Source organism: Microvirga arsenatis (assembly GCF_009910705.1).
GTDB lineage: Bacteria > Pseudomonadota > Alphaproteobacteria > Rhizobiales > Beijerinckiaceae > Microvirga > Microvirga arsenatis.
On the sequence record NZ_JAAAXJ010000012.1, the window covers coordinates 1 to 56,848 of the forward strand.

Sequence of the window (56,848 nt, forward strand, 5' to 3'; positions counted from 1 at the left end):
AATTGCCGATGACGGGAGAGCCCGACAGGATGACCACCGAGGCGCCCGGCAGCTGCTCGACGATGGCATTCGCGATCGCCCGCGACCGGCGCAGGTGCCCAAGCCCAAACGTGTCGTGGCTGTAGATGAGAACCCTTGCGCCGCGAGCGGGCGCCGACAGGGGCAAACCCCTGTCGATCCTCGGGTTCTTGATCGCGTTTGCCATGCAGGCATCCTTGATGGGAGGTATCGAGTTGGCCGGCGTATCGAAAGTTGACGTTAGGACAGCTATCTCTACCCTTGCAATAGGCCCCCTCGTCAAACTATGGCGATGCTCCAGATCGTGAAGAGGGTATCCAGGGGAAATGAGGGCGGCGGCGCTGCGCTGATGGAAAAGAGCCTCTTCCGCTATATCTGGACACATTCCAGGCGCGACCAGCTCATCGTCTGCGCCGTCGTGCTGGCGTCCCTGCCGTTCTACTTCATGTCCCTCGATCTGCCTCGCCAGATCGTGAACCAGGCCATTCAGGGCGAGGCCTTCCGTGACGGCAATGCGACGGCGCCCTTCCTGCACCTCAAGTTCGACTGGCCCGCCTGGCTCGGCAGCGGCACCGTCGAGATCTTCGAGGGCTTCGAGGTCGGCCGCGTCGGCCTGCTCATGGGCCTGTCGTTCCTCTTTCTGTTCTTCGTCGTCGTCAACGGCGCCTTCAAGTACTGGATCAACGTGGCCAAGGGGGTGCTGGGCGAGCGGATGCTGCGGCGCATGCGCTTCGACCTCTTCTCCATGGTGCTGCGCTTCACGCCGGAAGCATTACGCAGCGTGAAGTCGTCGGAAACCGCGACGATCATCAAGGACGAGGTCGAGCCCATCGGCGGCTTCATCGGGGATGCGTTCATCACGCCCGTCTTCCTCGGCCTGCAGGCCACCACGGCGCTCGTCTTCATCATGGTGCAGAACGTATGGCTGGGCCTGATCGCGCTGGCCGTGATCGCGGTGCAGTTCACGATCATTCCCCGCCTGCGGCGCGAGCTGCTGCGTCTCGGCAAGCAGCGCCAGCTCGCCTCGCGCCAGCTCGCCGGGCGCATCGCCGAGGTGCTCGACGGAATCGAGGTCGTCCACGTCCACAATGCCTACGATTGGGAGCGGGCCGAGATCGGCCATCGGCTCTTCAACCTCTTCACCATCCGGCTGAAGATCTACAACCGAAAATTCTTCGTCAAATCCCTCAACAACTTCCTCGCCCAGCTCACGCCGTTCTTCTTCTACGCCATCGGCGGCTACTTCGCCCTGCGCGGCACCCTCGACATCGGCCAGCTCGTGGCGGTGATCGCGGCCTATCGCGAGCTGCCGCCGCCGCTGAAGGAGCTGATCGACTGGGACCAGCAGCGCCTCGACGTGCAGGTGAAGTACGATCAGGTGACCCAGCATTTCGCCGAGGAGCGGCTCGCGCCCCTGCTCGATGCGCGCCAGGAGGCGGAGGATGTGCCGCTCGTCGGGCCGATGGTGGGCGAGGACATCCGCGTGGCGGGCCCGCACGGGGACATGATCATCGAGGGAGGGGCCTTCGCCATCGATCTGCCCGCAAAGGTCGCGCTGATCTCCAACGGCGGGGCAGCGGCCACCACGATGGCGCGGATCATCGCCCGCAGGAGCACCGAGTTCCACGGTCAGATCCGCATCGGCGACCGCGATCTCCTGCAGATCCCCGCATCCGTGGCGGGGCGGCGCATCGCCTATGCCGGCGTCGACCCGATCCTCTTCCCGGGCAGCATTCGCGACAACCTGGTCTACGGCCTCCGCGCCAAGCCCCTCCGCAGGGCCGCGGAGGACAGGCGGGAGATGGACCGCCGGATCGCGGAGGCCATCAGGACCGGGAATCCGCTCGAGCACATCTCCGACCAGTGGGTGGATTACGAGCGGATCGGTGCCCGGGACGAGAACGATCTCGACCGCATCCTGATCGACCTCCTGGACCGCGTCGGCATGGGGGACACGATCTACCTCTTCGGCCTCGGGGGACGGATCGATCCCGAGCGGGACCGGGATCTGGCCGAGCGCGTGGTGGAGGCGAGGCGGCGTCTGAGGGAAACCTTCCAGACGAACGGCATGGCCGATCTCGTGGAGCCCTTCGATCCCACCCGCTACAACAGCCAGGCCACCATTGCGGAGAACCTCCTGTTCGGGGTGGCGGTCTCCGACGAGTTCCGGGGCCGCAACCTTGCCGAGAACGCCCAGTTCCGCAGCGCCACCGACCGCTCCGGCCTGACCGACGACCTCGTGCAGATGGGGCTGGAGATCGCGCAGACCATGACCGAGATCTTCGAAGGGCTGCCGCCGGGGCATTCCCTGTTCGAGCAGTTCTCCTTCATCGGCGCCGAGGAGCTGACGGAATTCGAGGCCATCCTGCGCCGGCACGCCCGGGGCGAGGGGCGCCTGACCCAGGAGGACCGCACGCGCCTTCTGGCCCTGCCGCTCGCCTATATCGAGACCCGGCACCGCCTGGGGCTCCTCGACCGGCGTCTGATGAGCCGGGTCGTCGAAGCGCGGGGGCTGGTCCGCGAGGTTCTGGAGAATTCGGGCGACGGGGTCGAGTTCTACGATCCGGACAGGGTCTGCGCGGCAGCACCGCTGCGGGACAACCTGCTCTTCGGCCGCATCAGCCATCAGGTCGCCAATGCCCGGGTGCGGGTCGCGGAAGCCGTTGCCGCCATCGTCCGGGAGCTCGACCTCCTGACGGACGTGGAGCGCATCGGCCTCGACCACCAGGTCGGTACGGCCGGCCGGCTCCTGTCGCCCCAGGAGAGAGCGAGCGTCAACCTCGTGCGCTGTCTGGTGAAGCGGCCGGACATCATGGTCATCGACGGGGCACTCGCCCCCTTCGACGAGGCACAGGCGCAGCAGCTCATGGAGGTGCTGATCGGGTTGCTCGACCGGCAAAGCTTGTTCATGGTTCTGCCGAATGATCGACAGGCCGGTGCCTTCGATGCTCAGATGCGTTTCCGTGACGGACAGATCATCATCAACGAAACAGCGCAACGGACCCCGAGGTCTCGCCAGGTCGAGCCGGGCGGCGCCCAGACAACAGCAGGAGAGGTGGCATGACCCTTGAGACGGAGGTTCAGTCCTTGCGGCAGGTCCCCATGTTCCGGGACGTGGATCCCGCCCGCCTGAAGCTCCTCGCCTTCACGAGCGAGCGGGTCCAGTTCGCCGGCGGGCAGCGTTTCTTCTCGCAGGGCGACCCCTCGGATGCGGCCTATGTGATCCTCGAAGGGCGGGCGAGCGTCCTCCTCCACACGCCCGGCGGCGACATCCAGGTAGCGGAACTGGGGAGCAATGCCCTCGTCGGGGAGATGGGCATCCTCTCGGACACGCCACGCTCGGCCACCATCATGGCCGCCGAGCCCACCACGGCGCTGCGAATCGACAAGCGCGTCTTCCTGGAGCTCCTGGCCCAGTTTCCCCAGATGTCCCTGGCCATCATGCGCGAGCTGGCGAAGCGCCTCGAGCGCACCAATGCCCAGCTCGTCGCCCAATCCTCGTCCTGACCTGCCGGGGAGGTTCGGCCGTTTTTCCAAGGAAAATTTCCGGACACGGTTAACGAAACCGTAATTTTACGGTCAAGCTGACCCATTCTCGTCACATCTACCCGTCAACCCTTGTCCCAGAACAACACAAGGGAAGAGGCCAGGCTGCCCGGCCGGGCCTCGCGGGATCAGTGATGATGAGTAACGCGAGAACGCTGCTATGCGCAGTTCCGCAGCCTGTTGCGGACGGGCGCAAGACCGGAAACCGCCGCCGCTCACTCCGCCTCGCCCTGGCCGCAGGCCTTGTCATCGGCCTCCAGGGCCTTACCGCCGGACCGGCGGCCGTCGCCACCCTCCCGAGCGCCCTGCTGGCGAAACCGTCCGCCCTCGCGGCAGCACAGCCGGCGATCACCGGCTCGGTGGCGACCGCCTCGGCCGAGTTCACGCCGAAGCTTGCGAAGGACCCGGGGCTGTTCAAGGCCATTCTCGACGGCGCCTTCTCCATCGTGAAGCCCCGCGCCACGAAGCCCGCGCCGCAGACGAGCCCGGACGAGGTGGCGGGCGATCCTGACGAGCTGATTCCCTTCAACGGCCGCACCGTGCCGCGCTGGCTCGTCCACTCCATCCTCAAGGCCGCCCATGCGACGGGTGTCGACCCGGTCTACATGATGACCCTGGCGGACGTGGAATCGAGCCTCTCGCCCGAGGCCAAGGCGCCGACCTCCTCGGCCCAGGGCCTGTTCCAGTTCATCGACCGGACGTGGCTCGAGGTGGTGCAGCTCCATGCGGCCGATTACGGCTTCACCGCCGCCGCAGAGGCGATCCGGACCGTCGACGGCGATCCCGTGGTGAGCGACAAGGATCGGGCCTGGATCATGAACCTGCGCACCGATCCCTACTTCTCGGCGCTCATGGCGGGCGAGCTGATCAAGGACGTGGAGCGCGCCCTGCAGGCTCAGGGCGAGCGGGAGCTGGCCGAGGCCGAGCTCTACCTCGCCCATTTCCTCGGCGCTTCCGCCGCGGTGCGCTTCCTCGAGGTCCTGGACCAGGACCCGAACATGAAGGCGTCCAAGCTCTTCCCCAAGGCGGCCCGGGCCAATGCCGGGCTGTTCATGGAGGGCAAGGGCCGCAAGCGCCGCCCCGTGACGGTCGCCGAGCTCTACAACAAGATCGATTCCAAGATCGTGCGCCGCCTCGACCGCTACGAGGGGATCGGCCCCTACCTCGCCGAGGTCACCCGCCGGACCGAGCGGACGGCGCAGGCCACCCCGCTCGTGCAGTAGGCGGCGAGCCCTGCCGGGACGGGGCTGCCGCTGCTCTCACTCGAAGACAAAGCACCGGACCCAAAAGTGCGAATCCACTTTTGGGTCCGGTGCTTTAGAACGCCTTGAAGGTGATGATCGTGTGGGTGTCGGCGATTTCGGGGATGCTCTGCACGTTCTCGGCGATGAAATGGCCGATATCCACGCCGTCATCCACGTGGAACTTGGCGAGAATGTCGTAATTGCCCGCCGTCGAGTAGATCTCGGACGCGATCTCCCGGTCCGCGAGAGCGTTCGCTACGGCGTAGGTCTTGCCGAGCTTGCACTTGATCTCCACGAAGAAGGTCTGCATGGGGCGCTCCCGGTCAGCTCTGAAGGTCGGTGGACTCTGTCATGGCACCGGGGAGACCGGCGCGCAAGCGGTCTGCCTCCCGGCTCTCAGCCGCGTCCCACGCTCGTATAGGTGAAGCCGTGGCGGCGCATCTCGTCGGGGCGGTAGACGTTGCGCAGGTCCACCACCACCGGGGCGGCCAGCGCCGCCTTGAGCCGGCGAAGGTCGAGCGCCCGGAACATGTCCCATTCGGTGACCAGCACCAGCGCATCGGCGTCCCGGGCGCAGTCATAGGCGTCCCGGGCATAGTCCACGTCGGCGAGCACCGCGCGGGCCGCCTCCATGCCCTCCGGGTCGTAGGCCTTCACCCGCGCGCCCGCATCCTGCAGCGCGGTGATGATGTCGATGGAGGGCGCATCGCGCATGTCGTCGGTGTTGGGCTTGAAGGTCAGCCCGAGCACCGCCACCGTCTTGCCCCGCACCGAGCCGCCGCAGGCCGCGATCACCTTGCGCCCCATGGCGCGCTTGCGCTGGCTGTTGACCGCCGCCACCGTCTCCACGATCCGGACCGGCGCCTCGTAGTCCTGCGCCGTCTTGATCAGCGCCAGCGTGTCCTTGGGAAAGCACGAGCCGCCATAGCCGGGGCCCGCATGCAGGAACTTGGAGCCGATGCGGTTGTCGAGCCCGATGCCGCGGGCCACGTCCTGCACGTTGGCGCCCACCTGCTCGCACAGGTCCGCGATCTCGTTGATGAAGGTGATCTTGGTGGCCAGGAACGCGTTGGCGGCGTACTTGGTCAGCTCCGCCGTGCGCCGCGACATGGCCAGCACCGGCGACTGGTTGAGGTAGAGCGGGCGGTAGATCTCGGTCATCACCTCCCGGGCGCGCTCGTCCTCGGTGCCGATCACGATGCGGTCGGGGCGCTTGAAGTCGGCAATGGCCGCGCCCTCGCGCAGGAACTCGGGGTTGGAGACCACGGCGAAGTCGGCGTCGGGGCGCGCCTCGCGGATGATGCGCTCCACCTCGTCGCCGGTGCCCACCGGCACGGTGGACTTGGTCACCACCACCGTATAGCCGTCGATCGCCGCGGCGATGTCCCGGGCGGCCTGGTAGACGTAAGAGAGGTCGGCATGGCCGTCGCCGCGCCGCGAGGGGGTGCCCACCGCGATGAACACGGCGCCCGCGCCCCTGACGGCGGCGGGCAGCTCGGTGGTGAAGGTGAGCCGGCCCTCGCGCACGTTCTTGGCCACGAGTTCGGAGAGCCCCGGCTCGAAGATCGGGATCTCGCCCCGGTTCAGCGCCTCGATCTTGGCCGGGTCCTTGTCGACGCAGCACACCTCGTGCCCGAAATCCGCAAAGCACGCCCCGGACACAAGCCCGACATAACCCGCCCCGATCATCGATACGCGCATCAGGCACTCCCCATATCACGCCGAGCCTGGGTTTAGGGTGTCGGAGGCCCTGCTGCAACCCGCCGCGTCCGCTTAATTGGGCGGCGTTTTTCTGGGTTTTGCAACAATGCCCCCTTTGACATCTGCGGTGAGTGCCGCCACAACACCGCCGCTTTTCGAATGGGGCATTGATGAACAATCCTATTCTTGTCGAGATTACCCGCGGAAATTTGGTCGAGTCGCGTCATCGCGGAAGCGTCTCGGTGGTGGATGCCGAAGGGGCCACGGTCCTGTCCATCGGCGACGTGGAGCGGCGCGTTTTCCCCCGCTCCGCCGTGAAGGCGCTCCAGGCCATGCCCCTGGTGGAGAGCGGGATTGCCGACAAGTACGGCCTGACGGATGAGGAGATCGCGCTCGCCTGCGCCTCCCATTCGGGGGAACCGGAGCATGTGGCTGCAGCAGGGTCCATGCTCGCCAAGGCGGGGCAGGATGCCGGCTGCCTGGAATGCGGCGTGCACTGGCCGATGGGCGAGGCGGCGAACCGCGCTCTCGCAGCCTCGGGCGGGAGCCCGAGCGCCCTCCACAACAACTGCTCGGGCAAGCATGCGGGCTTCGTCTGCCTGGCCTGCGGGCAGGGGAACGACCCCAAGGGCTACGTCCTGGCGGACCATCCGGTCCAGCGGATCGTGCGCGACACCCTGGAGGAGATCACCGGCGCCTGCCACACCCACGAGAAAAGCGGCATCGACGGCTGCTCGATCCCCACCTACGCGGTGAAGCTCCCGTCGCTCGCCTTCGGCTTTGCCCGCTTCGGCACGGGCATCGGCCTGCCGGGCGACGGCAGGGCGGCCGCCGCCCGGATCCGCAAGGCGGTGGCGCGCCACCCCTTCATGGTCGCTGGCACGGGCCGCTTCGACACGAAGCTGATGGAGCTCCTGGGCGAGCGCGCCTTCGTGAAGGTGGGCGCGGAGGGCGTCTACTGCGCCTCGTTCCCGGAACTCGGCTACGGCATCGCGCTGAAGGTGGATGACGGCAATGCCCGGGCCGCCGAGGCGATGATGGCGGGGCTCGTCCTGCGCTTCCTGCCCCTGAGCGACAACGAGCGCGCGGCCGTCGAGGCGCTGGCCCAGCCGGTGCTCAGGAACTGGAACGGGATCGAGGTGGGGCAGATCCGCCCCACCGCGGAGATTGCGGGCGCGGCCTGACCGCCCCGCCCGTCGCTCTAGATCCCCAGGAGCCTGACGATCTCGCTCGCCGCGGCATCGGGCGAGAGGGTGCCCTCGGCGATGGCGCGCTCGACCTCCGGCACGCGCCGGCGCAGGGCCGGGTCGTGGGCGAGGCGTTCGTACAGGCGCTCGTGGACGAGGGCCCACATCCACTTCGTGTCCTGCGCGCGGCGCTTGGCGGCAAGCTCCCCGGTCGCCTCCAGGCGCCTGCGATGGTCCAGGACCTTGGCCCAGAGTTCGTCGAGCCCCTGGCCCGTCAGCCCGGAGATCGTCAGCACGGGCGGGGTCCAGGCGGGGGAGGCGGGGGCCAGGATGTGGAGGGCCGCCTTGTACTCGGCGGCCGCCGCCTTGGCCTTGGCGCCCGCGTCGTCCGCCTTGTTGACCGCGATCAGGTCGGCAAGCTCCAGGATGCCCTTCTTGATCCCCTGCAACTCGTCGCCGGCACCCGGCAGCATGAGCACGAGGAAGAAGTCGGTGAGGTCCGCCACCGCCGTCTCCGACTGGCCGACGCCCACCGTCTCCACCAGGATCACGTCGAACCCGGCCGCCTCGCAGAGCAGCATGGTCTCCCGGGTCTTGGCCGCGACGCCGCCGAGGGTTCCGGAGGAGGGAGAGGGGCGGATGAAGGCGTTGGGATCGGCGGCCAGCCGCGCCATGCGCGTCTTGTCGCCCAGGATCGCACCGCCGGTGCGCGTCGAGGAGGGGTCGACCGCCAGCACGGCCACCTTGTGCCCCTTCTCGGTGAGCATGGAGCCGAGCGTGTCGATGGTGGTGGACTTGCCCACCCCCGGCACGCCGGTGATGCCGATGCGCACCGCGTGGCCCGAGCGCGGCATCAGCGCCTGAAGCAGGCCACGGGCCGCCTCGCGGTGATCCGGCCTGCGCGATTCCATCAGCGTGATGGCGCGCGCCAGCGCCGCGCGGTCGCCGCTGGCGACCATCTCCGCCGTCACTGCCGTCTTCTGTGAGCCCCCGGTCATAGGGGAGCTTTAGCGCATCTAGACTGCGCTTTCACCACGTGATCGGATCCATGCCGATTCGTCCCCAGGCAGGAATCTTGAGGGCGGGCCGGCGCAGGTCGAGGCCGGCGACGAGCCCCATGAAGTCGACCTCGAGTCCCTCGACCCAGCCGAGCGCGAGGCCCGCATAGCCGCCGAGCGAGATCTGGATCCCGGTGCGGCTCGGGGTGAGGCTCACGATGTCGCGCCAGGGCTGCCAGTCCTTGCCCAGCGCCGTGGGCGGCAACGGGGCGGCGAGCTCAGGGACGGAGCGCATCACATGGGCCACGAAGGTGTTGGAGTTCGGCCCGGGCCAGGCATTGTAGGCGCCGAAAGTCTGGTAGGGGTAGCTCGCCACCGCCTGGCGCACCTGCGGGATCAGCCTCTCGGCCTCGGCGCCCTCGATCACCACCACCGGATGAGGCGCATTGCCGAACCAGCGCCCGTCCGGCACCCAGCCGTTGGTGCGTACGGGGCTGCCCCAGCCGACCTTGTCGTAGCGGGTGTATTGGCGGGCGCCGGCCTCCTTCACCACCACCCAGGTATGGTGGGCGAAGATGCCGCGCCAGCGCCCGACCCGGGCCGCATAGACCGCCACGATGGCCTGGGGCGCCTCCGCGGCGGCGGGCAGCAGCTTCGCGCTCGACCAGTCGGCGGCGCGCCAGCTCGGCGCGACATCGTCGCGCAGGGCCCACCAGAGCGCATGGGTGGCGAGGGGAAGAAGAAAAAGCCCTACGACGACGAGCAGGATACGGGAGAACAGAAGGAGCATGGCGGGAAGGTACGTTTGGCCCTGCCAGGCATCAAGGCGGCGGATCCGCGCCGCCGTTCACCATTGCTTTACCGTATTCGCGCGCCGGATGGGCCTGTTGCCGAGCCCTGCCTTGCGCCTGCCACGATCAGGGACAAAACAGCAGGGTTTCCTCGTCTCCTCCTGAAACCTGGCCTCATGCACCCCACCCTGTCCCGCCTTGCCCTCGTCGGCCTCGCAAGCCTCGCCCTCTCCGGTTGCCTGGGGGAGGATACGGCGCTGCTCAATGCATCCGAGCCCCGGGCCGGTCTCGAGCGCGACCCGAAGCTGCTGGTCGCCACGACGCGCCTGCCGGCGGGCGATCCGCCGGCGAAGCCCTGGTTCAGCAGCGAGCGCTCGCCCGACCTGGTGTTCGCGGAGGCCCGCCTGACCCCGCCCTCCACCTCCATGCTCGGGCGCGTCACGGGGAGCGGCTGGAGCATCGCCAAGGTGGAGAACCTGAACCGCAGCAACGCCGCGCAGTCCTTCGCCCAGGCCGTCTTCGGGCGCGACCTGCTGCTCTATATCCACGGCTACCGCGAGAGCTTCGAGACGGCGGCCACCTCGACCATCGACCTGTCGCAGGGCATCGGGTTCCCCGGCGTGACGGGCCTGTTCACCTGGCCCTCCGCCGCCTCCACCTTCAGCTACGTGGCCGACCGCGAGAGCGCCATGTGGTCCCGCGATGCGCTGGAGGACCTGCTCACCGCCATCGCCAAGACTCCGAGCGGCGGGCGCATCCATATCGTGGCGCACAGCATGGGCACGCTGCTGACCCTCGAGACCCTGCGCATGCTGCGCGCCTCGGGCGGCGAGAGCGCCATGGAGCGCATCGGCGCGGTGGTGCTGGCGGCGCCCGACATCGATATCGACCTTTTCGCCCGCGGCCTCGAACGTCTTGGACCCGATGCCAAGAAGATCACCGTCATCAGCTCCACCAAGGACCGGGCGCTCGCCGTGTCGAGCCGCCTCGCGGGCGGCATCGTCCGCGCCGGCGCGGCGGACCGCGAGCGGCTCGAAGCGCTGGGCGTGCGCGTGGCCGACGCCTCGGAGTTCGGCGGCGGCATCATCAACCACGACCTGTTCCTGTCGAACAGGGAAGTGCAGCAGGTGGTGAAGCGGGCGATCGAGCGGTCTTGAGAACCCCGTTGCCCGAACAGGAGCGGCGCTCAGACGATCAGGAAGTCGTCGTAGCCGAGTTGGGCCTTCCTTACGCCGTCGAAGGTGATGGAGCCGCCGTCGGCGAGCTTCAGGACCGCGTCGCCGGCGCCATTGTCCTTGATGAGCCGGTACAGCCCGGAGAAGTTTTTCTGACCGGCGATTGCCTTCGTGATGCGCACCATGTCTCCACCCGTCGGGTTGAAGTCGAGGATCACGTCGTGCCCGGTCGGGCCGGTCCGGTAGATGAAGGTGTCCGCGCCGGCACCGCCGGCCAGGGTGTCATTGCCCTTGAGGCCTTCGAGCGTGTCGTTCCCGCCATAGCCGAAGATGCTGTCGTTGAAAGCGGTCGAGACCTTGTCGCCGGCCAGCGAGTTGTCGCCTTCGTTGCCGGAGATCGTCGGCCTGAGGGTCGGGGCATAGGCGCGGATGTAGTCGATCTGGAACTCGGCCGGGAACAGGGTCGTCTCATCCGGCGCGCCCGGCCAGTTTCCGCCGACGGCCAGCCCCGCGAGCAGGTACATCGGCTCGTTGATGCCGGAGGGCGCTGCCATGGAGAACACCTCGGTGCCGTCGAGGTAGTAGGTGATCGTGTCGGCGGTCCACAGCGTCCCGTAGCTGTGGAAGCCTTCCGAAAGATCGACGCCGGCTGAAATCCCTTGCGTCTTGAAGGCGTGCTTGCCCGTCGCGTCCTTCCAGTGCGAGCCGACATAGTAGGTCGTCGGATCATGGCCCAGCAATTCGAGCACGTCGATCTCCGGCGGCCAGTTGCCGCTCTGCGGCAACAGCCAGAAGGCCGGCCAGAGGCCCTGACCGGAAGGAACCTGGGCCGAAATCTCGAAGTAGCCGTAGGTCTGCGAGAACGTTCCATGGGTGTTGATGAGCCCTGACACATAGGGCAGGCCGTCCGTCAGGCTCGTATCCGGAGAGGGCCGTGCCGTGATGGTCAGAACGCCGTCGCCCGGTTGATACGGATCCTGGGTGATCCGGAACGGGTCGAGGTCGGGATATTGCTGGACCAGCGCCGTGGAGCGGTCGGCGAAGTACTGCATCTCGCCGTTGCTTGCCAGCGTACGCCCGCCCCACCAGTATTTCGTGCCCCAAACCGATGTGTCGAGATAGCTGCCCGTGAACTCGTCTGAAAAGGTGAGCGTATAATCTTCGAGATTAAAGGCCATGGGATCCCTGCAATCGTTTTAAATACAAACTTGCAGGGAGCTTCCCATGGGGAATGTTGCCGGTCAACGAAGCGGCGGGCCTGATCCGCCCGGGTTAGGCATGATCCGGTCCTTCGCCTGTCCGGAAGGTTACCGCAAGGTTGACGGGTTCGCCGGCTCCGGCAAACCGGACGAGGCGCTACTCCGCCGCCTGCTTGGGGCCGTATCCGAGCCTGCGGTTGAGATCCTCGATCAGGTTCACGGCGGCGTCGGCGATCACCGTGCCGGGCGGGAAGATCGCCGCTGCGCCGGCTTTGGTGAGGGCATCGAAATCCTGGGGCGGGATCACGCCGCCGACCACGATCATGATGTCGTCGCGGCCGTACTTGGCGAGTTCGGCCTTCAGCTCCGGCACGAGCGTCAGGTGGCCCGCTGCCAGCGACGACACGCCGACGATGTGCACGTCGTTCTCGATGGCCTGGCGCGCGGCCTCCGCGGGCGTGGCGAAGAGCGGGCCGATATCCACGTCGAAGCCGAGATCGGCGAAGGCCGAGGCGATGACCTTCTGGCCGCGGTCGTGACCGTCCTGGCCCATCTTGGCCACGAGAATGCGCGGGCGGCGTCCGTCGTCGTGCTCGAACCGTTCCACCATGCTGCGCACGCGCTCGACTGCCGGTGACGTCACGCCGACCTCCCGTTTGTACACGCCCGAGATCGCCTTGATCTCGGCCCGGTGACGGCCCCAGACCTTTTCCAGCGCATCCGAAATCTCGCCCACCGTGGCCTTGGCGCGGGCGGCCTTGACGGCGAGATCCAGCAGGTTGCCCTCGCCGGATGCCGCGACCTGCGACAGGGCGTCGAGGGCCGCATCCACCTCGGCCTGGTTGCGCTCGGCTTTCAGCCGCTTGAGCTTCTCGATCTGGCTCGCGCGCACGGCGGCGTTGTCGACCTTCAGGATGTCGATCGAGGCCTCGTCCGTGGGCTTGAAGCAGTTGACGCCGACGATCTTCTGGTGGCCGGAATCGATCCGCGCCTGCGTGCGGGCGGCGGCCTCCTCGATCTTCAGCTTCGGAATGCCGGCCTCGATGGCCTTGGCCATGCCGCCCAGGCTTTCCACCTCCTGGATATGGCCCCAGGCTTTCTGCGCCAGCTCGTAGGTGAGGCGCTCGACGTAGTATGAGCCGCCCCACGGGTCGATGATGCGCGTGGTGCCGCTCTCCTGCTGCAGGAAGAGCTGCGTGTTGCGCGCGATGCGCGCCGAGAAGTCGGTGGGCAGCGCCAGCGCCTCGTCGAGGGCGTTGGTGTGGAGCGACTGCGTGTGGCCCTGCGTTGCCGCCATCGCCTCGATGCAGGTGCGCACCACGTTGTTGAACACGTCCTGCGCGGTCAGCGACCAGCCGGAGGTCTGGCTGTGCGTGCGCAGCGGCAGCGACTTCTCGCTCTGAGGGTTGAAGCCCTTGACGAGCTTCGCCCAGAGCAGGCGCGCGGCGCGCATCTTGGCCACTTCCATGTAGAAGTTCATGCCCACCGCCCAGAAGAACGACAGGCGCGGCGCGAACTGGTCGATGGTGAGGCCGGCCTGGATGCCGGCGCGGATGTACTCGACGCCGTCGGCAAGCGTATAGGCGAGCTCCAGATCCTGCGTCGCGCCGGCCTCCTGCATGTGGTAGCCGGAGATCGAGATCGAGTTGAACTTCGGCATGTTCGCCGAGGTATAGGCGAAGATGTCCGAGATGATGCGCATCGACCCCTTGGGCGGGTAGATGTAGGTGTTGCGCACCATGAATTCCTTGAGGATGTCGTTCTGGATCGTGCCCGAGAGTTTTTGGGGCGGCACGCCCTGTTCTTCCGCCGCGACGATGTAGAGCGCCAGGATCGGCAGGACGGCGCCGTTCATGGTCATCGACACGCTCATCTGGTCGAGCGGGATGCCGGCGAACAGGGTGCGCATGTCGTAGATCGAGTCGATGGCAACCCCCGCCATGCCGACGTCGCCCGCCACGCGCGGATGGTCGGAATCGTAGCCGCGGTGGGTGGCGAGATCGAAGGCCACCGACAGGCCCTTCTGCCCCGCTGCGAGGTTGCGGCGGTAGAAGGCGTTGGAATCCTCGGCCGTGGAGAACCCGGCATACTGGCGCACGGTCCAGGGCTGGTTCACGTACATGGTGGGGTAGGGGCCGCGCAGGAAGGGCGCGATCCCCGGATAGGTGTCGAGAAAGTCGAGCCCGGCGCGATCCTTAGGCCCGTAGGATCCCTTCACCGCAATCCCCTCCGGCGTCAGCCACGGCTCGGCCGGGGCGCTCGGGGAGGATGCCAGGGGAGCATTGCCGAAAGCGACGCTCGTGAAATCCGGGATGCTGGTCATGGGATGAAACGGATGCCCTTGCCGATGAAAGCGGATCGAATGGGGGTGCATTCTAGGGCATCCGCCCGCCCGAGGCTATCGGCGCATGGTCTGAGGCGCACGGCCCTGGGTCATCCCCGCTTCTCGGCATTCCAGGTGCCCGAGCAGACCCGCCCGCCGGAGGTCGTCCAGGTGCCGCGGCCGGTATTGCCGGAGAGCTGCCCCCTCACGTTCGCCCGGTCCTGGCCGCGGGAGATGCTGGCGGAGACGGAACCGTTGGGCCGCACCTGTCCGCTCACGTTGAAGCTTTCCGGGCCGCCGTACCGGGCCTGGCCGTTCTGAACGATCACCGGGTAGCGGTAGGCGCGGTCGCAGGCACCCTGCTCGGTGACGACCTCCACGCTCCAGGTGCCGTCGAACCTGTTGGCCTGGGCCTGCGCCTGGGGAGCCAGAGCCAGTCCCGTCATGGCTGCTGCGCACAGCCAGAAAAGAGAACGCATGGAACACTCCTTGAACCTTGGTGAGTTGGTTGAACCAACGTGACGATTTCGGGACGGGTTCCTGCGGAGTTCGGCCGCAGCGGGGCACGAAAAAGCCGCCGCACCGAAGGAATGCAGCGGCTTGCCAAGGAGACGTCGTGCCGGAAGCTTACGCGTTGTTGGAATGCTTTTGAGCGGTCCACCGGCCCGAGCAGCCGAGCATGGCCAGCTGCCACGTGCCCGAGCCGGCCTTGCCGTTCAGGCGCCCGCTCGCATCGGCCTTGGCGATGCTGCGGCGGATGTCGAGGTCGACCGTTCCATCGGGGCCGATCCGGCCCGACACCACGGCCGGGGAGGACCCGGGGGCAGGGATGTAGCGGACGCTGCCGTTCTCGACGGCGATGGAATAGGTGTCGCTGCTGTCGCAGGTGCCGGAATCCGTCACCATCCGCACGCTCCAGGTGCCGTCGTGGCGGGAGGCCGGGGCCGCACCGGCGCTCCCGATCAGGATGGTGCCGAGGCCGATGGCCGCCGCCAGATGCTTAGTCAGAGTCAAACCGCGCTCCTCTCGGTTCCCGATGGCCGGGAGGAGCCTCGAAGCCCTTAGGCGCAGGCCTCGTCGAGAGCCCGGCTCAGAACCTTGAGAATGTCGCACCCGGCGAAGATGAAAGTGGTGATGCCGGCGCGGGTGAGTTCTTCTTCACGTTCACCCGGACGCCCCGCCAGATAGATGAGTGTCGATCCGGCCGTTCGCAAGGTTTGCGCGGTCTCGACTGCGTGTTTTTCGTAGATTTCATCTGTCGAGCAGATGCAGGAAAGCTTGGCTTGACTGTCGATATAGGCTTGCCGAAGCTTGTCCTGGTCCGAAAAGCCGTCGTTCATCACCGCTTCGATCCCGCCGGCCTCAAAGAAGTTCTTGGCGAAGGTGGCCCGTGCCGTGAAGGCGGCGACCGGCCCGAGATTGGCGAGGAACACCCGCGGGCGCGCTCCCGTGCGGGCCAGGTAGGCGTCGGAGAGGTCCCGCAGGCGCTCGAAGGGCTCGGCCGTGCGGATGGAGGGCAGGGGAGCGACGGCGACCGGCGCAGGTCCGGCGGCCGTGCCCGCGAGCTGGGCCAGGCTTGCGCCATCGGAGGCCATCCTGAGCAGACCCGCGAAGGAAGTCTCTGCCGGAGCCGTTGCGCCACGCTGGTCCGGTTCAGCGCCGGCACCGCCACCCTCGATCCCTCCCCGCAGGGGGGAGGGGAGGAGCACGCTCACATCCGCCTCGGCGATGTTCGGGAACTCGCTCGTGCCGGTGATCGGCTCCCTGCGGGTGGCGACGGCCTTCTCCCGCTGGGCGCGCACGGCGGCGATGCGGGCTTGGAGCGCACCGCCCTTCAGGCTCTCCAGGATGCCGCCCTCGCGCTCGATCTCCTGGAACAGCCCCCAGGCCTTCTCGCACAGGGCATCGGTGAGCGCCTCGAAGCCGCCGGCGCCCGCGGCCGGATCGGCCACGCGGGCGAGATTCGATTCGTCGAGCAGGATCAGTTGCGTGTTGCGGGCGATGCGGCGCGCGAAGGCATCGGGCAGGCCGAGCGCTGCCGTGAACGGCAGCACCGTGATCGCATCCGCGCCGCCGATCCCGGCGGAGAAGGCGGCCACGGTCGTGCGCAGCATGTTCACCCAGGGATCGCGCCGGGTGGTCATGCGCCAGGCGGTCTCCGCATGCAGGCGGATCGGCCTCGGCTCCAGGCCGCAGGCCTGCTCGACCCGCGCCCAGAGGCGGCGCAGGGCCCGGAGCTTCGCGACCGTGAAGAACTCGTCCGCATCGGCCACCAGCAGGAAGGCGAGGGCTTTCCGCGCGGCATCGAGCGAATGCCCGCCCGCCTCGAGGGCGCGCACATATGCAAGGCCCGTCGCCAGCACGGCAGCCAGCTCCTGCGCCTCGCTGGCGCCGGCTTCATGATGGATGCGCCCGTCGGCGAGGAAGGCTCGCCCTGCGAAGCCCTGCGCCGTCAGGTGGGCCAGGGTGTCGCCCATGCGCACCGTCATGGCATCCCACGACGTCGACATGCGACCCTGAGCGGCCATGGCGCCGATGGGGTCGAGGCCGAGATCGAGGGAGAGATCGGAGGGCCTGTGGCCGCGCCGCCGGGCCAGTGCCAGCACCAGAGCCGCCATGTGACGGCCGTGTCCGCCGGCGTCCACGCGCAGGTGGATGAGGTCGAGCATGACCCCGCCGAGCGCCCGGTCGAGATCGTCGACGGCGTCGATCGCCACACCGAAGCCGCGGGCTGCCGGCGCGTTCCGGGTGACGAGGGTCAGCGCGTCGGCGCCGCCTTCCAGGTCGATGAGGGCGAGCTCGTTGGCCTTGGCCGGATCGGGATGGTCGACCCGCTGCGACACGCGCCAGCGGCCCGCCTGTTCGCGCGCGATGGGCGCGGAGCCTTCCGCCTTCGGATAGAGCGGCTGGATGGCGATGCCGTCATGGCTGCGGGAGACGAGCTTCTTCTCGAAATCCGCGCCCTTCAGCACCCCTTCGACCAGCTTGAGCCATTGCTCGCGGGTCGCTTGCGGGAAATCGGCGGCAAGAGGGAGATCGTCCATCATGGTCCTCGTCCAGGGGAGGGCTGCGCGAATGGCGCGGACAATACCGGGAGGAGGGAGCGGTGGGAATGCCCCAAAGGATGGGGGCGGCCCGAGACGAACCCCGGCGCGGCAGCGTTCAGGATGACGTGCCGCGAACACCCTTCACGTCATCCCCGGACCTGTTCCCGGGATCCTCGTCGTCGCTTCCTACCTCACACGCATCATCCTGAGGAGCCAGTCTCCGAGGAGGTCGCGTGAGGCCCCTCAGGATGTGGATGCTGGAAAGCATGAATGGCCGGGACGAGCCCGCCATGGCTTGACGCGTGAACCCTCTCCCAATCCAGATCGCGTGCAGGAGAGGCGGTATTCCCTCCCCCCTTTGCGGGGGAGGGTGGCGAGCGGAGCGAGCCGGGAGAGGGGGAGCACTGGGTGAACACGGCCCCTCTCCCGACCCTCGCTGACGCGAGGGCCACCCTCTCCCGCTGCGGGGAGAGGGAGAGGGCGAGGTGCGGGTGCAATGTTCTCACTTTGTTCTTGACAGTTGCTCTAAGCTGGGCTATATCATGGCTCATCCTCGTCCGGTGAGGGGCGCGCTCGCGAGGCGTCGCAGATGCGGGACGGGGCGCGGTCCCGCCGCAGGTCTCGCACGCCTGTGGTCGCGGGAGGCCGATCCTGGCTTGTTCCAGGTCCGCCTGAAAAGAACCGCGCGTGACGAGCAGCTTGGCTCTCACACTCACCACCATCACCCATCGAGCCGGGCTGCCCCAAGCGCCACCCTCGAGCAACCCTGACGGCTCGCAGCTCACGCTGCGGGCCCGAAGGCGCTGGATCTTTGAAAGACTCACCACCTGCGTCATCCCGGACGGCGAAGCCGATCCGGGATCGCATGACCCATGAGGCGCTCTTTCCCTCCCCCCTGTGGGGAGGGTCAGGGTGCCGGCGCTACCCTTTCAAGATCGTGGCTCCGATCACCTCTCCCCGGCGGGGAGAGGTCGAGCGAACGCGAGGGTGAGGGGGAGAGCGGTCTCCGGAGAGGACACTAACCCCTCACCCGGACCTGACGGTCCGACCTCTCCCTCAGGGAGAGGTGAACAGGTGCCAGAGCTTCTGAGGTGATCGCTCACACCCCCACCTCCACCTCCTCTCCACCGCAAGCCGGGCGTTCCCGACTTGCGGCAGACCAAAGACGAGTCTCGGGCAAGCCCGAGGCTTGTGGGGGAGGAGAGTTAGCGAGCCACGCTCGTCCAACGATCCCGGATCTCCGCTGCGCTTCGCCGGGAAGACGCGTTGCGATCCTTGCGATCAGACGAACTGCGAGAGGCCCGGGATCGAGCCGACGATGGGGCCCATCACGTCCTCGCCCGCCTTCTCGCGGCCATAGGCGAAGAGCTCCTTGCCCAGCGGCTGCATCTGGCCCATGGACACGCCGATGCCCATGAGCTGGCCGCCGAGCGCCATCACGCCGCCGCCCATGGAGCCCACCATGCCCATGATGCCGCCGCTGGCGCCCGTCTTCGACTGCTCGATGGCGTCCTGTGCGCCCGGCAGGGCGGCGATGAGCTGGTTGACCTCGGTCTGCGGCCCCTCCTTCTGAAGGTGGCCGAGAATCAGGCCGATGGCCTTGCGGGCCGTGGCTGCGTCGAGGCCGGTCTTCTGCGTCACGCGGGCGATGAGCTCTTCCATCTGGGATTCTCCTGGGCTTTGAACATGCGGATAGTTTACATCTAAACCATCAAGTCAAGAAACCAAGGGTGGAAACTCGCCGAGGCGCTTCTAAGATCCTTAAAGGGATTCTGGAGGAACGCGATGCTGCAGGACGGGAAGATCTTCATCGGCAAAAGCACGAAGCCGGAATATCTGGATCTGAGGCTCGCCAACCGCCACGGCCTCATCACCGGCGCGACGGGAACCGGCAAGACCGTCTCCCTTCAGGTGCTGGCGGAGGGCTTCTCCAACGCGGGCGTTCCGGTCTTCGCGGCCGACATCAAGGGCGATCTCTCCGGCATGGCGGCGCCCGGCAACGGCAAGGAGCCGCTCGTCAAACGCGCCAAGGACATCGGCGTCGAATACGCGCCGGACAAGTTCCCGGTGGTGTTCTGGGACCTGTTCGGCGAGCAGGGGCACCGGGTGCGGGCGACAGTCTCGGAGATGGGACCGCTGCTGCTCTCGCGCCTTCTCGATCTCAACGACACGCAGGAGGGCGTGCTCAACATCGCCTTCCGCATCGCCGACGAGCAGGGGCTGCTTCTGCTCGACCTGAAGGATCTGCGCGCGCTGCTGCAGCTCATCTCGGACAATGCCAGCCAGCTCACCACCACCTACGGCAACGTGTCGAAGGCGACCATCGGCACGATCCAGCGCCAGCTTCTCGTGCTGGAGAACCAGCAGGGCGACGAGTTCCTGGGCGAGCCGGCGCTGGACATCAAGGACCTGATGCGCACGGACCGCGACGGGCGCGGCATCGTCAACATCCTGGCGGCGGACAAGCTCATGAGCAATCCGCGCCTCTATGCCACCTTCCTGCTCTGGCTCATGTCGGAGCTGTTCGAGGAGCTGCCCGAGGTGGGCGATCTCGACCAGCCCAAGATGGTGTTCTTCTTCGACGAGGCACACCTGCTCTTCAACGATGCGCCGAAGGCCCTCGTCGAAACCGTCGAGCGCGTGGTGCGGCTCATCCGCTCCAAGGGCGTCGGCGTCTACTTCATCACGCAGAACCCGATGGACATTCCCGAAACGGTGCTGGCGCAGCTCGGCAACCGGATCCAGCATGCCCTGCGCGCCTATACGCCGCGCGAGCAGAAGGCGGTGCGGGCGGCGGCGCAATCCTTCCGGGAGAATCCTGCCTTCGACACGGAAAAGGCCATCACCGAGCTCGGCGTCGGCGAGGCGCTGGTCTCGACCCTGGAAGGCAAGGGTGCGCCCTCCATGGTGGAGCGCACCCTCGTCGCGCCGCCCATGGCGCAGGTGGGGCCCATCGAGCTGACCGCACGCCAGCAGATCATCGCCTCGAGCCCCATGAAGGGAAAATACGACCAGCCGGTCGACGTGGAATCCGCCTACGAGATGCTCGCCAAGCGCGCCGAGCAGGCGGCCACCGAGGCAAAGGCAGCGGAAGGGGGAGGCGGCCTCCTCGACATGCTGGGCGGCCTCTTCGGCGGCGGCACGCAGCGCAAGGGCTCCATGACGGTCGGCCAGAAGGTGGTGCGCGAGGTCACCCGCACGGTGGTCAACCAGACGGTCGGCAACCTCGCGGCCGAGATCGGCAAGTCCATCGGCGGCCGCCAGGGCAGCTCCATCGGCCGCGCCATCGTGCGGGGCACCCTGGGCGGGCTGCTGAGGCGGTAGTCTTTCTCGGTAGTCATCCCGGGGGCTGCGCAGTAGAACCCGGGATCATTGGACGAGAATGGCTCCCTTCACCTCTCCCGGTGGGAGAGGTCGGACCGGAGGTCCGGGTGAGGGGTTGGAGTCCTCTCCGGATCAACCTGTAACCCCTCACCCCAACCCTCTCCCTCAGGGAGAGGGAGACCAGTGCTACATCCTGCACACGATCCCGGATCTCCGCTGCGCTCCGCCCGGGATGACGGTTTTGGGGAATGCCCCTTGCGGCTCCCCGCCGTTCTATGCACCTTGTCGCCGCCTCACATTTCAAAACAGGACCATCATGTCCCATCTCGACCAGGTACTGCAGCGCATCGACTCCGACCTCGATTCCTCCCTGGAGCGGCTGTTCCAGTGGCTCAAGATCCCCTCCATCTCCACCGATCCCGCCTACAAGGACCATTGCCGCAGGGCCGGCCAGTGGCTCGTCGATGAACTCAGGAGCATCGGCATCGAGGCGTCCTTGCGCGAGACGGGCGGGCACCCGGCCGTGGTCGGGCACGCCAAGAGCGACGGCAAGCTGCATGTGCTCTTCTACGGGCATTACGACGTCCAGCCCGTCGATCCGCTGGAACTGTGGGAGGCGCCGCCCTTCGAGCCGCGCATGATCACGCTGCCCGACGGCCGCAAGGCCATCAGCGCCCGCGGCTCCTCCGACGACAAGGGGCAGGTGATGACCTTCTTCGAGGCCTGCCGGGCCTGGAAGGCGGAGACGGGCTCCCTGCCGATCAGCATCACGTTCCTGGTGGAGGGCGCGGAGGAGGACGGCTCGAAGTTTCTCCCGGAATTCATCGAGGCCAACAAGGACGAGCTGAAGGCGGACGTGGCCCTCGTCTGCGACACCGGCATGTGGGACCAGAACACCCCCGGCATCACCTCGTCCCTGCGCGGCATGGTCTATGAGGAGATCATCGTCCGCTGCGCCGACCGCGACCTGCATTCCGGCACCTTCGGCGGCGCGGCGCGCAACCCGATCCACGTGCTCTCCAAGATCATCGCGGCCATTCACGACGACAACGGCCGTATCACCATTCCAGGCTTCTACGACGGCGTGCACGAGACGCCCACGCAGGTGCTGGAGCAGTGGAGGGGCTTGAACCTCACCGAGGAGGAGTTCCTCGGCCAAGTGGGCCTGAAGCACTCCGCCGGCGAGAAGGGCCGCATGCTCATCGAGCAGATCCAGTCGCGCCCGACCTGCGACGTGAACGGCATCATCGGCGGCTATACGGGCGAGGGCACCAAGACCGTGATCGCGGCGGAAGCACGCTGCAAGGTCTCGTTCCGCCTCGTGGGCGATCAGGATCCCGCCAGGATCTCGCAGAACTTCGAAGCTTTCGTGCGCGAGCGCATTCCCGCCGACTGCTCGGTGGAGTTCATCCATCACAAGGGCTCTCGGGCTCTCGCCCTGCCGCACGACTTTCCGGCGATCACCGCGGCGCGCTCGGCGCTTCACGACGAGTGGCAGAAGGACCCGATCGTCATCGGCATGGGCGGCTCGATCCCGGTCGGCGGCGATTTCAAGCGCACGCTCGGCATGGACACGCTCTTCGTCGGCTTCGGCCTCGACGACGACCGCATCCATTCGCCGAACGAGAAGTACGACCTCAAGAGCTTCCACAAGGGCACCCGCTCCTGGGCGCGGATCCTGGCCGCCTTGGCGGAGTAAAGACGTATCTTCTCGACGTCATGCCCGCACTTGTTGCGGGCATTCACGTTTTACCACGGAAGACGTGGATGGCCGGGACAAGCCCGGCCATGACGCAGTCTCAAACCAGTTTGTCGAGCGATGCGATCACCGCGCTCGGAGCAAGCTCCGCGTACTCGTCCGGCAGGCCTAGTCGATTCACCCAGATTGGCGTGAACCCGAACGCGGCCGCGCCTGCGATGTCCCAGCGGTTGGACGAGACGAAGACGACCTCGTCTGCGGTGACGGACAGGGCCTGCAGCACGAGATCGTAGGTTCGCGGGCTCGTCTTGAAGACCCGTGCCTCATCGACCGAGAGAACCGCGTCGAGCGCATCGGCGAGGCCGGCCGATGCCACGGCGGCGTTCAGCATGCCCGGATCGCCATTCGACAGGATGCCGGTGCGCAGGCCCCGTGCCCGAAGGGCGCTCAAGGTCTCACCGACCTCCGGATAGGCATCGAGGGTGCGGTAGGCCTCGAGCAGGAGGGGCCGGATGGAGGGGTCCACATCGGGAAAGCGCGCGAAGGCATGGTCCAGGGCCCGTTCCGTCAAGGTCCAGAACGGCTCATAGCGCCCGGCGAGCGACAGCACCCAGGAATATTCGAGCTGCTTCGCGCGCCAGATCTCGGAGAACCGCGCCGCATCCGGTCCGACCCGGGCCATGTGGCGGCCCACGGCCGAATGCACGTCGAACAGGGTTCCATAGGCATCGAAGATCACGGCCTTGGCGTGGGCGGGAACGAGGGCGGGTCCGGTCATGCAGTCAGCGTCTCACTCGGAAACGGTCTTGGCAATCCGGCCAACGATCAGCCTCTCTCATGGAACCCATCACAAGTCTTTATGCTCCTGCGCAGGCCCGGACGATTGACGGTGGGAGGCACAGGCGTTTCGATAGGGCAGGCTCTCTGACCCATGAGGATAGGCACGTGGCTTGGTATTCGCAGACCTGGAACTGGTTCAACGGCGCTTGGCACGAGGGGAATCCCGCCCTGATCGGGCCGCGCTCCCATGTATCCTGGCTCGGCTCGTCGGTGTTCGACGGCGCCCGCGTGTTCGAGGGCGTGGCGCCCGATCTCGACCGGCACTGCGAGCGCGTGAACCGCTCGGCGCTGACCATCGGCCTCAAGCCCACCATGGAGCCCCAGGCCATCGCGGATCTCGTCCGCGAGGGCGTGAAGAAGTTTGCTCCCGGCACGGCGCTCTACGTGAAGCCCATGTACTGGGGCGAGGCCGAGGGCCTGGCCACCATCGCGCCCGATCCGGAATCGACCCAGTTCTGCCTCTCGCTCTTCGAGGCGCCGATGCCGGTGCCGGGCGGGCTCTCGGTGATGAAGTCGAGCTTCCGCCGTCCCACCCTCGAATCCATGCCCACCGACTCGAAGGCCGGATGCCTCTACCCCAACAATGCCCGCGTGCTGCGAGAGGCGAAGGAAAAGGGTTTTGACAACGCCCTCGTCTGCGATGCTCTGGGCAACGTGGCCGAGACCGGCACCTCCAACGTGTTCATGGCCAGGGACGGGGTGGTCTTCACGCCCTTCCCGAATGGCACGTTCCTCAATGGCATCACCCGCCAGCGCGTGATCCAGCTCCTGCGCGACGACGGCGTCGAGGTGGTCGAGACCACCCTGCGCTACGAGGATTTCGCAGGGGCCGACGAGATCTTCATCTCGGGCAACTACTCGAAGGTCATGCCGGTGCTGCGCATCGACAGCCGCGATCTCCAGCCCGGCCCGCTCTACCGCCGCGCCCGCGAGCTCTACTGGGCCTTCGCCCACGACAAGGCGGTCGGCAAGGCGGCTTGACGCTTGCCTAGATAATTCGCGCTATTCCTGCCTCATCCCTCATCCTGAGGAGCAGACGCAGTCTGCGTCCCGAAGGAGGATCCAGTGCTCTCTAGAACCTCCTTCGAGACGGCGCTTCGCGCCTCCTCAGGATGAGGTTTGTGGAAGGTGCGAGCGGCGCTAACATAACCTTCAGGCGAATAACCCGAAGCTCCAACGAACTTGTGATCGGCGGGCGGGCGCCCCGCCGGCCGCATGCCCTACATGGCTCCGGCAGTGCGTCGTGCGACGGAGCCCTTCATGCGCCTGGTCCTGAAAAGCCTCTTCGTCTTCGGTCTCCTGACGGCTCAGGCCGCGGCGGAATCCGTCGATCTCGAGCTCGTCTTCGCGGCGGACGGATCGGGCTCCATCGACGACCAGGAGCTGCGGCTCCAGCGGAAGGGCTGGGCGGACGCGCTCACGAGCGCCGACGTGCTGAACGCCGTGAAGGACGGGCCCGTCGGCGCCATCGCGGTGGCCTTCATGGAATGGGGCGGGCCCAGCTCCCAGGTGCTCATCGTCGACTGGCACGTGATCCGGGACGAGGCCAGCGCCCGGGTCTTCGCCGACAAGCTCATGGGCGCCCCGCGCGGAGCCTCCGGGTACAATTCCATCTCGAACGCCATCGACTTCTCCATGCGCCTCGTGGAGGGCAACGCCCACGAGGGCACGCGCAGGGTCATCGACGTCTCCGGCGACGGGCCGAACATGGGTGGCCGGCCCCTGGAGCAGGTGAGGGCGGAGGCGTTGGCCAAGGGCTACACCATCAACGCGCTCGCCATCCGTCGCCCCGGCAGCGGCCGGCCGGGCGGCCCCGGCGGCATGCCGCTGGAGGATTACTACGGCCAGAGCGTCATCGGCGGTCCGGGCTCCTTCGTGGAGATCGCCGACGAGACGCAGCCCTTCGCCGTGGCGGCGCGCCGCAAGCTCCTCACCGAGATCGCCGGAACGGGCGGAGCCACCCGGCACGCCAGCCGCTGACCCGGAGGCCGTCGCCATCGGGACATTCCCAACGGGGATGCTAGACTGCCCACCATGACGAATCTCGAAGACTGGATCATCGAACAGGGCCTGCGCGGGTCGGACATGGCCTCCCTGCTCTCAGGGTTCGCCGAGCGGCTGGCCGGGGAAGGCATTCCCCTGGTCCGGGCCTATATCGCCCTGCCGACCGTCAATCCGACGATCCGCGTCTATACCCATGTGTGGACCCGCTCCGCCGGCACCGTCGTGGAAGGGGTCTCGCACGAGCGCAACGCGGATGCCTTCGAGCTTAGCCCCTTCGCCTACATGATGCGCACCGAGCAGGAGAGCTGCCACTGGCACGTTTACGGCCCCGATGCGGACCGATTCGGCGTGTTCGAGGACATACGACGCCTCGGCGGGACCGACTACCTAGCCCGTCTGTTCAGCTTCGGCAACGCCAGCGCTCCGGACCTGCGGGGTTTTGGGGCCTCCTTCTCCACCAGCCGTCCCGAGGGCTTCAGGCCGGAGGAGATCGCCCGCATCGACGGGCTCCTGCCGCTCCTGGGGCTGGCGGCCTATCGCATGACCCTGTTCGACCTCACGGTCGCGATGCTCGACACCTATGTGGGCCTCTCCGCGGGTCGGCGGGTGCTCAGAGGCGAGATCCGCCGCGGCTCCGGCACGACCATCGAGGCGGCTTTGCTCTTCGCCGATCTGAGGGGCTTCACCACCCTGGCCGACACGGCGGGCCCCGACCTGATCGCCCGGCTCGACCGGCACCTGGAGGCGATGGCGGATCCGGTGGCGGAGCAGGGCGGCGAGGTGCTCAAGTTCTTGGGCGACGGCCTCCTGGCCGCTTTCCCGATCACGGAGGAGCGGTCGCACGAGAGCGCCTGTGCGGCGGCGATCCGGGCCGCGCAGGCGGCGCTCGAGCGCAACGAGGCGGTCAACCGCCAGCACGAGACGCCGCTCAGCCTCGACATCGCGCTCCATTGCGGCGATGTGTTCTACGGCAATATCGGCGCCGCCGGGCGCCTCGACTTCACCGTGATCGGGCCTGCCGTCAACGAGGCGAGCCGCATGGAGGCGCTCTGCAGCAGCCTCGACTGCTCGGTCATCCTGTCCGACCGTGTCGCCGCCGCAAGCCCGGTTCCCGTGCGCTCCCTCGGCCGTCACCGGCTGCGGGGCATCGCCGCGGAGCGGGAGCTGTTCACCCTCGCGCCCGTCAGCGCCTGGACAGCCTGACGCCGAGCACCTTCAGGCCTGCCAGCAGCGTGCCGCCATAGATCAGCGCACCGGCGGCGCCCAGGATCGCGAGCAGGATCTCGCTGCGCCAGGCGGGGAGGCGGGCAACCCACGCCCCGAGCGGAACGGGCGCGAACCAGGCGAAGGCCGCCAGCAGCAGGCTCGCCACGCCGACGGCGGCAGCGATCCGCCCCAACGTCCCGCCCGGCGCCATCCAGTGCCGGCGCATGGCGAGAACGACGAGAAGACCGAGATTGACCCAGATGCCGATGGCGGTGGCGAGCGCGAGGCCCACCACGCCCAATGGACCCGTCAGCACGATCTTGAGGGCCACGTTGACGGCCACTGCCGTCAGCGAGGCGACGAGCGGCGTCACCGTATCGGAGCGGGCATAGAAGCTCGCCACCGCGGACCGGATGAGAACGGCGGCGGGGAGGCCGACCGCATAGGCCGCCAGCACCGCGCCGGAGCGTGCGGCGGCGGCGGCATCGAAGGCGCCGCGCTGGAACAGGGCCGCCATGATGAGGTCGGGCAGGGTGAGGAAGGCGACGACGAAGGGCGCGGCAAGCGCCAGGGTCAGACCCACGGCGCGGTTCTGCGCGCCATGGGCGCCGGTCTCGTCGCCCGCGGCGATGCGGCGGCTCATCTCGGGCAGCAGCACGGTTCCCGCCGCGATGCCGATCACGCCGAGCGGCAGCTGGTAGATGCGGTCCGCATAATAGAGCGAGGCCACGGCGCCGGTGGGCAGGAAGGATGCGATGATCGTATCGGCGAACATGGCGAGTTGCACGCCCGCCGAGCCGATCACGGCCGGCCCCAGCACCTTGAAGAAGCGCCTCATGGCCGGATCGAAGCGCGGGGCCTCCAGCCGCGGCGCGACGCCGAGGCGCCGGGCCGCCACCCAGACCAGCACCAGCTCGAGCACGCCCGCCGCCGTGACGCCCCAGGCGGCGGCATGGCCCGCACTCGGGAACAGGAAGGCCACCGCGAGGGCCGCCACGATGGAGACGTTGAGCAGCACGGGCGCCGCCGCCGCGGCGGCGAAGCGCTCATGGGCGTTGAGGATCGCCGAGAGGATCGTCACCAGGGTGACGAAGAGCAGATAGGGGAAGGTGATGCGGGTGAGCGTCACCGCAAGCTCGAATTTCTGTGGCTCGTCCGAGAAGCCGGGGGCGAGCAGCGTCACCACCGCCGGCATGGCGACGAGCGCCAGCACCAGCAGCGCCACCTGCACGATCAGCATGAGGGTGCTGATGCGGCTGGCAAAGGAGCGGGCGGGGGCTGCGCCCTCCTTCTCGAGCACGCCTGCATAGGTCGGCAGGAAGGCGCTGTTGAAGGCGCCCTCGCTGAAGATCGCCCGGAAATGGTTGGGGATGCGCGAGGCGACCACGAAGGCGTCCGCGACGACGCCCACGCCCATGACGGCTGCGATCACCACGTCGCGGATGAAGCCGGTGAGGCGCGACAGGAGCGTCCAGCCGCCGACGGAGAGAATCTTGCGGAGCATGGCTCAGGCCCGCCGCATGCGGGAGGCGTCGGGAACGAGATCGTTCGACACCTCCGCCGCACCGCCGATCCGCTCGGCCACCACATAGAGCGGACGGCGCTTCACCTCCGCGAAGATGCGCCCGACATATTCGCCGACGATGCCGAGGGACATGAGCTGGATGCCGGAAAAGAACATGATCGAGACGATGAGGCTCGGGAAGCCGGGAAGGTCCGTGCCGAACAGGAGCGTGCGCACCAGGAAGAACAGGGCCGTGGCGATTGCCAGGAAGGACACGACGAAGCCGATATAGGTCCAGATCCGCAGGGGCACCGTGGAGAAGGCGGCCATGCCGTCGAAGGCGAAGCGGAAGAGCTTGCGGAAGCTCCACTTGGTTGTGCCGAAGCGGCGCTCCTCCACCACGAAGGGCACGCCGGTGGCCTTGAAGCCGATCCAGGCGTAGAGGCCCTTCGAGAAGCGCGCCTTCTCGCCCAAGGTTCTCAGCACCTCGACCCCCTTTCGGTCGATGAGCCGGAAATCGCCCGCGCCTTCCGGCAGGGGGATCTCGCCGAAGCGGGCGAACAGCTTGTAGAAGAGCTGGGCGAAGCCGCGCTTCACCCGTGTCTCCCCGGTCCGGTCCGTGCGCTGGCCGTAGACCATGAGGTAACCCTCGCGCCAGCGCTCCACGAAAGTCTCGATCACCTCCGGCGGGTGCTGGAGGTCGGCGTCCATGATCACCACCGCGTCGCCGCGGGCGTGGTCGAGCCCCGCCGCGATGGCGATCTCCTTGCCGAAGTTGCGGCTGAAGGAGACGGCCCCGATCCGCGGCTCCCGGCGGCCGATCTCCCGGATGCGCTCCAGGGTATCGTCCTGGCTGCCGTCGTCGACGAAGACCACCTCCCAGGCGGAGGCGATCCGGTCGAGCACCGGGAGCAGGCGCTCGCAGAGGGGGGCGATGTTCGCGCCCTCGTTGTGGACCGGGATGATGACGCTGAGCTTCGGCGACGCCACTGGAGAACACCCTTGATTGTCGGGCCGCATCAAGAGCCGAGTTTGCGCCTTTGCTCAAGAGCATTAGGGTGCGGCAGAACCGTTTTCAGGACATTCATGAGCTTTTCACGCAACGTCATCCTCTGCGCCGACGATTTCGGCCTCGCCGACGGGGTGAGCCGGGGCATAGTGGAACTGGCGGAGCGGGGCCGCCTCTCGGCGACGGGAGCCATGACCAACATGCCCGGATGGCGCCGGGCCGCGCCGGATCTCAGGCCGCTCAGGGGCCGGATCGCGGTCGGCCTGCATCTCAACCTGACCGCGGGAGCGCCCCTCGGGCCCATGCCGAACCTCGCTCCTTCGGGCCTCTTCCCGGCCTTGGGAGACCTGCTGCCGATGGCCTTGAGGCGCCGGCTTCCCGCCGCCGAGATTGCGCGGGAGATCGGCCGCCAGCTCGATGCCTTCACGGAGGCGCACGGCGAGGCTCCCGCCTTCGTGGACGGCCACCAGCATGTGCATGTGCTGCCGGGGATTCGGCAGGCCTTGATCCGGGTTCTGACGGAGAGGGGGCATGCCGGTCGCGTGTGGCTGCGCGATCCTTCGGACCGATGGTCCGCGATCCTGCGCCGCCCCATCGGGCGCAAAAAGGCCCTGGTGGTCAAAACCCTTGCCCGTGGCTTCGCGAAGTCTGCGCACAGGGCAGGGTTCGCCACCAACGAGGGCTTTTCGGGCTTCGCGCCGCTCGATCTCTCGGTGCCGGCGGAGCGCGTGTTCGCGGAGGCGTTCTCGCACCTCGGCCTCCGGCCCGTGGTCATGTGCCATCCCGGCCATGTGGACGAGGAACTGCGCGCCCTCGATCCGGCCGTCGAGAGCCGGCTGGCGGAGCTGGAATTTTTGATGTCGAACGCTTTTCCAGCGATGATGGAGAGCCGGGGATTGCGGCTTGCAAGCGCGATCGCCTGAAAACCTGAGTCATCGGCAGCCAGGTGCCGATGATCTCGGTTCGAAAGGCCCCGCGCTTCATGATGTGCTGGTGTCATCCCCGGCGGTCCGAAGGACCGGGAAGGGGATCCAGTCATACGCACTGAGTGATGGCTTCCCCTGCGCCGGCGCGTCCCTCAGGGAATGACAGCGGCGCGTATGAAACGAAACGGGCCTCCGAGGAGGCCCGTCCGACGCAGCGTTGTCGCGCTTACTTCATCGCCTGTTCGAACATCTCCTCGACATGCTCCCAGTTCACCAGGTTGTCGAGGAAGGCCTTGAGGTAGTCGGGACGGCGGTTGCGGTAATCGATGTAGTAGGAGTGCTCCCACACGTCGCAGCCCAGGATCGGCTGAGCGCCGTGCACCAGCGGGTTCTCGCCGTTCGGGGTCTTCATGACGGTGATCTTGCCGTCCTTGACCGCGAGCCAGGCCCAGCCGGAGCCGAACTGGCTGACGCCGGCCTGGATGAAGTCTTCCCGCATCTTGTCGACCGAGCCCAGGTCTTCGATGATCTTCTTCTCCAGCTTGCCGGGCAGGGCGCCGCCGCCGTTGGGCTTCATCCACATCCAGAAATGGATGTGGTTGTAATGCTGTCCCGCATTGTTGAAGAGGGCTTGGTTCTTGCCATAGGAGCCCTTCACGACCTCCTCGACGCTCTTGCCCTCGAATTCGGTGCCTTTCAGCAGGTTGTTGCCGGTGTTCACGTAGGCCGCATGGTGCTTGTCGTGATGAAACTCCAAGGTTTCGCGCGACATGTAGGGCTGCAGGGCGTCATGGGCGTAGGGCAGTTCGGGCAGAGTGAACGACATCAGCGTCTCCTTTGGATTGAGCGACCCTGAGCATCGGACCCGAAAGTGGATGTGCACTTCCGGGACCCATCCGATGCCCTCTCGTGATTGCGCATCGCCCGATGCGCTTGAGCGTTAGTTAAAGCGCCCATCGCCTAAGAGCAACGGCCAAGCTCCGGACTTTTTTCTGCTCAAGCTTCCCACCCGGTTGTCTTTTGCCTATACAAGCATAGCTTTGCCGGGAAAGGTGCCAGTTTGCGTATGATGGAGACAGCATGATCATCGCTCTTCAGGCTCTCGCACTCGCGATGATCGTTGGCGGATCGCTGCTTGCCTACTTTGGATGGGATATCGTTCTGGTCGAGCGCGGCTGGACGATGGTGATCGCAGGCAGCGTCCTGGCCGCCAGCGGCGCGCTGCTGCTCGGGATTGCCGCCGCGGTCTCCAGGCTCGCCAGGATCGAGCGCCGACTCATGCAGCTCCAGGACGGCTTCCCCGAGACCGGCCTGCCCGAGGCTCATGCCCCGTCCATCGCGGCCCCGGCCCTCGGCGCTGCGGCCGGTGCCGTCGCTGCCGGCTCGATGGCGTCCGACGACGTCGAGCCCCAGGGCTCCGACGAGGCCCAGCCGACCCTCCCCCTGTTCGAGGACGAGCCGCGCGGCGAGCCGGAGGAGACCAAGGTCACAGCGGCCGAGTGGCCGGCGGAAGAAGGCGTCATGGCCGATACCTCGATCGTGCCGTTCCCGCCGCGCACGAGCCCGGTTGCCGTTCACTCCCGCGAGGAGGACGAGCCGGAGATGAAGGTGCCGGATTTTCTCCTCGCCGACCGTCGTGAGGACCTCGACGAGGAGCCCCGCGCGGTCGAGCCCGTCCTCGACCTCCCGGAGCGGGAGGACGAGGAGCACGGAGGGGAGCAGGAACTCCTCGACGAGCGGGATCACCGCCTCGAGCCCCTCGATGAGGAGACCCCCACAGACGATCCAACGCCCCAGCCGGAGCCCCTTGCCGCCGACGAGGGCGGGGATTCCGAGCGGGAGGAGCCCGCCCTTGAGGAGACCGAGCCCCGGGAGGGGCAGGGGGCCACGATCATTGGCACCTACAATTCCGGCGACAACACCTACGTGATGTTCTCGGACGGCTCGATCGAGGCGCAGACCCCGAGCGGCGTGTTCCGCTTCCGGTCCCTGGACGAGCTCAAGGAGTTCATCGCCGCCGGCGGCGAGGGGAACGCTTCGGCCTCTATTTGAACAGCGGGGCGAGCGCGCGGAAGTCGTCGGTGGCCGCCTCGCCCATCCACTCGAAGACCGCCATTTCCGTCGTCATCCAATGGCACCCGGCATGGAGCAGCCGCGCGCAGGCGGCGCTGACGCTGTGCGGCGAGCGGCTCGACACCGCATCCGCCACCACGAACACGGTGAAGCCGGCATTCCTGAATTCGAGGGCGCTCTGCAGAACGCAGATATGCGCCTCGGTTCCGCAGACCACGACCTGATCCCGCCCGCTGCCGCGCAGCGCCGCCATGCGCTCGGCGATGGCCGGATCGCGGGCGGCCGAGAACGCGGTCTTCGGCAGCGTCACCGCATGGGCGGGCAGGGCTTCCTGGATCGGCGGCACCGTCGTGCCCAGGCCCTTCGGGTATTGCTCCGTCACGGTGACGGGGATGCCGAGCCTGCTCGCAGCCGCGAGCAGGAGCTTCGTCTGACGGATGACGCTCTCGCCTTCGGCAATGGCGGGCATGAGGCGGGCCTGAAGGTCGACCACCACGAGGTGGGAGCGTTTCGCGTCGAGCAGCATGGCGTTCATCGATCCGGATTGAAGAGGGGCGGGTCGCCCGGAATGGGCATGGTCATGGCAAAGCGCAGGCCCTCCTCATGGAAGTCCATCTTCACTTCCGCCTGCAGCTGCGTGGCCAGCACCCGCTGCAGCAGGCGCGAGCCGAAGCCTTGGCGGGTGGGCGCATGCACCCTCGGGCCGCCATGCTCGGTCCAGGTGAAGTGAAGCCGCGGGCGCTGACCTTCCTCCTGGTCCACCCGCCAGCGCACCTCCACCTGGCCGCCGAAGGTGGACAGCGCCCCGTGCTTGGCTGCGTTGGTGGTGAGCTCGTGGATGGCCATGCCCACGGGCACCGCCGCCTCCGAGGGCAGCTCCACATGCGAGCCCTCGATGAGAACCCGGTTTCTCGCCTCGTCGGCATAGGGGCCGAGCTCGGTCTCGACGAGATCCTCGAGCGAAGCCTTCTGCCAGAGGTCCTCGGTGAGCAGGTTGTGGGTACGGGCCAGGGAGACGATGCGGCCGACGAAGCCCTGGTAGAACTCGTCGATGCTGGAGGCGGTGCGCGCCGTGGAGCCGACGATGGCCTGCACATTGGCCAGCGTGTTCTTCACCCGGTGATGCAGCTCCCGGATGAGAAGCTGCTGGCGTTCCTCGGCCTGCTTGCTCTCCGTGATGTCCTGCAGGATTCCGGTGGACACGATCGTGCCGTCCTCGGACCTGGTGCTCTGCCCCTGCGAGGCCACCCAGATCATGGCATTGTCGCTGAAGCGCCGGATCCGATACTGGACGCTGTAGGGAAGGCCAGATTCCATGGCGAGCTTTCTGGCCTCGGTCATGCGGGCCAGATCGGCCGGATGAACCCGACTCTTGATCTCGTCCGGCGAGATCTTGGTTCCCGGAGGAACTCCGAGGATTTCGGCCGCCTGGTCGGATTGGGTGATCAGGTTCGAGGCCGAGTCCCAGCGCCAATTGCCCATCTTCGCCGCCTGCAGAGCAAGGCGCAGCTGCTCCTCGCTGCGGCGCAGGGCTTCTTCCGTTTCCTTGAGATCGTGGATGTCGACGCTGGTGCCGACCCATCCCTTGAACTCCCCCGATGGCGTGTGGATGGGCGCTCCCTGAATCAGGTGCCAGCGATACACGCCCTCATGCGACCGGTAGCGCGCCTCTGTCATATAAGGGGTATGGTGGGTGACGACCGGCACCAGTTCCTGATGCATCCGAGCCATGTCGTCAGGATGGATGGCGCTCATCCAGCTGTGGCCCAGCGCCTCCTCCGGCGGAAGACCGGAATACTTCACCCAGCGCTCGTTCGTGTAGATCAGTTCGGTTTTCGGGTTCAGGATCCAGACGAGGGCCGGCAGGGACTCGGCGATCAGGCGGAACCGGGCATCGGTCTCGCGCAGCCCGATCTCCGCCCGCGCCTTCTCCACTGCCGTCCAGGTGCGCTCCGCCACGTCCTCCGCCAGGGTCAGGTCATCCGCCGACCAGGCGCGGGGCTCGGCCGAGTGCATGTAGAGAATGGCGGTGAGCTTCTGGTCCTTGAGCAGGGGCACGGCGAGGGCCGAACGTGCGTTGATGGTGCTGTAGGCGGCCTGGACCTGGGGGTTGTCGGCGCGCGGATCGTTCCTGATGTCCTCGACGAAGATCGGGTTCCCCTTCTTGAGCTCCGCCATCATGGTGGGCAGGAAGTCGTAGAGGCGGTAGGCACGGCCTTCGTTGCTGATGGCGCCTCTGGACCATTCCCGTTCCACCAGGATGAGACCGCGCGCTTCGTTCACCTCGCCATAGCCGGCGCAATCCACCTTGAGGAACTGGCCGAGGCTGCGGGCGGTGGCCTCCATGATCTCGTCGGGATCGTCGAAGCTGCGCAGCTGATCGTTGAGCTCCAGCAGGAATTTCTGCCGGTGCTGGGCGCGCTGTATCTCTTCCTTGATCTTCTCGCGTTCGGTGATGTCCTGCACGACGCCGAAATGGCCGACGGGCTTCCCGTCTTCGTAGACGACGCCGCCCTTGACCTGAATTCGCGTCAGGCGCCCGTCGGGCCTGATGATCCGGTGATCGATGTTGAACTGTGTATTCGTCTTTTCGCCGAAGACGATGGCCTGCCTGACCCGTTCCACGTCGGCAGGGTGGAACAACTGCTCCATCTCCTTGAAGGTCAATTCCGTATCGGACGGCAGGCCGAGCATTTCCATGAACGTCGCTGTGCCGGTCATCCTGTCCGTTGCATGGTCACGCTCCCAGGCGCTGAGCTTGCCCATCTCCAACGCCATCTGCAGCTTGCCATTGGCGATCCGGAGCGCCTTTTCCTTCTCGCGAAGGAGTTCCTCCAGTTCGGCAATGCGCTGCTTGTCGGCCGCCCGATCGCGGGCGGCGTTCTCCGGTTTCCCTGAGTTGCCGTGCTCGGTCATAGACGCGTACTCTCGGACAGCCTTGGCTGCGCCTTCGCGCCTGCTCTGCCGCTTATCCAATATGTGATTTCCCGTTATAATGGATCATAGGGCTTCATATCAGCTCTGGAATCCCCCGCTGCACTTCAGCGCAAAGGTGTAGGCCAGGGCGACTTCCTCGAGGCGGTCGAAGCGGCCGGCGGCGCCCGCATGTCCCGCCTCCATGTTGAGCCTGAACAGGATCGGGCCTCCGCCTGTCATCGTGGCCCGCAGCCTCGCCACCCATTTGGCGGGCTCCCAATAGGTGACGCGCGGGTCCGTGAGGCCGGCCAGCGCGAGGATCGCCGGGTAGCGCTGCGGCCTCACGTTGTCATAGGGCGAATAGGACAGGATGGTGCGGAAGGCGGCCTCGTCCGCGGCCGGGTTGCCCCATTCCGGCCATTCCGGCGGGGTGAGGGGCAATTCGCTGTCGAGCATGGTGTTGAGCACGTCGACGAAGGGCACCTCGGCAATGATCCCTGCGAAGAGGTCCGGCGCCATGTTGGCCACCGCTCCCATGAGCATGCCGCCGGCGCTGCCGCCATGGGCCACGATGCGGCCGCGGGAGGTGTAGCGGGCCTCGATCAGCGCCTCGCCGCAGGCGATGAAATCGGTGAAGGTGTTGGTCTTCCTCTCGCGCTTTCCGTCCATGTACCAGCGCCAGCCCTTCTCCGTGCCGCCGCGGATATGGGCGATGGCATAGACGAAGCCCCGGTCGACGAGGGAGAGGATGCCCGTGCGAAAGCTCGCCGGCATGGAGATGCCGTAGGAGCCGTAGCCGTAGAGCAGGCAGGGGGCGGAACCGTCGAGGGCGACCTCGCGCCGGTGGACGAGGGAGATCGGAACCTGCTCCCCGTCGGGGGCCGTGGCGAACAGGCGGCGGATGACGTAATCGGCCGGGTTGTGGCCGCTCGGCACCTCCTGGCGCTTGCGCAGGGTGCGCTCCCCGGTGCGCAGGTTGTAGTCGACCGTCTCGCTCGGCGTGGTCATCGACGAGTAATGGTAGCGGATCACGTCCGTGTCGAACTCGTAGCCGGCCGAGAAGCCCAGCGAATAGGCTTCCTCGTCGAAGGCGACGGTCTCCTCGCGACCGGTCGCGAAGTCGCGCACCACGATGCGCGGGTTCGCGTCCTCCCGCTCGAGGCGGACGAGATAGCGGGCCAGCGCCACATGGGACAGGATCATCGTGCCGGGCCGGTAGGGCACCAGGTCCCGCCAATGGGCGCGCCCCGGCGACGAGACCGGAGCCGTCACGATCTTGAAGTCCTCCGCGCCGTCCGCGTTGGTGAGGATCACGAGATGATCGCCGTGGTGCTCCACGTCGTATTTGAGCTGCGGCGTGCGCGGCTCCACGACCCGCGGCGCGGCGGAGGCATCCGCGCGGTCGATGAGCCAGATCTCGGAGGTTTCGTGATCGCTCGCCTCGATCAGCACGAAGGCATCCGACTGGGTGACGCCGAGCTTCACGAAGAACCCGGGATCCTTCTCCTCGTAGACGATCCGATCCTGCTCGGGGCCGGTGCCGAGGAGGTGGCGCTTGACCCGCACCGGGCGGTGATTCTCGTCGAGCTCCACGTAATAGAAGCCCGAGGAATCGTTGAGCCAAACGGCGCCCCCGGAGGTCTGGGGGACGGCATCGGGAAGGTCCTCGCCGGTTTCCAGGTTGCGCAGCCGGATCGTGAAGTATTCGGAGCCCTTGATGTCGACCCCCCAGGCCAGCAGCCGGTGGTCGGGGGAATGGTCGACGCCTCCCAGGTCGAAGAAGGGATGACCATCGGCCTCCCTGTCGCCGTCGAGCATGATCACCTCGGAGCCGCCCTCGCGCGGCTGGCGGCAGACCAGGGGGTGCTGGCCGCCCTCTCGATAACGGGTGAAATAGGCGAAGGGCCCGTCCGGCTCGGGAACGGTGGCATCGTCCTCCTTGATGCGCCCGCGCATCTCGGCCACGAGCCGCGCCTGGAACTCCTCCGTTCCGGCGAAGGCCGCGGCGGCATAGGCATTCTCCCGCTCGAGGCAGGCGCGGATCTCCGGATCGAGCGCGGAGGGGTCCTTCAGGACCTCCTTCCAGTTCTCCGCCTTCAGCCAGGCGAACTCGTCCTGCACCCGGGTCCCGTGCACCTCGAAGCTGTGGGAACGCATCGGAACGGACGGAGGCGACGGCAGGGGCGAGGAGGGGAGGCGCTCGGGCTTCATCAAATCATCCGGTGGGAAGGGCGGGAGGGATTATGCACAGATAACTCGGATTTCCCACGGCGGGTCCGTCAGGCGATTCAGGGATGCCTTAGCGTCCTCTACAGGAGCCATTCTAGTTACTTCTTCTGGGTGGAGCGATGAAATTCACGTGATGAAAGCGTTAACCTGTGACGCGAGGCATTAACTTTTAGATGACGGATTATTGCATAATGAAAGTCGATACGAAGTTTTCCAAAGTTTTCCCTGTGAACATCTTGCAATACGGCTCAATTTGACATACTTGAGCGAACGAGCACGATTTCTGTGCAAGTACGGTGCGGTTCTCACAAGAGGCAAGCATTGCCTCAGACGAGAATGCTCAAATGTAGGTTGAAATGCTTTCTTTGAGCTGTCTTGGGAGCCGGAAAGGAAGATAATCAAAATGAGCGACAACATCGCTGCTTCAAACTACATTGAACTGGCCGCAGACATCGTTTCTGCTTACGTCAGCAACAACTCGGTTCCCTCGTCCGATCTGCCGACCCTGATCAACGAGGTTCATTCGGCTCTTCTGCGTGTCGGGGGCGGCACGGTGGAAGCTCCGGTCGAGGCGCCCAAGCCGGCCATCCCGGTGAAGAAGTCGGTGACCCCGGACTACATCGTCTGCCTCGAGGACGGGAAGAAGTTCAAGTCGCTGAAGCGCCACCTGCGCACGCAGTACAACATGACTCCCGAGCAGTACCGCGAGAAGTGGGGCCTGCCCGTCGACTATCCGATGGTCGCCCCGAACTACGCCAAGGCTCGCTCGGAGCTCGCCAAGGAGATGGGCCTCGGCCAGCAGCGCCGGAAGCGCCGCTCCTCGCGCGCAGCCAGCTAACGCCTTTTTCGGGCGCAGCGGATCCGCTTAGCCGTCGAGCGACGCGGCGCACCAAAGACGAGGGCCGATTCCATGCCCGTGGAAATGGCTCCGAGCACGGCGTCCATCTTTGAAATCAGCCGCCCCAGGGCGGCTTTTTTCATGAGGGTGCCGTGCCTGCGCCGGTCAGCGGCTCACGCGCGAAACGACTTCTGTAGGCGGCCGGGCTGGTGCCGAGCCGCGTCCTGAAATGGTGGCGCAGGGCCGCCGCCGAGCCGAAGCCGGTGGCGCCGGCAATGTCCTCGACCGAGTGGCGCGTGGTTTCCAGCAATTCGCGGGCGCGGATCAGGCGTTCGGCGAGCAGCCATTCTCCCGGCGGCAGCCCCGTCGCCGCCTTGAAGCGGCGGAGGAACGTGCGCGTGCTCATGCCGGCTTCAGCCGCGAGCGCGGCGATCGGCTGCTCCTGCGCGAGCCGCGCCCGCATGCGGTCGAACAGGGGCGCGAAGCGAGCGCCTTCCCGGGCGGGCGGAACGGGGCGTTCGACGAACTGGGCCTGCCCGCCCTCGCGATGAGGCGGCACGACCAGGCGGCGGGCGAGCCGGTTGGCGATCTCGGGTCCGAAATCCGCCCGCACCACATGCAGGCACAGATCGATCCCCGCCGCGCTGCCGGCGGATGTGAGCAGCCGGCCCTCGTCCACGTAGAGAACATCGGGCTCCACCCTGATGTCGGGATAGGCCTGCGAAAGCTGCTCCACGTAATGCCAGTGGGTCGTCGCCCGCCTGCCCGACAGGAGCCCCGTGGCGGCAAGCGCGAAGACGCCGGAACAGATGGACATGAGGCGAGCGCCCCGTGCATGGGCCTGCCTGAGAGCCTCCACGAGAACCGGCGGGACCGGCTCGGCGAAGGCTCCGCGCCAGCCGGGGATCACGATCGTGTCCGCCTGCTCCAGCAGCTCCAGGCCGCCATCGGCCATGATCCGGAAGCCGCCGGTGGCGCGCAGGGGGCCGGGCTCGACGGCGCAAACGGCGAAGCGATACCAGTCCGGGCCCATCTCCGGCCGGGGCAGGCCGAAGATCTCGACCGCGATTCCGAACTCGAATGTGCTGAGGCGGTCATAGGCAAGGGCGACGACGAGGCGGTTTGGCATGATGTTTACGCGTGTTGGCAAAAGCGCCGCTTTCGACAATGACGGCTTCACGGAATTCTGGCGACGGCTTTTCCACAAGGAGGTTCTCATGCCAGCCAGTTCCGTTGCCGCGATTCCCGCCGCGCCCTCGTCCCGGGCTGCGGATCATTTCGCAGCCCGCCTCGCGCTCGAGACGGATTGCGCCGACGTTCACGACGCGCTTCTCGGCGGCGCCGCGGATTTCGTGCTGCTCGACGTACGCGGGCCCAACGCCTATGCGCGCGGCCATGTGCCGGGCGCGCTCAACCTTCCGCACCGGGAGATCACCCCCGAGCGCATGGCAGCCTGGCCGGGCGCCACGCTGTTCGTGGTGTATTGCGCGGGACCCCATTGCAACGGGGCCGACCGGGCGGCCCTGCGGCTGGCGCAGCACGGGCGTCCGGTGAAGCTGATGCTCGGCGGCATGACGGGATGGGCCGACGAGGGCTTCCCCTTCGCGGAAGGCGCGGAGCCCGGAACGCTGCAGGTCTCCTCGGCCGCCTGACAGGGCATCCTCCCCCGCCGCAAAGGGCGGGGGACCATTGCGGCCATTGTGGGGGCGCTGGCGGCGAATCCGGACTTATCCTCAGTGTTATCAACAGTTTTGAATCGCGTTGACTTCTAGGAATATGCCCCCAGTATCGAGGGTGGAAGGGTGCTCCTTCCTTCGTTTATTTATAGGAACAAAACATGAACATTGAAGACGGCGATGCGGTTCATCAAAGTATTGCCGCCCCTCGGATTTCAGCCCGGAAGGAGAAGGCGAAGAGGCCTGCTGCCCCTGGCGCGCGTCGCAGCGCCGGGAATCGGAACGCTGCGGGAGGCGATTCCCTGGACCGCGAGGAGCGGCGGCTTCTCGCCCTGCTCGCTCAGCCGGAGACCCGCGCCTTCATCGATCCCACGGATTCGTCGAGCGTGCTCATCCACAGGCGCCGGGCCGGCGTCTCGGTCGGGGCGGGGCGGTTTGCCCTCGCCACGGCGGAAGCCCTGGTGAGGCAGGATCTCGCCCGCTGGGAGCAGGGTTCGTCGGGGCGGCGGGTCCTTGTGCCGACGACGGCCGGGGAGGCGCATCTGCGCCGCCTCGCAGCGCCCGAGAGGGACCTCGCCTTCCTCCACCAGCATCATGACCTCGGCGTGGCGCAGATCGAGACGGAGACGGGGCCGTCGCGCGTGCGCGTCGATGCGGAGGAGAGCCCGCTCGACTGGCTGCGCCGCCGCAAGGACCGCAACGGCGAGCCGATGATCGACGAGGCTTCCTACCAGGCAGGCGAGCGGCTTCGCACCGACATCATGCTGGCGGGCCTCCTGCCCGGGGTCACCGCGCGCTGGGATGCCATGCCGAGGAGCAGCGGTCCGGCCTCTCCGGGCGAGGCCACGGAGCGCATGATCGCCGCCCGCCAGCGGCTGCGCCATGCCTTCGACGCCATCGGCGGGGATTTCAGCGACCTGCTCCTGGATCTCTGCGGCTTCCTGAAGGGGCTTGAGCAGATCGAGCGGGAGCGGCAATGGCCGCCGCGCTCCGCCAAGGTCGTGGTGCGCCTCGCCCTCGGGCGCCTGGCCGAGCATTACGGCATCGAGGCGGCGGCGCGCGGCCCCGCCGCCTCGCGCGGCATCCGAACCTGGCAGGCGGTGGTGATCGAGGGCGGGCGGATGTGAGGACGAAGTTCTCGATCCTTCTTCGTCATGGCCGGGCCCGTCCCGGCCATCTCGACTGGAGGAGCGATAAGCCACGCAGATCGGGATCACCGGCGCAAGGCCGGGGATGACGTGAGAGATGGATCAGGACGCGGCCAGCGCCATCTGCGCATCGCGGCGGATGCGCTCGACCATGGATCTGACGCCGTTCGAGCGTTGCGGCGTCAGATGCTCCTGCAGGCCGAGTTCCTTGAACAGCGCCAGCGCGTCGGTGGAGAGGGCCTCCGACGCCGTCTTGCCGTTGTAGAGCGAGATCAGGAGCGCCACGAGCCCGCGCACGATATGAGCGTCGCTGTCGCCGCGAAGATGCAGCACCGGCCTGCCGCCGGCGGAGTCGAGATCGGTCGTCAGCCAGACCTGGCTGGCGCAGCCCTGAACCTTGTTGGCGTCGGTATGCGCCTCGTCGGGCAGCGGCTCCATCATCCGGCCGAGTTCGATGAGGTAGCGGTAGCGCTCCTCCCACTCGTCCAGCAGTTCGAAATTGGAGATGATCTCGTCGATCGTCGGCAGCATGGAAAACCTGTGGTGTCTGCCGGTCATATAGCCATCCCGCGGCCTTTTGGCGACGGGAGGGGCGGAAATTACGTGCGCGGCTTGGACGCGCGGTCCTCGGGGCGCAGGGTGTCTGCGGGTTTCGCCGGACCGGCGGCGGGGAAGCCGGAAGTGGCGAGGATCTTGTCGACCACCGCCTGCTTGGCGCCCTCGGGCAGCGCCTTCCAGACCGTCTCGAGATGGCCGGATCCCTCCGTCGCCGGCGCTGCGGGAGCCGGAGCGGGCTCGCCCTTCTTCGGCGTGAAGAGGGACTCGATCGCCGCCGTGCCTTCGCCCTGCTGGCGGACCGGGGAGTAGTAGAAGATGACGCCGACGATGAGGATGAAACGCAGGATCGAAAACATGGGGCGGCCGCTGGATGCCTGAAACGAAACGGTGATGCAGCACCATAACGTGCCGGGCCGGCCCCGCGTAGGCGGCATGGGCGGAAAATGCAAACAGGATGAACGAAGTCTTACGCAGGGCGCCTTGGGCTAAGTCTCTGATGGATAAGCTGAAAGTGAATTAGGTCTCCTGGGGCTGCAGCCTTCTGGCGCCCCTGCGGGACTCGCCGAGAGGGAGGAGGCCCGAGCAATTAGGTTTCGTTTAAGCCGCCTCTGGGAAGGTCGCGATCGGAAGGACAGGATCCGGTGCCTTGCCGCCTTGCCTTGCGGGCGGCGTGGTCCAGAACGACATCATTCTTCGAAGACGGAACCAATCCCGTGCGTGACGCGCTTGCCGACCAGCCCGATGACGATTTCGACCTACCCGCCGTGGTGAGGCGGAAGGCCCCGGCGCGTGCGCCGCAAAAGCGCCCGACCAAGCCGCAGCCCAGGCCGGGCGCCGGCGAACGCGCCGTATCGTTCGTTCTCGACCACCCGCGCCAGATCCTTGCGGCTCTCCTCCTCACCGGCTGCGGCGGCGCCATCGCCTGGAATGCGCTGGCGCTGCAGAGCAGCCGCCATCCCGCCCCGCTCTTCGGCGCGCGGGAGGTGCTGCTCGCGCCCGAGCCGCCCCAGGCCAGCGCCTCCCGACCCCTCCCGCCGACGCGTCCGGGAGCACCGCCTGCCGAAGACCTGCCCCCCGCATCGCCGGCCGAGTCCGTCGCCCAGGCGCCGGAGGCCGGGCCGGCCGTCTCGACGCCCAAGGCTCCTGCCCGCAGCCCCATCGCCGAGATGATCCGCAACGGCGGCCAGCCCGTTCCGGCCACCCCGCCTGCCGCCCGAAGCCCGCAGCCCGCAGCCCCGGCGGCGCCCGCACCCGCGCCGGCCGTGCGGACGGCCACGACGCGCGATCCCATCGCGGAGATGATCCGCATGGGCGGTCCGGTGCCGGTGCCGCCCGCGAATGTGGGGCGCTCCGATCCCGGCGATCTCGTGCTGGCGGGTCAGCGCGCCCTGGCGCGGCTCGGCTACAGCGTGAAGGTCGACGGCGTCATGGGGGCCGGAACCCGGCAGGCCATCGAGCGCTTCGAGCAGGACCGGCGCCTGCCGGTGACGGGCGAGCTCAACGCGCGCACCGTGCGCGAGCTTTCCGCCGCCTCGGGCATCGCGGTTCAGTAGTGGCCAGGCTGCGCTCCGATTTCTGGGTCTCGGCTTATCTCCGCCGCTGCTCGGTGGAGGGAATGGACGCCGCCCTGCGCAAGCGCGGCGCGGCCGAGGCGGGAGCCATCTTCGTGAAGGTCGATCGGCTCGACGGCACGGCGAGCCTCTACGGGCCCGCGCCGCAGCTCTTCCTCGACGGGAGCACCGACCGCCTGTTCGCTCCGATCCTGCAGGGCGTGACGCCCCTGGACGTGGAGGAGCGCATGAGGCGCGAGCTGCGCTTCGATCCCGATCTCTGGCTCGTGGAAGTGGACGACCGGGCAGGGCGCCACCTGCTCGATCTTGCCCCCGAGGGCTAGTGCGCCCCGCCTTCCCCGGACAAGGCGCGCACCCCGAGAATGGCCTCCACGAGGCTGAGCGCCACCGGCTCCGGAACGTCGCGCATCTCCCGCAGCAGCTCCTTGAGCGCCGAGAGCGGATGGGAGAGGGCGGGGTGCAGGGTAAGAAGGATCCGCCCCCCATCCCGCCGGGAGACGCCCAGCGCCTTCAGGGCGAGCGCCAGGAGGCGGTGACGCCCGATCCTGAGCAGCCGCCACTCGGTCGTCGCAGGAAAGCCGAGGGCGGCGGTGAGCAGGGCTTCGAAGCGCCCGTCGTCGCCCTTGCGGCTCGCGGCGAGAAGATCCGCCACGTCATCCTGCGACAGGCGGCAGGCGAGGCTCACGCGCCGGCGCGCAAGGTGCGCCGCAACCCGCTCCCGGATCGCGTGGCGGCGCGCCCGGTCGGCGGCCAGATAGAGCGCGGCCTCGTCCATCGTGCCGAGATCCGGGCGCGCGAGGAGGATGCCGGCGAGGGCCGGGCGGTGCCGGGCGCGTTGCAGGAGCGTGGCAAAGGGCGCGCAGCCCGGCGGCAGGTCCGGGTTGCCGGCCAGCGCGTCCTCGACGGGCTCTTCGCCCAGAACGAGCAGCCTGTCGGCGGCCGGCGCAGCAATGCCCGATCGGCGCGCAAGCCGCAGGCGCCCCTCCGCGGTTGCGAGCTCATGCCTCCATCCCCCGGGGCAGGATGCAGCACCGACGGTCGGAGAATGCCGTGCGAGGTGGTCGCGAATGGAGGCCGGGGTGTCCTCGCAGGGCGCGAGGATGCGGGCGAGCTCGGCGAGGGTGGCCGAATCAGCGCGCGGGAGGAAGCCCAGAACCAGGGCCTCGAACGTTTCGATGCTCTCCCGGTCGCGCGCGGGGGCGGCGACGAACATTTCCGCGTTGATCCTTAGGAGAGCGGCGCGAGCATCGGAGGTAGCCCCTTCGGAGGAGCCGAAGCCCGACAGGCCGGACCAGGGATCCGGATTCGCAGAGGACGCCATACGCAACTCGCTTCAACGCAACGTCCGGCAGGCTAGGCCGCGACCGTTAGCGCCTCTTTAACGGTCTTGAACCCTTGCGCCATTGGTCCTTTACTCAAAGGAACATAAGCGCGGCCGTGACTGTTGTTTTCATGTCAGGCCTAGCCTTTTTCGGTGAGGTGCCAAGGCCTGGAAACCAACCGTTAACCATAGGTCCGTTTTTTGTGAGTTCAGTCTTCGAGGCAGCAGAAGAGGCGCGAGAGGGAGGGCACAATGCAGGACATGTGGACCAGATCACCGGGGGTGGTGATCGCATTTCCGGAGAGCAGCGAGCGACCGCCGCGACCGCATCTCTCCGCCGACGAACCCAGGGGCGAGATTCTGCTCTTCACGGGCGTCCGGTATGAACGGCCTTCTCCCAATCCAGGACCGTCCCGTCCCCTCGCTTCCAACCGTCCCGGCCGCCGCCGGTCTTAAATCGATCCCTTTTTCATGACGCCTGGCGCCGTTGGGCGCCGATCAGGAGCGCGACAGGTCGCGCACCATCAGCACCGCATCCGGCCCATAGCTCGAGAGCTTCGCCTCCAGGCCGGGCACGGTGAGCACGCGAAAACCCGCCTTCTCCCAGAACGCCTGCGACCCGTTGACGGCAACGAGCGACACCTCGCGAAAGCCCTCGCGGCGTGCATGCGCGGTCATCCTGTCGGCTGCCGCGAGCGCATGACCTTTGCCCCGCGCCTCCGGCAGCAGGGCGACGTCGTGGATGTAGTAGGTCGTCGGTGCGGACGGGATTTCCCTCAGGAGCCTGTTCAGGGGCGGCGGCTCCCCGGAGCGCCAGGGATGGGTGAGCGCGTAGCCGGTGGCGTGCCCGTCCTCGACCAGCATGAGGCAACCCTGCGGATAGAGGCGCAGGCGCTCGGCCAGAACCTCCGCGTCCTCCGGGTGGTTCACATGGATCGCGTCCGCGAGAGCCTGCACCCGAGGCAGGTCCTCCGGCGTCATGGGGCGCCAGGGCATGCTCCTACGCGTCCTGCTCCGCCGTGCACGAGACGGCCTTCGCCGTCTCTTCCGCCTGCCGGCGCAGGCTGGGCGTGGGAGCCGCCACGCGCACGATGACGAAGCCCTGCTGCTCCGGCGCCACGATCCGCACGTCGCGGGAGGGATCGTTCTCGTCCTCCGCCGCCCGCGCCTCGTCGAGCTGGCGGGCGGTCATGGCGACGATCTCGAGCTCGCCGCGGATCGCCGCGCGGTCCGTGACGGCGAAGAACACGCCGCCGGTTTTCTTGTGGAAGGAGAAGGAGAGGGGCAGCGCGCCCGTCTTGGCCGCCACGCGCATGGGGCCGTTGCGCAGGTCGAAGGCGCAGGCCGCCACCGCCACGGCCGGGTCCGGCCGCGGCAGCCAGGTGTTCTCGCCGCCCGGGGCGCCGATGATCTGCGCCTTGTCGGCGGTCAGGGTCGGCTGGATCTTCGCGAAGGCGTCCTGCTCGGCGAGATAGGGGCTCGCGAGGATCGCCGCGATGTGGACGCCCACGGCCAGCACGAGGCCGGAGAGGGTTGCGATCAGGAAGCGGCCGAACCCTCTCATGCTCCGCACCCCAGGCGACGAATGGCGGGAAAGTCGCCTTCCTCGAGGTTCGCGCCGGCCGCTCCCGGAGGATCGTAGAGCCGCAGCACGACGGAGAAGGTGCCCGAGGCCGGAAGCTGGAGCCAGTTGCCGGGCTGCAGGTGCCGGGAGAGGGCAATCGTGAACTGATCCCGCGCATCCCGCAGCACCTCCGCCGAGGTGAAGCCCTGGCGCCTGAGTTCGGTGGCAGGCAGGCGCCCCTCCGCATCGTAGAGGCTGAGCGTCCAGAGACGGGCGGCGGGCGCCACCGGGCCGATGCTGTAGGAGCAGGCGGAATCCAGTGGCCTGCCCTCGCTGTCCGTCGTGGCGGTGAAGCCCAGTCCCTCGCCCGTGGCGAGCGGAACGTCGCTGCGCCGGGCGAGGAGCGCGCGCATGTAGGGATCGGCCTCGGGCGAGCCGAGCTTCGGCCAAGCCTGCCAGGAGCCGAGGCGCAGGGTCCCGAAGGGCGGTTCGCCGTCGAGGGCCCAATAGGCCGAGGCAAGGCCGAGCCCCAGCGCGAGGAGGAGCGCATAGACGACCAGGATGGCGGTGGGGACGCGTCTGTGGGTCACGGGCGTTGAGGGTGTCGATGGCGCGCGCATCGAAGCCGCCGCAGGAGCGTTCGTCAATAGAGCCTCTGCTTGCATGCGTCAGGGCATCGCCACTTGGCGCGGCGCGGTCGCGGCGGCCGAGCTGCGCGGGGTCTCCGGCGCCCTGCCCGTGACGGACGAGCGGTCGACCGACTGGAACAGGGTGCCGATGCCTCCCAGGACCTCATAGGACCGCCGGGAGAGCGTGCCCGCCAGGAAGGCCTGGGCGGGGGTCTGGGCCTGATCCGCCGCCGGGCGGGAGGCCGAGGCCACGCGGCTGGCATTGGCCGGGCTTGCGCCGGGGATCGGGCGGATCTCCAGGTTCTGGTGCGCGACGTTCATCACCTCATGCCAGGTCATCGCCGGAAGCGTGCCGCCGGTCATGTCGTTCATGGGGCTGGAATCGTCGTTGCCGTACCAGACGCTCGCCACCAGGTTCCCGGTGTAGCCCACGAACCAGGCGTCCTTGTAACCGTTGGTGGTGCCGGTCTTGCCGGCGACCGGAATGCCCTCGAGGATGGCGCGCTTGCCGGTGCCTTCCTCGACCACCTTGTTGAGCATGTAGTTCATGTCCTGAACCACCCGGGCGTCGAGCACCTGCTTGGGCGCCGTGTCCCGGTCGTGGCGGAAGATGACCTCGCCCGAGGAGTTGCGGACCTCCCACGCGGCATAGGGGTCCGCCCGCTTGCCGCCATTGGCGAAGACCGCATAGGCCGCCGCCATGTCGATGGGGGTGACCTCGGCGGCGCCGATGGGGAGCGAGCTCGAATCCGTCAGCGGATGGGTGAGACCCATGCGCTTGGCGGTGTCCACGATCACGGCGCGGCCGGCCTTGGCGTTGCCCTTGCCGATCTCCACCGACATCCGGACGGGAATGGAGTTGATCGAGCGCGCCAGGGCCGAGGTGAGCGACATCGAGCCGGAGAAGGAGCGGCTGTAGTTCTGCGGACACCAGTTGCCGAGGCAGATCGGCTGGTCCACCACGGTCGCGTTCGGGCGCAGCTTCGGGTTGACCGTCATCGCCGCCGCATAGACGAACGGCTTGAAGGAGGAGCCCGGCTGGCGCAGGCCGGCGGTCGCGCGGTTGAACTGGCTCTGGCCGTAATCGCGCCCGCCGACGATGGCACGCACCGCGCCGTCGACGTCCATGACGACGATGGCACCCTGGCCGACCTTGTACTGGCGCCCGTGCTGGCGGAGCATGTTCTCCAAAGTCTGCTCCGCGTGCCGCTGGAGCGCCGTGTCGAGGGGCGTCTTCACGATCAGCACGCGCTCGTTGCCGAACTTCTTCTGGGAAGCGAGCACCTTCACCTGCTCGAAGGCCCAGTCCAGGTAGAAGTCCGGGGTCGTCTCGCGCTCCCGGTTGACGGGGGTGGCGGGGTTGCGCCGGGCGGTCTGGATCTGGCCCTCGGTGAGGAAGCCCGCCTCCACCATGTTGCGCAGCACCTCGTTCGCCCGGGCGCGGGCGGCGGGCAGGTTCACGTGGGGCGCATATTTGGTGGGCGCCTTGAACAGGCCCGCCAGCATGGCGGATTCCGAGAGCGTCAGGTCCTTGGCGGGCTTGCCGAAATAGTAGTCGGCCGCCGCCACCACGCCATGGGCGCCGCCGCCCATGTAGGCGCGGTCTAGATAGAGCTTGAGGATCTCGTCCTTGGTCAGGTGGAACTCGAGCCAGATCGCGAGGAAGGCTTCCTTGATCTTGCGCTCGAGGGAGCGCTCGTTGGTGAGAAAGAGGTTTTTTGCCAGCTGCTGGGTGATGGAGGACCCGCCCTGCACCACGCCGCCGCCCTGGGCATTGACCAGAAGGGCGCGGAAGGTGCCGATGGGGTCGATGCCCCAGTGCTCGTAGAAGCGCCGGTCCTCGGTCGCGAGGGCCGCCTTGATCATGTGATCCGGAAAATCCTCGAGCTTGTAGGAATCGTCGAGATGGAGGCCGCGGCGGCCGATCTCCTGCCCGTAGCGGTCGAGGAAGGTGACGGCGAGGTCCTGGGTCTTCAGCCAGTCGTCCTCCGTCTCCCGGAAGGCGGGCAGGGCGAGGGCCAGCATCACGACGGACCCGGCGGCGCCGAGGGTCGCCGCCTCGCTCGTCAGGTCGAGGATCGCCCGGGGAGCGCCGCGGAACCGCAGGCACTTCATCTTCTCCGAATACCATTCCCACGCGCCCGCCAGCGCCCGCCCGCCCTGGAAGAGGGTCGAGTTCAGCCAGGCGTCGAATGCAAGCGCGGCACGCTTGACCCGTGTCGTGAAGGGGATGGGGGGCTGCTGGCTCACGGCGGTCCTTTGGAGCGGGCCGGGGGACCGGCCTGCCTTCTTTATGATCGTTGAATTCCCTAGCGGCAACGCCGAAGCGTGGCGAGGCTGATATATATAACTCGGAACCTTGTTTGTAGGTTCACAGAGTTTTACCTCTTCCGAGGTAAGCGCTGCCGGCGGTGCGGTTTGGCACTTTCCCTCAAACCGCCGCAAAGAGACCTCAAAGCACGCCCATGCCCCATGTCGCACCCCTGATCCGCTCCCAACCGGAGGAGCAGCCCTTCTGGCGCGTGAAGACGCTCGAGGCCATGAGCCTCGACGAGTGGGAGAGCCTGTGCGACGGCTGCGGGCGCTGCTGCCTCGTCAAGCTGGAGGACGAGGATACGGCCGAGGTGATGTACACCAATGTGGGCTGCACCCTTCTCGACGACCAGACCTGCCGCTGCCGCGACTACCCGAACCGCCAAGCCAAGGTGGCCGATTGCGTGCGCCTGACGCCCCAGGCCGTGCGGGGCCTCTCCTGGCTGCCACGGACCTGCGCCTACCGCCTGCTGGCGGAGGGGCGCGATCTTCCCTGGTGGCACCCGCTCGTCTCCGGCGACCCGGAGACGGTGCACGCGGCCGGCATCTCGGTCCGCGACCGGGTGGCCGGCCCCGAGGAGAACTTCAGCATCGCCGAGCTCCTGGAGCGCATCACTGACTGGCCGATGGAAGATCCCTCAGAGTAGGGCTGGGGCGGAGCGCCGCCCCGGACGCGGGCTCCCTAGAGCACGAACCAGCTCTTGCTGAGGTCCATGGCGCCTTTCAGCTTGATCACGGCCTCGGCCGCCCGGTCGCTGTCGGTGTTGAGGTAGACATAGGTGGTGCCCTTCGTCTTCTCGTAGCGCACCTGGCCTGCCGCCGTGAACGCCTCGTCGTCTCCGATAAAGGAGAACTTCTGATCGCCCCGCTTCCTCGCATTCGCATCCACCAGCTTGAGGTCGATGCGGTCGCCGCGCCGTCCCGAGAAGTCGGTGATGGTATCGGCCTTCGTCTTCGAGGAAGCCGTCTCCCGGTCGTCGAACACGAACACGTCCCGGCCCGTGCTGCCGGTGAGCGTGTCCCGGCCAAGGCCGCCGACGAGGCGGTCGTTGCCGTCGCCTGCGCTGAACACGTCGTTGCCGACGCCGCCATCCAACGAGTCGTTGCCCGTGCCGCCATTCAGCCGGTCGTTGCCCTCGTTCGCGATCAAGATGTTGGCGAAGGCGTCGCCGGTTAGGATGTCGGAGCCGGCCCCACCCGAGAGCGTGTCGGCCAGAGCCGTGTTGCGGGCCATGGTGCCTGAGGCAATGTCGATGGTGTGCGCCACGCTCCAGGTGAGCGCCCCCTCGGTGAGGGTGACCGTGGCGGCCTTGGCTCCGGTGGAGGCATAGGCGTGGCTGAAGGCGGCGCTTCCGGCAACAGGCACGACCGTGCTCGTGGTGCCGTCATCCCAGGCGATAGTGGCGCTCGATGCAGCGCCGGTGCCGAGCTTCACCTCGATGAAGCGACCTTCCGTAATGGCGGCAGCGTGTGACTTGTAGAAGAGGTCAACGAGGTGAATATTGACATGGCTGACTGCATCGTCGCCGCCATTGTTGAAAAGTGCATAGCGTCCGTCGGCACTGATCTGGGCTCCCCCGTACATACCGGTCCCTAGGCTCCCGTCTGTTGTGGAGGAAAGCAGGGTTATCGTCCCAGTCGCCATGTCCTTCAGGAAAACGTCCAGGCTTTGATCGACATCGTCTGTACCGAACGTGGACCAGCTTTCGAAGATGATGTAACGGCCATCCGTGCTGATCTGGGCCTTGCGGGAAAACTTGCCTAAGCCTCCCTCCGTCGATAGGGGACTAAGGGCGCCTGTCGCGATATCCTTCAGGAAAATGTCGGCTCCGTCCTGAAAGACGACATACTGCCCGTTCGCGCTGACCTGACCATTTGAGTAGGATTTATTGGGAGACCTGACACCCGCAGCATCGACCGAGACCCGCACGACCTCTCCTGTGACGAGATCCTTGCGGAAGATGTCGCTTGTGTTGGGCGTATCGTTGGCAACGAGATTGCTGGCAATGCTCTCGAAGATGACATAGCGGCCATCGTCACTGATCTGACCTCTGCTCGATGAGCCGTTCCCTTGGATGGGGATCTCCTTCGTGCCTGCCGTGGATAGACGGGTAATATCGCCCGTGGTGAGGTTCTTAATGAAGATGTCCCGTGCGCCGTTCGTATCGTCGCCGACAAGATTGCTGGCGTCGCTCTCGAAGAGCACCAGGTTGCCGTCAGCGCTGATCTGTGCATTGGCCGATGCGCCGTTCGCCGCGGTTGCGCCCACGGCAGAGACGCGAACGATCTCGCCAGTGACAAGGTCCTTGCGGAAGATGTCGAGCGTGTTGGGTGTGTCGCCTGCGACAAGATTGCTGGCGTAGCTCTCGAACACCACGTAGCGCCCATCCGCGCTGACTTGGGCGTTGCGCGACTCGCTGTTGGCCTCACCTGCACCCGAAATGGAAACGCGAACGATGGCTCCGGTCGCCAAATCCTTGCGGAATACGTCGAACTCGTTGTTCGTGTCGGCCGCGACGAGATTGCTGTCGCTGCTTTCGAAAACGACATAGCGCCCATTCGCGCTGAACTGACCTTTATACGAAACTGCCGTCGTCAAAGCCCCATTGGCCGAGGTTGAAATCGGCTTGATGACGTCCGTCGCCTGCGGCTTGAAGACGGATTGGATGGTCAGAAACATGATAGCCTCAGCGCAATGTTTAGTCTGGATTGAATATTGATATCCTCTTGTTATTACCTAATAACGTTGCGCAAGCTCTAAAATAGCCGAGCTTTGCCTGTCGCCGCCAAGCTATCCTCTTCAGAACGACCCGCCCGTCCTGAAGCCTCCGCCTCCGCCGAAGGATCCGCCGGTGCCGAAGCCGCCCGGCTGGGGGAAGGGGATGCCGCCGCCGAAGCCGGAATCCCAGGGGCTGGGGCCGTGGTGGAAGCCGCCGCGCAGGACTTGGCCCAGGATCGCGCCGCCGATGGCGCCGGTCAGGATGCCGCCGAGCACGTTGCTCAAGGCGGCCTCGTTGCCGAAGGTGCCGTAGGGGGTGTCGTAGCCTTGGCTGCGCAGCTCCTCCCATTCCTGCTCGATCAGCGCCCGCCGCTGGGCGATGTCCTTGAGCTGGCGGTGGGCGTCCACCGCCTGGCGCAGCGCCCGGTCGATCATCGCGTCGGTGGCCTGGATGCGCCGCACGAGCTCCTCGTCCTGGGGCGCGGGGGTGCGCAGGGCTTCCTGGTAGAGCCGGTGAAGGTCCTCGCGCTCGTCCGCGGCGGCGAGCAGGGCGACCGCCTCCCGGTGGGGGGCGTCCCCTTCCAGCACCGAGGCGTCGTGGGTGCGGTCCAGGTCGGCGAGGGCCGAGCGGGCTTCGGCAAGCCTCCGGTCGGCCTCCTCGACCGCCTCCCTGCTCCGGGCGGCTTCTTCCTCCAGTGCGGAAATGCCGGCATCCACCAGCGCCTTGCGCTCAAAGGCGGTCAGCCGGCTCCGGACATCCTTGAGATCATCGATGATGCGGCGGGCGTGCTCCCGCAGCCTTTCGGGAATCTCGTTGAGGAGGGCGTAGTTGGCCCGTGCCTTGTCGTAGCCGACGACGCGGGCCACGAGCCGGTCCATGGATCGGGCGAAGGGCCCTGCCCGGTAGGCGGCCGTGCCGAATTTGCGCTTCCATAAGTACATGAACAGCGGATCGGCCTCGTAGGGGCGGCGCTTCTCGTCCCGGTCGGCTTCGGCCTGCACGGCCTTCTTCTCCGCCTGCTGGGCCTGTCCGGTGATCTCGGCCACCCGGGCGCGGGCCGCGACCCACTCGGGATCCGCGCTGACCCGGGCCTCCACGTCCCGGCGCAGGGCTTCGACCCCGGCCAGAGCCTGCTCCAGGGCGTCCACGGCGGCCTGCCGCTGTCCTTCCGCCTGTCTCACCCGTTCCTCGGCCTGGCGGCGGCGCTCGGTCAGCTGGCGCAGGGCCTCCTGGCGGCTGGCGAGCACGTTCAACGCCTGCCGTTCCGCGGCATCCAGTTCGCCGACGACCTTGTTCTGCGTGATCGCATCGAGCTTCAGCCGCGCCAGCTCGCGGAAGGCCTCCGTCCGCTGGATGCGCAGCCGGCCGACCTCCTCGGTGGCCCGGGTATAGGCGAGCTCGCACTGCGCCTCCTGCTGGCGGGCCTTCTCGATGGCCTGCTCGATCTGCGCGAGTGCCTGACGTCCCGAAATCATCGCTCTACCATCGTGTGATCGCGCCGCCGAGAACCGGCATCAGATAGTCCACGTCGAGCCGGCCCCGGCGCTTCTCGCCCAGGCGGTTGCGCTGGACGATGCCGTCGTCGCTCTTGTCCCTCTGCACCTGCATGGCCGTGGCCTCGCTCACGCGCACGCCCCATTTCGAGGCGGTCACGGTGCGGCCGTCCTCCTCGCTCGTGACCGGCAGGCTGAGGATCCGTCCGTCGGGGGCGACCGCCTCCACGATCAGGTAATAGTTCCGGCCGGCCGGGTTGCGCTCCGGCACGCGCCACACGCCCGTGGGCTCGCCTGGGCGGGAGACGATGCGCAGCACATATTCGCGCCGCAGCTCCGCGCGCAGGACCTCCAGGTCGTTGAGGGCCTGCCGGGCTCCGTCGGCGTCGCCGCGGGAGACGGCGGCTTGCCCGTCGGCGAGAAGCCGGTCGGCCCGCTCCCGCGCCGCCGGCACCTGCGCCTCCCGCAGCACGTCCTCGTGGCCGCGGGTCAGGGCCGCCGGCAGCCGCTCGGACAGTTCGATGCGGTTCCGCTCGGCCTGGGCCTGCTCCTCGGCCGCCCGCTGACGGGCGGGCTCGACCACGCCGAACTGGTAGGCGCCCCAGCCGAAGGCCAGCAGCGCCAGCATTACGAGAAGGCGCCGCCCGATCCGCCCGCGATTCACCCAGGCCCGCGCCACCGTGCGGGCGAAGCTGGGGCCCGGCGGCGTGTAGACGAAGCGCTGTTCTTTCAGGGCCTGCACGCCCTCCTGCAGGATCCGGTCCGGAACCTCGATCCCCTGGCCGCGGTAGATCTCGCGCAGGCGCTGCAGCAGCTGGGCGTCGCGGTCCCCTTCGCTGAGCTCGCGGCTGACGAGATTCTCCTGGTGGCGGAGCGTGTCCACCACGTCCATCGCGAGCATCACCTCGTCGAGGTTCCGGGACGGCTGGTCGGGAGGGCTCGCGGGCGCTGTGGCAGCCATCTCAGCCATTGGCCGGCAGCGCCTGTCCTTCCGCCACGAGGCGCGCGATGCGCCGCTTGCCGTCTTCCACCGCGTCGCGGATCTCGGCGGAGTTCTGCGTCGCGAGGCGGCGCATCTCGCCGATGATCTCCTGCGAGCGCTCCTGGAACGTGATCACCGAATCCACGAGCTTCTTGACCGCGTCGGCCCGGATGGTCGGGCCGTAGCCCGCCCTCACGGCGGCTTCGCCGACCTGGTCGCCGATCTCGGCGAGCACCTCCAGGCTGCGCGAGACGCCTTCCTTCATCTCGTTCAGGGTCTGCGTGGATTCGTTCAGGCCGAACATGCCGGTGAACGAAGCCTTGAGCGCAGTGAAGACGGAGTCGTTGGTGGAGAAGAAGGTGACGGCCTGGGCATAGACGCGTTCCTTGGCGTTCGTCATCTGCATCAGGCGCGCCATGATGACCTCCGACGTGTTGTAGCTCACCGTCAGGTTGTCGGAGAGATCCTTGGCGATCTGGTAGCGCTTCTCCTCGTCCTGCGTGCGCCGCAGCTGCTCGTCGCGGGTGAGCTCGAGCCTTGCGCGATCCGACACTTCCGTGCCCTTGAAGTTCACCACCGCATCGGAGGCCCGCTGCAGATCCGCCTTGGCCGCTTCAAGCTTCTTCTCGGCGGTCCGGAGCACCTCCAGCGCCATGACCTCGGCATGCTTGAGCGCGCCGCGGAAGTCGCGATAGGCATCGAGGATGATCTGCTCGCGCTCGATCTGGTCCCTGGTCGAGCGGGTCACGTCGAGATAGATTTCCTTGATCCTGTCGAAGCGGTCGGCGACGTCGCCGCGGGAGATCTTCATCCACACATTGTTGATGCGCTCGAAGAAGTCGATCGTCTGGTCCTCCAGCTGATCGACCATTTTCTTCGTATCGTCGCGGATGGAGTTGAAGGCCTCGGTGATCTCGCGGTAGCGCTCGCCGATCTCCATCGCCTGCGTCTGCTCGCGCACCACCTCGTTGAACACGCTGGTCTGGCCGAGCGTACGGGCGATGATCGTGATGCGGTCCTGGTCGAGGTCCGAGATCTTCTCCAGGAGCCCGTTGATGGGCGCGTCCATGGCCGCGGGAGGGATGATCCCGAGTTCCCGAAGGGCCGTTGTCGCCTTGTCGAGATATTGCAGGGGGCTTTTGATGGCGATATCCGACATGACGATCCTCCTAAGCAGAACGCGGCGTCTCAGGCATTCCGGGGTTTCAGCACGGCGCCGATCCGATGGCCGGAAAGGCACAGCGGTTAAATGAGCAACCCGATTGAGGGTTCCAGGAGGCATCGGCCGCCAAGCCCGGTGCACGCTCGCGGCAAAGCCTGAATTGGGGCCTCAGGGACCCGCGGCCTTCGGCTTGTCGCTTTCGGCCTCGCCCGGCACCTCCGTCTTCTCCCCGAGGGTCTCGCGCACGTAGAGCTTCTTCACGAGCACATAGGCGACGATGGCGAGAGGGAAGCCGAAGATCAGGCCCAGGGTGCCGAACAGGATGCTGCCGACCAGGATGGCGAAGAGCGCCATGGCCGGCGGGATGCTGATGACGCTGCGCGCCACGAGGGGCTGGATCACGTTGCCCTCGATCTGCTGGATCGCCAGCACGGCCAGAACCGTCCACAGGGCGGCGTCGCCGCTGACGGTGAAGGCGATCAGGACTGCGGGCAGCGCTCCCAGGATCGGGCCGAGGAAGGGGATGAAGTCCATGATGCCGGCGATCAGCCCGAGCCCGATCGGGGAGGGGAGGCCGATCAGCCAGTAGGCCGTGGTGGACAGAACCGCCACGCAGGCCATGGCGATCAGCTGCGAGACGAGCCAGAGCCGGAGCACCTGGCCCGATGCGTCGAGGGACTCCTCCACCCGCTCATGGTGCCGCTTGGGAAAAAGCTTGACGAGGCCCCGGGCGTAAAGGCGCGGGTCCGCCGCGATGTAGACGCCCGCGATCACCACCAGAAGGAAGTTGCCGAGGCCGTTGAGGATGGCCCCGCCGATGCCGGCAAGCCGTGCCGCCAGCCCGCCGGCCGGCGCATTGGTCATCATCTCGGAGATGTCGTCGCTCACCGCGCCGAGACCGAGGTTCTTGGCGAAGTTGTCGACCGCGAAGGGAAGGCGCTCGACCACGTTCGAGAACTGGGTGCGCACCTGCGTGCCGAACAGGATGCCGAGCGCGACGAAGGCGACGAAGATGACCAGCCCGGCGATCATCAGGCTCCATCGCTCCGGCACCCGCAGATAGCGCACGAGCGCATCGGCCGAGGCATTGAGGATGATGGCGACGAGCACGGCGCCGAAGGCCAGCAGCAGGACGTCGGACAGCTTCCACAGCATGAGGGCCAGAACGATCAGGCCGATCACGATGAGGATTTTCCGGACGAACTCCGCATCCCCCATGAAACCCCGGATGGATCGCTCCTGATCGTTCATCGCATCGCCTCGCTGTGTCGGATGAACAATCGGAACGGCGAAGCTTGGTTCCCTCAGGCGCGAGACTCCTGCCCCTGCCAAGCTCTTTCAGGCTAAGCCACAATAACTTGACAGTATTCGCCTGTGTTCAGGGCATAATTTCCGCGGAACGGAATTTAATTTTGGCGATTGACGCAATATGGAGGAAGTGAAAATGACGTCCAATGTCATTTGTTTTATTCTTGGGACAGTATTCCCGCTTGCGGCGGTCGGCTGGCTGTTCATCCATTAGGCAGGCGCGGAACCCATGGCCGCCTCCGGCCGCAGGATGGGCGGACGCGTCCTGCCGGGGCATCAAAAAACCCGCCTGAAGGCTGCAGGCGGGTTTTTTGATGCTTCGACGGGAAACCCCGCTCAGCGGACGACCTCCGTGCAGGCCTGGTTGCCCTGAGTGTCGACGCTGCAGGTGCGCTGGCGGATGGAGCCCGTGGCGGCCGGATCCGGCACCACGACGACCTCGGGAGCCGCCTGCGCCTTGGCGTTCTGTTCCGCAATGCCTCCCGCAATGCCGCCGACCCCGGCGCCGATCGCCGCCCCCACAGGTCCGCCGACGATGGCGCCCGTGACGGCTCCGGTCGCCACGCCCGCCGCAGTCCCTTCCTGGGCCAGGGCAAGATGAGGCGT

At 67.2% G+C, this 56,848-nt stretch carries 49 protein-coding genes and 1 pseudogene (1 of these 50 cut by a window edge); 18 read left to right on the forward strand and 32 right to left on the reverse strand.

Translation table 11 applies throughout. The features are described from left to right. A pseudogene (locus GR303_RS18205) lies at positions 1-205 on the reverse strand (hypothetical protein); the annotation flags it as partial. Between the two features lie 162 nt (positions 206-367). Here GR303_RS18205 and GR303_RS18210 point away from each other — a divergent pair. From GR303_RS18210 to GR303_RS18220, 3 genes are all read left to right on the forward strand, one after another. Next, a complete protein-coding gene (locus tag GR303_RS18210; RefSeq protein WP_161723116.1) occupies positions 368-3,082 on the forward strand; it encodes an ABC transporter ATP-binding protein/permease in 2,715 nt (904 codons plus the stop codon). Continuing rightward, positions 3,079-3,525: a Crp/Fnr family transcriptional regulator gene (locus GR303_RS18215; RefSeq protein WP_161723117.1), complete on the forward strand. Its 447-nt coding sequence runs from the start codon at positions 3,079-3,081 to the stop codon at positions 3,523-3,525. The genes GR303_RS18210 and GR303_RS18215 overlap by 4 nt, the downstream gene beginning before the upstream one ends. Before the next feature lie 176 nt (positions 3,526-3,701). Then, on the forward strand, positions 3,702-4,787 hold the full coding sequence (locus GR303_RS18220; protein WP_161723118.1) for a transglycosylase SLT domain-containing protein: 1,086 nt from the start codon (positions 3,702-3,704) through the stop codon (positions 4,785-4,787). A gap of 94 nt (positions 4,788-4,881) precedes the next feature. Here GR303_RS18220 and GR303_RS18225 read toward each other — a convergent pair whose 3' ends face one another. Continuing rightward, complete coding sequence (locus GR303_RS18225; RefSeq protein ID WP_047189580.1) at positions 4,882-5,118, reverse strand: Lrp/AsnC ligand binding domain-containing protein; 237 nt, start codon at positions 5,116-5,118, stop codon at positions 4,882-4,884. A gap of 86 nt (positions 5,119-5,204) precedes the next feature. Continuing rightward, on the reverse strand, positions 5,205-6,509 hold the full coding sequence (locus GR303_RS18230) for a UDP-glucose dehydrogenase family protein (RefSeq protein ID WP_161723119.1): 1,305 nt from the start codon (positions 6,507-6,509) through the stop codon (positions 5,205-5,207). Positions 6,510-6,679: 170 nt separating this feature from the next. Here GR303_RS18230 and GR303_RS18235 point away from each other — a divergent pair, with 170 nt between their 5' ends. Beyond that, a complete protein-coding gene (locus GR303_RS18235) occupies positions 6,680-7,693 on the forward strand; it encodes an asparaginase (RefSeq protein WP_161723120.1) in 1,014 nt (337 codons plus the stop codon). 17 nt (positions 7,694-7,710) lie between these two features. On the opposite strand, the gene meaB is transcribed toward GR303_RS18235, so the two are convergent. Both meaB and GR303_RS18245 read right to left on the reverse strand, forming a co-directional pair. Next, a complete protein-coding gene (gene meaB / locus GR303_RS18240) occupies positions 7,711-8,694 on the reverse strand; it encodes a methylmalonyl Co-A mutase-associated GTPase MeaB (RefSeq protein ID WP_161723121.1) in 984 nt (327 codons plus the stop codon). 31 nt (positions 8,695-8,725) lie between these two features. Further along, positions 8,726-9,484: a DUF3750 domain-containing protein gene (locus tag GR303_RS18245; protein WP_161723122.1), complete on the reverse strand. Its 759-nt coding sequence runs from the start codon at positions 9,482-9,484 to the stop codon at positions 8,726-8,728. A gap of 177 nt (positions 9,485-9,661) precedes the next feature. Here GR303_RS18245 and GR303_RS18250 point away from each other — a divergent pair, with 177 nt between their 5' ends. Further along, positions 9,662-10,642, forward strand: coding sequence for an alpha/beta hydrolase (locus tag GR303_RS18250; RefSeq protein WP_161723123.1), 981 nt, complete (start codon positions 9,662-9,664; stop codon positions 10,640-10,642). 29 nt (positions 10,643-10,671) lie between these two features. Here the strand turns inward: GR303_RS18250 and GR303_RS24855 are convergent, their stop codons facing one another. The 6 genes from GR303_RS24855 to GR303_RS18280 form a co-directional block, all read right to left on the reverse strand. Next, complete coding sequence (locus GR303_RS24855) at positions 10,672-11,838, reverse strand: family 16 glycosylhydrolase (protein ID WP_246205584.1); 1,167 nt, start codon at positions 11,836-11,838, stop codon at positions 10,672-10,674. A 178-nt stretch (positions 11,839-12,016) separates the two neighbouring features. After that, on the reverse strand, positions 12,017-14,182 hold the full coding sequence (gene scpA, locus GR303_RS18260) for a methylmalonyl-CoA mutase (protein WP_161723124.1): 2,166 nt from the start codon (positions 14,180-14,182) through the stop codon (positions 12,017-12,019). Positions 14,183-14,292: 110 nt separating this feature from the next. Beyond that, positions 14,293-14,661, reverse strand: coding sequence for a hypothetical protein (locus GR303_RS18265; RefSeq protein ID WP_161723125.1), 369 nt, complete (start codon positions 14,659-14,661; stop codon positions 14,293-14,295). A 148-nt stretch (positions 14,662-14,809) separates the two neighbouring features. After that, positions 14,810-15,196: a hypothetical protein gene (locus GR303_RS18270; RefSeq protein ID WP_161723126.1), complete on the reverse strand. Its 387-nt coding sequence runs from the start codon at positions 15,194-15,196 to the stop codon at positions 14,810-14,812. Between the two features lie 47 nt (positions 15,197-15,243). Then, a complete protein-coding gene (locus tag GR303_RS18275; RefSeq protein WP_161723280.1) occupies positions 15,244-17,226 on the reverse strand; it encodes a methylmalonyl-CoA mutase subunit beta in 1,983 nt (660 codons plus the stop codon). A gap of 1,284 nt (positions 17,227-18,510) precedes the next feature. Beyond that, complete coding sequence (locus GR303_RS18280; protein WP_161723127.1) at positions 18,511-18,891, reverse strand: DUF2267 domain-containing protein; 381 nt, start codon at positions 18,889-18,891, stop codon at positions 18,511-18,513. 123 nt (positions 18,892-19,014) lie between these two features. On the opposite strand from GR303_RS18280, the gene GR303_RS18285 reads away from it, so the two are divergent. Together GR303_RS18285 and GR303_RS18290 are read left to right on the forward strand one after the other, a co-directional pair. After that, entirely contained in the window at positions 19,015-20,553 is a 1,539-nt protein-coding gene (locus GR303_RS18285) for a helicase HerA-like domain-containing protein (protein WP_161723128.1), read from the forward strand. Positions 20,554-20,869: 316 nt separating this feature from the next. Continuing rightward, complete coding sequence (locus tag GR303_RS18290; RefSeq protein ID WP_161723129.1) at positions 20,870-22,252, forward strand: M20/M25/M40 family metallo-hydrolase; 1,383 nt, start codon at positions 20,870-20,872, stop codon at positions 22,250-22,252. Positions 22,253-22,352: 100 nt separating this feature from the next. Here GR303_RS18290 and GR303_RS18295 read toward each other — a convergent pair whose 3' ends face one another. After that, positions 22,353-23,030: a haloacid dehalogenase type II gene (locus GR303_RS18295; RefSeq protein WP_161723130.1), complete on the reverse strand. Its 678-nt coding sequence runs from the start codon at positions 23,028-23,030 to the stop codon at positions 22,353-22,355. A gap of 167 nt (positions 23,031-23,197) precedes the next feature. Here GR303_RS18295 and GR303_RS18300 point away from each other — a divergent pair, with 167 nt between their 5' ends. The 3 genes from GR303_RS18300 (at position 23,198) to GR303_RS18310 (ending at position 26,299) form a co-directional block, all read left to right on the forward strand. Then, positions 23,198-24,073: a branched-chain amino acid aminotransferase gene (locus GR303_RS18300; RefSeq protein ID WP_343038440.1), complete on the forward strand. Its 876-nt coding sequence runs from the start codon at positions 23,198-23,200 to the stop codon at positions 24,071-24,073. Positions 24,074-24,352: 279 nt separating this feature from the next. Beyond that, positions 24,353-25,072, forward strand: a complete 720-nt coding sequence (locus GR303_RS18305) for a DUF1194 domain-containing protein (protein ID WP_161723132.1) — start codon at positions 24,353-24,355, stop codon at positions 25,070-25,072. Positions 25,073-25,126: 54 nt separating this feature from the next. Next, entirely contained in the window at positions 25,127-26,299 is a 1,173-nt protein-coding gene (locus tag GR303_RS18310; protein WP_161723133.1) for an adenylate/guanylate cyclase domain-containing protein, read from the forward strand. Here GR303_RS18310 and murJ read toward each other — a convergent pair. Continuing rightward, the gene (gene murJ, locus GR303_RS18315; RefSeq protein WP_161723134.1) at positions 26,280-27,806 is read right to left on the reverse strand and encodes a murein biosynthesis integral membrane protein MurJ; all 1,527 of its coding nucleotides are present in this window, start codon (positions 27,804-27,806) and stop codon (positions 26,280-26,282) included. The two genes, GR303_RS18310 and murJ, sit on opposite strands and share 20 nt — an antisense overlap. Positions 27,807-27,809: 3 nt before the next feature. Beyond that, positions 27,810-28,826 carry a glycosyltransferase family 2 protein gene (locus GR303_RS18320; protein WP_161723135.1) on the reverse strand — a complete coding sequence of 339 codons (1,017 nt, stop codon included), beginning with the start codon at positions 28,824-28,826 and terminating at the stop codon, positions 27,810-27,812. A 66-nt stretch (positions 28,827-28,892) separates the two neighbouring features. On the opposite strand from GR303_RS18320, the gene GR303_RS18325 reads away from it, so the two are divergent. Next, positions 28,893-29,738: a ChbG/HpnK family deacetylase gene (locus GR303_RS18325; RefSeq protein ID WP_161723136.1), complete on the forward strand. Its 846-nt coding sequence runs from the start codon at positions 28,893-28,895 to the stop codon at positions 29,736-29,738. Positions 29,739-29,967: 229 nt separating this feature from the next. On the opposite strand, the gene GR303_RS18330 is transcribed toward GR303_RS18325, so the two are convergent. Continuing rightward, a complete protein-coding gene (locus tag GR303_RS18330; RefSeq protein ID WP_161723137.1) occupies positions 29,968-30,567 on the reverse strand; it encodes a superoxide dismutase in 600 nt (199 codons plus the stop codon). A 254-nt stretch (positions 30,568-30,821) separates the two neighbouring features. On the opposite strand from GR303_RS18330, the gene GR303_RS18335 reads away from it, so the two are divergent. Continuing rightward, positions 30,822-31,793, forward strand: coding sequence for a hypothetical protein (locus GR303_RS18335; RefSeq protein ID WP_161723138.1), 972 nt, complete (start codon positions 30,822-30,824; stop codon positions 31,791-31,793). Here the strand turns inward: GR303_RS18335 and GR303_RS18340 are convergent. From GR303_RS18340 to GR303_RS18350, 3 genes are all read right to left on the reverse strand, one after another. Next, entirely contained in the window at positions 31,786-32,349 is a 564-nt protein-coding gene (locus GR303_RS18340; protein WP_246205587.1) for a hydrolase, read from the reverse strand. The genes GR303_RS18335 and GR303_RS18340 overlap by 8 nt on opposite strands. Further along, positions 32,346-34,730: a PAS domain-containing protein gene (locus GR303_RS18345; protein WP_161723139.1), complete on the reverse strand. Its 2,385-nt coding sequence runs from the start codon at positions 34,728-34,730 to the stop codon at positions 32,346-32,348. Before GR303_RS18345 ends, GR303_RS18340 begins: the two co-directional genes overlap by 4 nt. Before the next feature lie 99 nt (positions 34,731-34,829). After that, on the reverse strand, positions 34,830-36,941 hold the full coding sequence (locus GR303_RS18350; protein WP_161723140.1) for a S9 family peptidase: 2,112 nt from the start codon (positions 36,939-36,941) through the stop codon (positions 34,830-34,832). A 421-nt stretch (positions 36,942-37,362) separates the two neighbouring features. Between GR303_RS18350 and GR303_RS18355 the strand changes: the two genes are divergently transcribed. After that, positions 37,363-37,797: a Ros/MucR family transcriptional regulator gene (locus tag GR303_RS18355; protein WP_201752132.1), complete on the forward strand. Its 435-nt coding sequence runs from the start codon at positions 37,363-37,365 to the stop codon at positions 37,795-37,797. A gap of 139 nt (positions 37,798-37,936) precedes the next feature. Here GR303_RS18355 and ftrA read toward each other — a convergent pair whose 3' ends face one another. Beyond that, complete coding sequence (gene ftrA / locus GR303_RS18360) at positions 37,937-38,926, reverse strand: transcriptional regulator FtrA (protein WP_161723141.1); 990 nt, start codon at positions 38,924-38,926, stop codon at positions 37,937-37,939. Between the two features lie 88 nt (positions 38,927-39,014). Between ftrA and GR303_RS18365 the strand changes: the two genes are divergently transcribed. After that, entirely contained in the window at positions 39,015-39,449 is a 435-nt protein-coding gene (locus tag GR303_RS18365; RefSeq protein ID WP_161723142.1) for a rhodanese-like domain-containing protein, read from the forward strand. A 185-nt stretch (positions 39,450-39,634) separates the two neighbouring features. Further along, positions 39,635-40,600: a DUF6456 domain-containing protein gene (locus tag GR303_RS18370; protein ID WP_343038441.1), complete on the forward strand. Its 966-nt coding sequence runs from the start codon at positions 39,635-39,637 to the stop codon at positions 40,598-40,600. Between the two features lie 123 nt (positions 40,601-40,723). Here the strand turns inward: GR303_RS18370 and GR303_RS18375 are convergent, their stop codons facing one another. Further along, positions 40,724-41,179: a SufE family protein gene (locus tag GR303_RS18375; RefSeq protein WP_246205589.1), complete on the reverse strand. Its 456-nt coding sequence runs from the start codon at positions 41,177-41,179 to the stop codon at positions 40,724-40,726. Positions 41,180-41,220: 41 nt separating this feature from the next. Beyond that, complete coding sequence (locus tag GR303_RS18380) at positions 41,221-41,535, reverse strand: hypothetical protein (protein ID WP_161723143.1); 315 nt, start codon at positions 41,533-41,535, stop codon at positions 41,221-41,223. A gap of 357 nt (positions 41,536-41,892) precedes the next feature. Here GR303_RS18380 and GR303_RS25335 point away from each other — a divergent pair, with 357 nt between their 5' ends. Beyond that, a complete protein-coding gene (locus GR303_RS25335) occupies positions 41,893-42,732 on the forward strand; it encodes a peptidoglycan-binding protein (RefSeq protein ID WP_161723144.1) in 840 nt (279 codons plus the stop codon). Beyond that, the gene (locus GR303_RS18390) at positions 42,732-43,073 is read left to right on the forward strand and encodes a DUF1491 family protein (RefSeq protein ID WP_161723145.1); all 342 of its coding nucleotides are present in this window, start codon (positions 42,732-42,734) and stop codon (positions 43,071-43,073) included. The genes GR303_RS25335 and GR303_RS18390 overlap by 1 nt, the downstream gene beginning before the upstream one ends. Here GR303_RS18390 and GR303_RS18395 read toward each other — a convergent pair. From GR303_RS18395 to GR303_RS18415, 5 genes are all read right to left on the reverse strand, one after another. Next, on the reverse strand, positions 43,070-44,071 hold the full coding sequence (locus GR303_RS18395) for a DUF2336 domain-containing protein (protein WP_161723146.1): 1,002 nt from the start codon (positions 44,069-44,071) through the stop codon (positions 43,070-43,072). The genes GR303_RS18390 and GR303_RS18395 overlap by 4 nt on opposite strands. A gap of 498 nt (positions 44,072-44,569) precedes the next feature. Continuing rightward, entirely contained in the window at positions 44,570-45,067 is a 498-nt protein-coding gene (locus GR303_RS18400; protein ID WP_161723147.1) for a GNAT family N-acetyltransferase, read from the reverse strand. A gap of 4 nt (positions 45,068-45,071) precedes the next feature. Continuing rightward, positions 45,072-45,635, reverse strand: a complete 564-nt coding sequence (locus tag GR303_RS18405; protein WP_161723148.1) for a DUF1254 domain-containing protein — start codon at positions 45,633-45,635, stop codon at positions 45,072-45,074. After that, positions 45,632-46,225 (reverse strand): DUF1214 domain-containing protein, encoded by a 594-nt coding sequence (locus GR303_RS18410; protein ID WP_161723149.1) that lies wholly within the window; start codon positions 46,223-46,225, stop codon positions 45,632-45,634. The genes GR303_RS18405 and GR303_RS18410 overlap by 4 nt, the downstream gene beginning before the upstream one ends. A gap of 78 nt (positions 46,226-46,303) precedes the next feature. Beyond that, positions 46,304-48,514 carry a PBP1A family penicillin-binding protein gene (locus GR303_RS18415; protein ID WP_161723150.1) on the reverse strand — a complete coding sequence of 737 codons (2,211 nt, stop codon included), beginning with the start codon at positions 48,512-48,514 and terminating at the stop codon, positions 46,304-46,306. Between the two features lie 215 nt (positions 48,515-48,729). Here GR303_RS18415 and GR303_RS18420 point away from each other — a divergent pair, with 215 nt between their 5' ends. Further along, on the forward strand, positions 48,730-49,224 hold the full coding sequence (locus GR303_RS18420) for a YcgN family cysteine cluster protein (protein ID WP_161723151.1): 495 nt from the start codon (positions 48,730-48,732) through the stop codon (positions 49,222-49,224). Between the two features lie 35 nt (positions 49,225-49,259). Here GR303_RS18420 and GR303_RS18425 read toward each other — a convergent pair whose 3' ends face one another. The 6 genes from GR303_RS18425 to GR303_RS18450 all read right to left on the reverse strand — a co-directional run. Continuing rightward, positions 49,260-51,257, reverse strand: coding sequence for a hypothetical protein (locus GR303_RS18425; protein ID WP_161723152.1), 1,998 nt, complete (start codon positions 51,255-51,257; stop codon positions 49,260-49,262). A 120-nt stretch (positions 51,258-51,377) separates the two neighbouring features. After that, the gene (locus GR303_RS18430; RefSeq protein ID WP_161723153.1) at positions 51,378-52,772 is read right to left on the reverse strand and encodes a coiled-coil domain-containing protein; all 1,395 of its coding nucleotides are present in this window, start codon (positions 52,770-52,772) and stop codon (positions 51,378-51,380) included. A gap of 4 nt (positions 52,773-52,776) precedes the next feature. Next, positions 52,777-53,760 (reverse strand): DUF6384 family protein, encoded by a 984-nt coding sequence (locus GR303_RS18435; RefSeq protein WP_201752134.1) that lies wholly within the window; start codon positions 53,758-53,760, stop codon positions 52,777-52,779. Next, positions 53,753-54,931, reverse strand: coding sequence for a cell surface protein (locus GR303_RS18440; RefSeq protein WP_161723154.1), 1,179 nt, complete (start codon positions 54,929-54,931; stop codon positions 53,753-53,755). The genes GR303_RS18435 and GR303_RS18440 overlap by 8 nt, the downstream gene beginning before the upstream one ends. 171 nt (positions 54,932-55,102) lie before the next feature. Then, positions 55,103-56,185: an AI-2E family transporter gene (locus tag GR303_RS18445; protein WP_161723155.1), complete on the reverse strand. Its 1,083-nt coding sequence runs from the start codon at positions 56,183-56,185 to the stop codon at positions 55,103-55,105. A gap of 393 nt (positions 56,186-56,578) precedes the next feature. Further along, positions 56,579-56,848, reverse strand: partial view of a YMGG-like glycine zipper-containing protein gene (locus tag GR303_RS18450; RefSeq protein WP_161723156.1) — the 3' portion only. It continues 45 nt past the right edge of the window; 270 of the gene's 315 nt are visible here — the last part of the coding sequence; its start codon lies beyond the right edge, outside the window; the stop codon is at positions 56,579-56,581.

Excerpts from the sequence above, each read along its gene's own strand:
- GR303_RS18210 (WP_161723116.1), top strand. The coding sequence starts at position 368 with ATGGAAAAGAGCCTCTTCCGCTATATCTGGACACATTCCAGGCGCGAC.
- GR303_RS18215 (WP_161723117.1), top strand. The coding sequence starts at position 3,079 with ATGACCCTTGAGACGGAGGTTCAGTCCTTGCGGCAGGTCCCCATGTTC.
- GR303_RS18220 (WP_161723118.1), top strand. The coding sequence starts at position 3,702 with ATGAGTAACGCGAGAACGCTGCTATGCGCAGTTCCGCAGCCTGTTGCG.
- GR303_RS18225 (WP_047189580.1), bottom strand. The coding sequence starts at position 5,118 with ATGCAGACCTTCTTCGTGGAGATCAAGTGCAAGCTCGGCAAGACCTAC.
- GR303_RS18230 (WP_161723119.1), bottom strand. The coding sequence starts at position 6,509 with ATGCGCGTATCGATGATCGGGGCGGGTTATGTCGGGCTTGTGTCCGGG.
- GR303_RS18235 (WP_161723120.1), top strand. The coding sequence starts at position 6,680 with ATGAACAATCCTATTCTTGTCGAGATTACCCGCGGAAATTTGGTCGAG.
- meaB (WP_161723121.1), bottom strand. The coding sequence starts at position 8,694 with ATGACCGGGGGCTCACAGAAGACGGCAGTGACGGCGGAGATGGTCGCC.
- GR303_RS18245 (WP_161723122.1), bottom strand. The coding sequence starts at position 9,484 with ATGCTCCTTCTGTTCTCCCGTATCCTGCTCGTCGTCGTAGGGCTTTTT.
- GR303_RS18250 (WP_161723123.1), top strand. The coding sequence starts at position 9,662 with ATGCACCCCACCCTGTCCCGCCTTGCCCTCGTCGGCCTCGCAAGCCTC.
- GR303_RS24855 (WP_246205584.1), bottom strand. The coding sequence starts at position 11,838 with ATGGCCTTTAATCTCGAAGATTATACGCTCACCTTTTCAGACGAGTTC.
- scpA (WP_161723124.1), bottom strand. The coding sequence starts at position 14,182 with ATGACCAGCATCCCGGATTTCACGAGCGTCGCTTTCGGCAATGCTCCC.
- GR303_RS18265 (WP_161723125.1), bottom strand. The coding sequence starts at position 14,661 with ATGCGTTCTCTTTTCTGGCTGTGCGCAGCAGCCATGACGGGACTGGCT.
- GR303_RS18275 (WP_161723280.1), bottom strand. The coding sequence starts at position 17,226 with ATGGACGATCTCCCTCTTGCCGCCGATTTCCCGCAAGCGACCCGCGAG.
- GR303_RS18280 (WP_161723127.1), bottom strand. The coding sequence starts at position 18,891 with ATGGAAGAGCTCATCGCCCGCGTGACGCAGAAGACCGGCCTCGACGCA.
- GR303_RS18285 (WP_161723128.1), top strand. The coding sequence starts at position 19,015 with ATGCTGCAGGACGGGAAGATCTTCATCGGCAAAAGCACGAAGCCGGAA.
- GR303_RS18290 (WP_161723129.1), top strand. The coding sequence starts at position 20,870 with ATGTCCCATCTCGACCAGGTACTGCAGCGCATCGACTCCGACCTCGAT.
- GR303_RS18295 (WP_161723130.1), bottom strand. The coding sequence starts at position 23,030 with ATGACCGGACCCGCCCTCGTTCCCGCCCACGCCAAGGCCGTGATCTTC.
- GR303_RS18305 (WP_161723132.1), top strand. The coding sequence starts at position 24,353 with ATGCGCCTGGTCCTGAAAAGCCTCTTCGTCTTCGGTCTCCTGACGGCT.
- GR303_RS18310 (WP_161723133.1), top strand. The coding sequence starts at position 25,127 with ATGACGAATCTCGAAGACTGGATCATCGAACAGGGCCTGCGCGGGTCG.
- murJ (WP_161723134.1), bottom strand. The coding sequence starts at position 27,806 with ATGCTCCGCAAGATTCTCTCCGTCGGCGGCTGGACGCTCCTGTCGCGC.
- GR303_RS18320 (WP_161723135.1), bottom strand. The coding sequence starts at position 28,826 with ATGCGGCCCGACAATCAAGGGTGTTCTCCAGTGGCGTCGCCGAAGCTC.
- GR303_RS18325 (WP_161723136.1), top strand. The coding sequence starts at position 28,893 with ATGAGCTTTTCACGCAACGTCATCCTCTGCGCCGACGATTTCGGCCTC.
- GR303_RS18330 (WP_161723137.1), bottom strand. The coding sequence starts at position 30,567 with ATGTCGTTCACTCTGCCCGAACTGCCCTACGCCCATGACGCCCTGCAG.
- GR303_RS18335 (WP_161723138.1), top strand. The coding sequence starts at position 30,822 with ATGATCATCGCTCTTCAGGCTCTCGCACTCGCGATGATCGTTGGCGGA.
- GR303_RS18340 (WP_246205587.1), bottom strand. The coding sequence starts at position 32,349 with ATGAACGCCATGCTGCTCGACGCGAAACGCTCCCACCTCGTGGTGGTC.
- GR303_RS18345 (WP_161723139.1), bottom strand. The coding sequence starts at position 34,730 with ATGACCGAGCACGGCAACTCAGGGAAACCGGAGAACGCCGCCCGCGAT.
- GR303_RS18350 (WP_161723140.1), bottom strand. The coding sequence starts at position 36,941 with ATGAAGCCCGAGCGCCTCCCCTCCTCGCCCCTGCCGTCGCCTCCGTCC.
- GR303_RS18355 (WP_201752132.1), top strand. The coding sequence starts at position 37,363 with ATGAGCGACAACATCGCTGCTTCAAACTACATTGAACTGGCCGCAGAC.
- ftrA (WP_161723141.1), bottom strand. The coding sequence starts at position 38,926 with ATGCCAAACCGCCTCGTCGTCGCCCTTGCCTATGACCGCCTCAGCACA.
- GR303_RS18365 (WP_161723142.1), top strand. The coding sequence starts at position 39,015 with ATGCCAGCCAGTTCCGTTGCCGCGATTCCCGCCGCGCCCTCGTCCCGG.
- GR303_RS18370 (WP_343038441.1), top strand. The coding sequence starts at position 39,635 with ATGAACATTGAAGACGGCGATGCGGTTCATCAAAGTATTGCCGCCCCT.
- GR303_RS18375 (WP_246205589.1), bottom strand. The coding sequence starts at position 41,179 with ATGACCGGCAGACACCACAGGTTTTCCATGCTGCCGACGATCGACGAG.
- GR303_RS18380 (WP_161723143.1), bottom strand. The coding sequence starts at position 41,535 with ATGTTTTCGATCCTGCGTTTCATCCTCATCGTCGGCGTCATCTTCTAC.
- GR303_RS18395 (WP_161723146.1), bottom strand. The coding sequence starts at position 44,071 with ATGGCGTCCTCTGCGAATCCGGATCCCTGGTCCGGCCTGTCGGGCTTC.
- GR303_RS18400 (WP_161723147.1), bottom strand. The coding sequence starts at position 45,067 with ATGCCCTGGCGCCCCATGACGCCGGAGGACCTGCCTCGGGTGCAGGCT.
- GR303_RS18405 (WP_161723148.1), bottom strand. The coding sequence starts at position 45,635 with ATGAGAGGGTTCGGCCGCTTCCTGATCGCAACCCTCTCCGGCCTCGTG.
- GR303_RS18420 (WP_161723151.1), top strand. The coding sequence starts at position 48,730 with ATGCCCCATGTCGCACCCCTGATCCGCTCCCAACCGGAGGAGCAGCCC.
- GR303_RS18425 (WP_161723152.1), bottom strand. The coding sequence starts at position 51,257 with ATGTTTCTGACCATCCAATCCGTCTTCAAGCCGCAGGCGACGGACGTC.
- GR303_RS18430 (WP_161723153.1), bottom strand. The coding sequence starts at position 52,772 with ATGATTTCGGGACGTCAGGCACTCGCGCAGATCGAGCAGGCCATCGAG.
- GR303_RS18435 (WP_201752134.1), bottom strand. The coding sequence starts at position 53,760 with ATGGCTGAGATGGCTGCCACAGCGCCCGCGAGCCCTCCCGACCAGCCG.
- GR303_RS18440 (WP_161723154.1), bottom strand. The coding sequence starts at position 54,931 with ATGTCGGATATCGCCATCAAAAGCCCCCTGCAATATCTCGACAAGGCG.
- GR303_RS18445 (WP_161723155.1), bottom strand. The coding sequence starts at position 56,185 with ATGAACGATCAGGAGCGATCCATCCGGGGTTTCATGGGGGATGCGGAG.